Genomic DNA, 56,308 nt, shown 5'->3' on the forward strand with positions numbered 1-56,308 from the left:
ACGTTCCACCGATGTCGTCCGCGCGGTCGAGCACGACAAAGTCCTCGATGCCGTCCTGTTTCAGCCTGATCGCAGTTCCCAGCCCACCGAATCCCGCGCCGACGATGAGTACCTCGACCCTTTCGGGTGCGCGCCCGACGCTATCGACCGGAAGTTCCACCGGTATTGCAGACCTGACCATTCGGACGCCCTCCTCGTTGTTGCCGCGCATGTCGAGAACGTTAGAACTGACATCACTCGCTGTCAACAGCAGTCGATGTCAACATACAACGGGCTGCCACACACGCGTCCGACTCACATCTCGCCGCAGTGAGAGGATGAAGACATGACCGAAATCGAGACCGGCCGCAGCGCCCCCCGCCGATGGCGCGGACAGGAGCCCGAAGACCGACGAGCCGCACGCCGCGAACAACTGATCGAAGCAGGCCTGGAAATCATGGGGACGGACGGCGCAGCCGCCACGACGATGCGGGCAACCTGCCGTCAAGCAGGCCTCACCGAGCGGTACTTCTACGAGAGCTTCGCCAGCAGGGATGAACTCCTGGTTGCCGTCTTGGACCGTGTCGTCCTCACCGCACGCGATACGTTGATCACGGCGCTGCAAACATCCCCGACGGAGCCACACGACCTTGTTCGGCACGTCGTCCGCGCCTTTACCGACTACATCGCAAGGGATCGTCGCCGCGGGAAGATCATGTTCGTCGAGTCGCAGAGCGTCCCAGAGCTCGCACAACGAGGCGAGCAACTCGTGAAAGAATTCACGGCGCCGATCGCGGCATCACTCGACAGGCTGAGCGGCGACGACACACGCGACAAGGTCACCAGTCAACTCAACTCGATAGCGATCTTCGGCGCACTCGCCTTCCTGTACCAGCACTGGCTCACCGGAAACTCCCGAATCTCCAAAAGCCGTATCATAGAGCATATTTCGTTGGTGATCGAAGCCCAGGTCAATGTCAACAGCACGCCGGATCCAACAAGGTGACGTTCAATGTCCATGGCTCCGATCTCAGCGCAACGCAGAGATCAGCGCGCGGACGTGCGACTAGATTCTGTCCGCAGTACAGCTGATATGTAGGCAAACTGATATACGCGGGCTGGATACCGCAGGAAGGGATTTCGGCTGGATCGTATCCGCGCGTCCAGAGTCGAGCATCGACCCGAAGGCAGGTCTGCTCACAGTTGTGTCGCGGGTCGATCCAAAGCACGGCCACCACCGACTCAAAACCGACGAAGCAGGTCAGGTGACTGTCCTCAACAGTCCATCACCGCCAGCGACCAACACCAGCCGGCCAACTCGCGGGCGATAGCGACGTTCACCCCATCGCCCGCGCATCACCGCACCGACGTGATACCGCAGCCGGTGATGCCATGCCGCCTCGACCCATCGACACCGATCCGCCGCAACAGCCGCTCCGGTAAGTGACGCACGTCACACTAGCTCCGGGGTTGGTCGGTGTAACGCTTCCGGCCCCCACACACACCGTTCGAGTAGCCGCAGACGCTGGGCCCGCGGCACTCGAATGAGGAACACCCACCATGAGCACCACACAGCTCCACCCGATCACCCACTCCGCCACCAGCACCTCCTCCTGGAAGCGACTGGCCGCCGTCGGCGCCGCGACCGCCGCACTCGGACTCATCCCGGTCGGCGCCGCCAACGCCACCACCGCACCGTCGAACCCCGCGCAGCCCGTCGCCGCCGCCGTCACCCACGACAATCCGCTCGACCGCGACAACGACATGCAGCAACGCCAGCACGACCGCCAGCGTGACCAGCGGCAAGACCGGCGCGCCGAAACCATCGTCCTCGACCAGATCCTGGCCGGCTGGAACAGCAACACCCACCTGTAGAGCAGCCCGGCGAGACCCCGCGAGAAGGCAACCATGAGCACCACCGACACCCGCTCCCCCCAGAACGTCACCACCACGGCAACAACATTCAGTAGCACCACCGACCTGACCAGTGCGCTGATTCGCGCGGCAATCGCTCACGGCGAACACGAGAACCGCACCGGCGCAGCGGATCCGAACTGGCCCGACTGGTACGCCGCCTACATGGTCGCCGAACAGGCCGGGACGGAGCCGCCCCTCTAACCGTCCTCGACACCCGGTCACCCCCTCACCGTTCACCACCCACCCAGGAGAACACCATGTCCACGATCCACCTGCACCAGACCACCACCGCAACACCCGAACAGTTTCTCGACGCACTCACCGACTTCGGGCCCGGCCGGCAGGCACTGTTCGGCAACAGCGCCGACGACTACCTCCACGTGCACGAACTCGGCACCACCCACGCCGACGTCACCGAAGGATCGGGCGGGGCCTGGGAACGCCTGCACTACGACTGGACCGACCCCCACCGCGTCGTCATGACGACCACCGACTCCAACCTGTGGGGCGGCAACTCCGGCCACACCTACACCTTCACCCCGCGGCCCGACGGAACGACCGACGTCGACGCCGTCGTGGTCCGCGACGGCAAGAACCTCAAAGGACGAGCGCTCGGGGCCGTGCTCGGCGTCTTCGGCACCCGCGTCCTGGGAACGGCGTTCGACAAGACCGTCGCTGCCATCGAAGCCCGCAACCACACCCCGCGAACAGCGAACAACACCTAAACCCCACAGTCGCGCCGTCGAGCACCGCAACCACGGTGCTCGACGGCGCCACCGTGTCCGAAAAGTCCGTGGAAGCGAAGGCGAGCCCGCTACGTCCGCGTCGGGCCCACCGTCACGGTGTCGACGAAGGGGCTGCCTTTGAGGGCGGTGTCTTCGCCGGCGTCCGGCGCCCCCGCACCGCCTTCCCGGCAGGAGTGGGAGTGTTCGCTTCGGCCGCGGGTGCGGCCGGGACCGCCGACGCGGCCGCCGCCTTCGCTCCGGCACCGGTCGACTGCTCACCGATCCCCGGCTCGTCCGGCCTCGTGCCGAGTTCGAGTTGCTCGAGGACCAGCGCCGTCCCCCCGGACCGCGGCCACGATCGGCCACCGCACCACACCGGTCAACGCGACCACACCCAAGGTCAACACAGCCGCCGGCGTCGAATGACTTCCACGCCGGGCACCCTCCTGGGCCCCGACTGCCGCACCCTTCAAACTGCCGACCAGGCCGCCGACCGCGGCTCCACCGACCGCGCCGAGGCCAGCCGTCGCAGCCGCACCCACTCCAGTCACCGCCCGTGCCGTACCACTCACCAGATCCATCACCTGTCGCCCCGCTCCATCAGTGCCCGAGATCGACGACGACGCCGATCCTGTCCGACCGGGAGTACCCCACCGACCCTCCGCCTGAACAGGTCGAGGGACCCGCCCGGTGAACGCAGCCGTGGGTGGCTTGCGTTGCCCGTCCGCCTATCACTCCCCCGGGGATGTGACCGGCTTGGGCGTCAACTCCGGTTCCGCATGGCGGCCGGTGCTGGGATCGATGGTGAGGTCCTCGGAGTCGGCGAAGATCAGGCATCCGTCATCGACCGCGACCGCCCACCGATGCACCGCCGCCGCTGATCCAGGACGCTGATCAGTCCCTGGACGGTCGCTCGGTGCCTCGCAGATCCGGGTACCGGGCGATCAGCCCGGCCACCAGCTGATGCGCCTCGGCGAGTTGGCCGCGCAGACCTGCACCCAGCTCCCCGTCTTGGGTGTGGCCTGCGTGCCGGGTGCTCTCGATCTGGGCCGTGAGCGCCGCGATCTCGGCGTCCATCAGGTCACGGAACACCCGCGCCTGGGCGATATCGGGGGTCGAGGTCGTGCTCGGTCGGTGTCATCCGGTGCTCTCCTGCTCGGTGCGGCGGCACTCCAAATGATGGTGCCGCGGTGCGTGAGGGGTGACTGCGCCGCTGCAATCCACCGAGCATCGTTGCCAGCCCGGCGACCGACGTCAACCCGCCACCGCTCCCCTACCGCGGTACGAAAGATTTGTGGTGCTTGGTGAAACCCTTCCCGAGCACCGTCGACGGGACCACAATTTCTGTCATGGACGTCACCGAAGAACAGCACATCGACGCGGTGCGCACATCCGATCCAGCGGTACCAGTTCCTCGGCCAAACTCCGTCAGCTCGGCGTCCCCGCGCAGCAGCATCGTCTCTCCCATCTTCTCGACGGCGGTCATCTCGACCGCGGCCAGCTGACCTGGCTTCGCCGCGGAGTGCCGACCCTGTTCGAGCAACTCGCCGACAACCTCCCCGATTACGTCAGCTCAGCTAGCGGACCGCGGACCTATCGAGACAGGGCCGCCCAGGTGGAAGCGGCGGCGGACAGATGCCTCGGATAGTGCACTTCTCGTTGCGCAGGTCTGCCGGGTCAAGAGCGTGCGCCTCGAACAGCGCCACCGCACACTCGGTGATTCACGCATCCACTTGTAACCGTGCACAGTGGCCGAACCGAGGTTGTAGAACCACTTGCCGCCGTACACAAGCCCCCGGGTTAGTCCGTCGGTGTCGTGCACCGGAGGGTAGGTGGCGAGCCATTCGGACACCTGCACAACGGCTTCGCGGAAGATGGGGGCCTTCGTTTTCCGAGCCGTTTGGACAAACGAACGACGCACGGTGAAATCGCGCTGGTGCTCAAGGAACTGCTCGTACTCCTGCGGCGCCAGCACATGATCGCCGTTCGCGTGCCCGCTTTCTGTGGTGGTGAGGTAATACTGCATCCTTCATCTCTGCAGCTATCACCCCGAGCGACCGGCGCCGGCGCTCATCTCGGTCAGTGTCGTGTCCGGTCCGCACATTCGGACACTATGTAGCGGTTGCGCCGTGGGTTTGATCGTCGGCGTCGGGTAAGGGGCGTCGGCAGATTTCGTGGGCTTCGTCGGCGGAGAGACCGAACATGCGCAACAGGTCCTCGGTGACTTGGTCGGTGTCCTCCGCGTCGTCACGTTCGGGGTGGTCGTGCAGCAGTTGACCCAGACAGAGCGCGGCCCCCGCTGTGATCGTCAGGGCCAGTTCGGGGTCGCGCACGTTGAACCGGCCCGCACGGGCTGCTGCCTCGATATCGCGGCGAGCTCGCGGCGCCAGGCCTTTGTCCGAGCTGACCAGACTCGGCCCGTCGCGGAGCAGAACTTTGCTCAGTTCGGGATTTCTGCGATGCAGGCGTCCGGTCAGACGGAAGCTCTGCGCAAAGATCTGGGCAGGGTCGTCCAGATCTGCGGTCAGTTCGTCGAGTACCGCGCCGTGGCGGTCGAGGGCCTCCTCCACGGCCGCGTGGAAGAGCTCCTCCTTGGTCTGGAAGTGGTTGTAGAACGACCCCATTCCGACATCTGCGGCCTGGGTGATCTCGAGTATCGGGGCGGTCAGTTTCCCTGCCGCCATGAAGGACTGGGCTGCGCGTACGAGTGCGGCGCGGGTACGCGCCTTGCGCCGTTCCAGGCGGTTCGGCGCATCGGTGATCTGCTCTGTCATGCCGTGCCCTTCTCCTGATCCGTCCGACCTTGCCCTACAGTACCCGCGTGTCATCAATATTGACGAATTCCTCAACCTTGGCGGCTACTCCAGTCCGCAAGCAGTCGCCACACACGGTCCAACCTAATGCGCGAGGATCTTGATGCAGACCACGAGTACGCCCACTCCGACCAAACCTGTGATGGTGAACAGCTTTTGCCACCAACGTAATTGGGCCATCCGTACGGCCAACAGAGCAATTACCCCAAGTTCGACGACGAGGATCCACATCGCGATCCACATCGCGTTGGATAGACTCAATAGTCCGACGGCAGCTGCGATCAATACAAGCAGGGGCAAGACCGCGGCCTCTACAATCTGGCCGGAGGCCTGCAGCATCCGCAGCGCTGCCCGTCCGCGCGGAGCACTGTGGTGCGCGCCGAGGTGCGCTACCCAGTCGGCCAGCAGGCTCGCCGCCCAGAGCCCGCCGGTGGCCACCGCGACATCCAGGACCCGAGACCATGGGCTCGTGTCGGGAGCCGTGTAGCGGACGAGGACGGCAAGCGTCGCCAAACACGTCATCGCGCCGTACACACGCTCCCGCAGGAGCGCTACGACCTGCTCCACGGGAATTTCTTCCCGATTCGCCTCGCCGGCCCCGCTCACTTCGGTCACCAAGCGAATCGGTTCGAATCCGTCTTGCCCGAGCAACCGCTGCACCAAACCCATTTCAGCCATCAGCATCCCGCCGACGACGTGTCAGCCCGTGGGTGAACAGCGTTGCTGGGCCCGGGCTCCTACGATGCGGGCGTCCGGTCAGATGCAAACTCTGCGCGAAGACCTCGGCGGCGTGCTCCCTGCCGATGGGCAGTTCGTCGAGCGTCGCGCCGTGGCGGTCGAGGGCCTCCTCCACGGCCGCGAGGGAGAGCTCCTCCGTGGTCTGAAAGTGGTTGTAGAACGACCCCATTCCGACATCTGCAGCCTGGGTGATCTCGAGTATCGGGGCGGTCGGTTTCCCTGCCGCCATGGATGACTGGGCTGCGCGTACGAGCGCGGCGCGGGTACGGGCCTTACGCCAGCTCAGGCTGTTCGGTACATCGGTGATCTGCTCGGTCATGGCGTGCGTGCCCATCTCCTACTCGTCTGAGCTGGCCCTACCCTACCGCTCGTCATCAATATTGACGAATTCCTCAACTTCTCTTGACTGACGATATGGTCGTAAGTGACGATATCGTCATTACCTGAAGGGAGTGGTCAATGAGTGTCCACCATGACCCGCATACCGGTCTGCACAGTGAGCCGGGCGCCCTGGCGGGCGAACACCGGGGGCGGGCCGCCGAGCCGATCATCAAGGTGCATGACCTCGCGTGGCTGGAGTTCGAGAAGCCCGACCTCGAGCGGGCGGAGGCGTTCGCCCATGCCTTCGGTTTCACGACGGCGCTCCGCACCGCACACGAACTGCAGTTGCGTGGTACAGACCCCGGCTCGCCGTGCGTGCTCATCCGCCGAGGCCCGCGGTCGCGGTTCGTCGGTCCCGCCTTCCGGGCTGCCGACTCGACCGACGTGCTGCGACTGGCGGACGCGGTCGGCGGTGCGGTCGTGCCCCTCCCCGAGAGTCTGGGCGGGATCACGGTCGATCTTCTGGATCCCAGCGCATTGGGAGTCCGCGTCGTGTCCGACATGTTCGAGTTGCCGGCGCTGTCCGACCAGACCCCGCTCCCACTGAATTTCGGCCACGACCGCGGGCGGGTGAACGCTCCTCAGCGGCCGCCCCGCGCGCCGGCCACCGTGCAACGGCTCGGTCACGTCGTGCTCCAGACGACGACGTACCTCGAAACACTCAACTGGTACCTCGAGCACCTCGGACTGATCGTCAGCGACTTCCTCTTCTACCCCGGTCAACGGGCCCGGGGCCCGATCATGAGCTTCATCCGCTGCGACCGTGGCGCCACGCCCACCGACCATCACACGCTCGCGATGGTCCTCGGCCCGGCCAACCGCTATGTGCATTCGGCATATCAGGTCGCCGACCTCGACTGCCTCGCTGCAGGAGGCGAATACCTGCTCGACCGGGGCTACCGCCGGTCCTGGGGCATCGGCCGGCACATCCAGGGCAGCCAAATCTTCGACTACTGGCGCGACCCTGACGGATTCATGGTCGAGCACTTCAGCGACGGCGATCTTTTCGACAGCACGCTCGAAGCAGGCTGGGCACCGATGACCGCGTCCGGACTGTCCCAGTGGGGGCCGCCCGCCACCAAAGACTTCCTCGGATTGAACCCCGGTCGGGAATCACTCCAGGAATTGCGCGCCATCGTCCACGCGCTGCGCGCCGACAACGAATTCGACCTCCACCGCCTCCGCGGCCTTCTGAAAGTTGCCAGCTCATGACCATCTCCGTCCTCCGCACCGCCGATGCCTGGTGGGTCGTCACACCCACGGGTGCCGCACGGGTAGACACCGCGGCCACCACCACCGCCCAACTGCTGGCCGACCGACCGGCCGTCGAGGCAGCCGCGTTCAACAAGGGCACCGTGAACGTCGAGACTCTCTCGTTGCTCTCCCCGGTCACCGCCCCCTGCCGGGTGGTCGCACAGATGACGAACTTCGCCTCGCACGTCGAGGACGCCGGGATGAACCCCGCCACCATTCCGTTGACCTTCTTTCGAAAGGCATCCGGTTCGATCAGCGGCCCCAACGACGACGTGATCCGTCCTGCCCACGTCCAACTACTGGACTACGAGGTGGAGATCGGGCTCGTCCTCGCCCGCGACATCCCGGTCGGGACAGCGATCACCGCAGACACTCTCGCCGATCACGTTGCCGGCCTGGTTGTCACCAACGACATCTCCGCGCGCGACATCCAGCTTCCCAAAACGCAGTTCTACGAGGCCAAGTCATACCCGACATTCACCCCGGTCGGCCCCGCCCTCGTACTGCTCGACGGCGACGAGCTGAAGCGGTTCACCGACCTGCGCCTGCGGCTCTGGGTCAACGGTGAACCGCGCCAGAACATGACCGTTGCCGACATGATCTACCAGCCGACCGAGACTCTGCAGGCGCTGACCCGGTTTCAACGCCTCGATGCCGGGGACTTGCTGCTGACCGGAACGCCGGTCGGGACGGCACTGAGCGCCCCACCGAAGCCGATCGCAATCCTCTCCTCCCTGCTACCGCCCGCAGTCAAATGGAAGCTCTTCTTCGCGGGCCAGGCCAAGAATTCGAACTACCTGCAGGACGGCGACCTCATCGAAGCCACTGTCGCCACCGACGACGGGACCATCGACTTGGGGCGCCAGCGCACGGTGGTGAGGTACGCGCGATGACCACCGACCTGCTGTGGCCGCGTTACGCGGTTCCCACCGATCTGACGACGATCGAGGCCGTGCCGCTGCGCGATCGGGGGCTTCCGGAATCCACCTATGCGTTACTCACCCGAGCGGCCCGCATGTGGCCGGATCGCCTCGCGCTCACCATCCTCCCGGACGGTGCACGGTGGCGGCAGCCATTGCAGCGCAGTTTCTCCGAACTACTCGACGATGTTCACCGTTACGCGAACCTGCTCCATCATCTGGGCGTGCGGCGCCACGACGCCGTCGCCCTGATGGCGCCGAACTGCGCCGACTTGATCCCCGCGACTCTCGCCGCACAGCTTGCCGGCATCGCCGCTCCCATCAACGCCGCGCAGTCGCCGCAGCACATCGCTGAATTGTTGCGCCGCTCAGGTGCCCGGGTACTCGTCGCGGCCGGACCCGAACTCGCGCCCGAGACATGGGAGGCCGCGCACCAGATTGCCGTGAGCGGGAAAGTGGACGCCGTGCTGGTCTTGCGGCCCACCGGCGCCGCCGGCGCGCCTGCGGACCTGCCCGAGGTCGACGGAGTGCGGATCGGCTACCTCAGTGCGATGTCGGCCGACATCGATTCCTCCGACTTCATCGGTGATCCACCCCGCGGGTTCGACGTGGCCGCACTGTTTCACACCGGTGGTACCACCGGTGTTCCGAAGCTGGCCGCCCACACCCACGACAACGAGGTCGCCGATGCCTGGATGCTGGCCGCGAACTCGTCGTGGGACTCGGACTCCGTCGTTTTCGCCGCCCTGCCGCTGTTTCATGTCAACGCCTTGATGGTCACGCTGCTGGCGCCGCTGTTCAAGGGCCAGGGCGTGGTGTGGGCCGGCCCGCTCGGCTATCGCGACCCGATACTGTCCAGCCAATTCTGGAAGATCGTCGCGCACTACCGCATCGCGTCGATGAGCGCGGTGCCCACCGTGTACGCGGCCCTCGCGCAGCGCCCGGTCGACGCCGACATCAGTAGTCTGCGATTCGCCATGGTGGGGGCGTCGCCTCTACCGACCGCGCTCATCGAGAAGTTCCAGGACCACACGGGGGTGCTCCTTCTCGAAGGTTACGGACTGACGGAGGCAACCTGCGCGAGTGCACGCAGCTTTCCCGACGCGCCACGACCTGGCTCGGTCGGGGTACGGATGCCCTATCAGCAGGTCAAAGTGGTACGCATCCGTGACGACGGCGCCTGGGACGACCTGCCCACCGGAGCGACCGGAGTGCTGGCGATCAGCGGTCCGACGGTGTTCGCCGGCTATGTTTCCGGCCACGACGAACACGGACCCGTTCTCGACGGCATGGGCAAACTGGTCGACGGCTGGCTCGACACCGGCGACCTGGCGCGCGTCGACAGCGACGGCTTCATCTACCTGGTCGGACGCGCGAAGGACGTCATCATCCGGGGCGGGCACAACATCGATCCAGCGGTCGTCGAACACGTCCTTCTGGACCATCCGCAGGTCACCGCGGTCAGCGCGGTGGGACGCCCAGATGCCCACGCCGGCGAAGTGCCCGTTGCCTACGTCACCGTTGTCGCAGACGCCGACATCACCCCGCGCGAGCTGCAAGCCTGGGCTAGCGAGCGCGTCCCCGAACGGGCCGCGGCACCCAAGGCGGTCACCATCCTCCCCGCGTTGCCCGTCACGGCGGTAGGCAAGCTCTACAAGCTCGCACTGCGCGCCGACGCGACACGGCGCGAACTCGAGCATGCCCTCGCCACCGTCGCAGGCATCGACAGCATCCAGGCGTCCGTCGAGGACGGTTCGATCCTTGCCACCGTCGAGATCGACGGACCTGCCGGCGAACCGACGGTCAAGGCGATCCTGGACCGATATGCGATCAATTGGAAGGTCACGGTGCGCACATGACCACCGCATCACTAGTTCTGGCACTCTGCCTCGCAGTCTTCTACCTCCTGCTCGGCGTCGGCAAAATAGCGGCAACCACGCCGATGCGGGAACGAGCAGCCCACGCCGGTATGCCCGTCAGCACGTATCGGGGCATCGGTGCGCTCGAGGTCGCCGGTGCCGTCGGTCTCCTGATCGGAGGACTCGTGCCGGCGCTCGGCGCCGCAGCCGCCATCGGGCTGCTGTTCCTGATGGTGGGTGCCGTCGTCACACACCTACGCAACGGTGACGGACTGCGTGAGATGGCGCCTGCCATCGTCGTCGGCGTAGCCATCGTGGCCTACCTCGTAGTCCTGTTCGGATCGATCCGATGAGTGAACGGGTCGTCCCAGTCGTCATCGTCGGTGCCGGACCCACCGGACTGACCGCCGCCACGCTGCTGGCTCAGTACGGTATCGAGTGCCTGCTACTCGAGCGCTGGGAGGGCGTCTACGCGCAGCCACGGGCGGTCCATCTCGACGGTGAGATCCACCGGATCGTGGCGCACCTCGGGATCGCCGAGGAATTCGCGGTGATCTCCCGGCCCTGCCTCGGGTTGCGGCTTGTCGACCGGAACATGCGCGTTCTCACCGAGTTCCACCGAGACCCCGGTCCGGGCGTCCACGGCTACCCCGAGGCCAACATGTTCGACCAGCCGCAGTTCGAGGAGATCCTGCGCGCCAACCTGACACGGCACCCGAAGGCCTCCCTCCAAGGCAACGTCGAGGTCACCGGGCTGGCCGACGACACGACCGGCAGCGTTCGCGTCGACTTCACCGACCGAAACACCGGTATGCAGGAATCGGTGCGGGCCGGGTACGTCCTCGGCTGCGACGGCGCCAACAGCCTGGTCAGAAACCAAATTCAGGCAACTATGCGGGACCTGAAGTTCGACCAACGCTGGCTGGTTGTCGACGTCGCGACCACCGCCGACCTCAGCGCGTGGGAGGGCGCCCACCAGGTGTGCGACCCCGTGCGCGCGGCAACATACATGCGGATCGGAAACACTCGCTACCGCTGGGAGTTCCGGCTCAAACCCGGCGAGACCGCCGACGACTATCGCGACATTGCTCGACTGCAACCCCTCATCTCGCCGTGGATGCGGAACACACCGGTCGACGACCTGAAGCTCGTCCGCGTGGCCGAGTACACCTTCAAAGCCCAAATCGCGGACCGATGGCGCGACCGGCGCGTGTTCCTACTCGGCGACGCCGCCCATCTCACACCACCGTTCATCGGACAAGGGATGGGGGCAGGGATCCGCGACGCGATGAACCTCGCCTGGAAACTTGCCGGCGTCCTCACCGGGGATCTGCCCGACAGCGCACTCGACACCTACGAGATCGAACGCAAACCCCACGCGCTCGCACTGATCCGGCGCGCCCAGCTCGTCGGAATGGCCATGACCGAAGGAGGCGAACTCGGCAACCTCATCCGCCGCATCGTCGTACCGCTGCTGCACCGTATGCCGGGCCTGAGCGACAAGATCATGGACGGCGAAACCCCGGCCCTCCACCGCTCCACTCTGATAGAACGACCTCGACTACGCAGAAGCCGAGCGGGCCGCCTGATCCCTAATCCGGACCTCGACCAGGGTCGCCGATTCGCCGAGGTCGTCGCCGGCCGATTCGCGGTTGTCACCTCCATCCCCCCGACCCCGACACAACGCACCGACATCGAACAACGCGGCGGCACAGTCCTGCTGGCTCGACCCGGCACCGATCTGCACCACTGGCTACGCCGCGCCCGCGCCCGCGCCGCCATCATCCGGCCCGACGGCACCGTCCTCGGTAGCGGCAACGACCTGCCCGCCCTCTGCACAATCCTCCCCCGCTTCACACCGACCATGCGCCAACGTCCGCATCCAGTGACCCACCCCTAACGGAGTCTCCACTGCGCACGCATGACGAGGCTCTGACGTACCGGCCCGAGATGTGACCCTCGCGTTCGACCGGGCCCGCGGCGATAAGACCGTCCGCACTGTCCTGCTGGACGGTGCGGTCGGTCGTCGCCGCGGCCCCAGAGCGCGGTAATTGCTCGCCCTGTCCGCCTTTCGACAGCGAAAAACGGTGCGTACCAGTCAAAGTGATTATCATCATAAAATACCGGCCCGTAACCTACGGTTCCGTAACTTACGGTACCGTAGGCGCATGGCGATATCGGACATCAAGGAATACGCGCACCTCACGGATGCCGACGTCGAGGCCATCGGCCGCGACCTGGATGCGATCCGGCGGGACATCGAGGAATCGCGTGGTGCACGCGACGCCCGGTACCTCCGCAACACCATCCGGCTGCAACGCGGCCTGGAACTCGGCGGCCGCGCCGTGCTCTTCGGCTCCCGCAGGCGCTCGCTGTGGGTGCTGGGCACCGGGATGCTCTCGTTGTCGAAGATCATCGAGAACATGGAGCTCGGGCACAATGTGATGCACGGGCAATGGGACTGGATGAACGATCCCGAGGTGCACTCCGTGAACTGGGAATGGGACAACGCCGATCCGTCGGCGCACTGGAAGCTCACCCACAACTACGCGCACCACAAATACACCAACGTACTCGGCATGGACGACGATGTGGGCTTCGGCCTGCTCCGCGTCACCCGTGACCAGCGCTGGAAGCCTTTCTACCTCGGCAACCTCGCCTACAACGCGATTCTCGCGGCGCTGTTCCAGTACGGCCTCGCCATCCAATTGCTCGAGCTGGGCAAAGTGACCCGGGGCCGGGACGACCGTGAACTCACCAAGATGCGCGGCAAGGAAGTGCTCGCCAAGCTCGGCAGGCAGACCCTCAAGGACTATGCCGTGTACCCGGCGCTGACCGGCAAGGCATGGAAGTCCACGGTAAAGGCGAACGCGACCGCCAACCTCGTCCGCAACCTGTGGACCAACGCCGTAATCTTCTGCGGGCACTTCCCGGACGGCGCCGAGAAGTTCACCAAGACCGACGTCGACAACGAGACGCACGCCCAGTGGTACCTGCGGCAGATGCTCGGCTCCGCGAACATCTCCGGCGGCCCCGTCATGGACTTCATGACCGGCAACCTGAGCTATCAGATCGAGCACCACCTCTTCCCGGACCTGCCCTCCAACCGCTACCACGAGATCTCGATCCGCGTGAAGCAGCTGTGCGACAAGTACGACCTGCCGTACACGACCGGCCCACTCGCGGTGCAGTACTGGAAGTCGTGGCGCACCATCGCGAAGCTCTCACTCCCCGACAAGTACCTCACCGACACCCGCGACGCAGCACCCGAAACCGCGTCCGAAGCCGGGTTCGGCGGTGCCCCCGCGACCGATCCACTCACCGGTCGCCGTATCGGACTCGCCACGACGATCGAGAAGAAGCGCAAACGCGGTCCCGTCCGTCGAATCCTCGGAATGCGCTGACCAGCAACCATTTCCCCGTCGATACGGTCTCCGACATCAGAGGACGCCAAACTGGTCCGAACGAAGGTCGCGGCGCTGCTCGACGCCGGATTCCATCGGCTACGACCCCGTCGAGGAACTCAGCTACACCGATCCCGGGGTCGGGCTCGCCCCGCGCGATGTAGAACAGGAGATCGGCTTCGGAGATGCCCTCGAGCTGCCACTCGTGCGTTGTGCGTTGCAGCTCCTGAGCCGCAAGACGGGAACGCCGGCGTTGATCATCGAACGATTCCTCGACGACGTGGCCTACTGCCTGGAACTGGAGGACATGCGCGAGGAGGTCCTCAGCGTCGTCGAGCGGCGCCCGCGCGATCGGCCCGATCGTCGGTGGTGCACAGTTGACCGTGACGACGTCCCAGACCCTTTTTCCGGCGCTGGGAGTCGTCTTCGCCGTGCTGGTCATACCGCTGTGGTCGCGACGCCGCGCTGGCACGGCGATGCCGCGCTCACCTGAACGGATGCTGCCCGCACTTGAGGCGTCGACGCGGTTCGTCCGGAATTCCGCATGGACCCGGAGGCTGTTGTACCGCCTCTCGGTCTTCGGTGTGCCCTCGAGTTGCCTGTGGGCGCTCCTACCCGTGATCGCGCACGAGCGGTTGGGCCTGTCCTCGAGCCAGACAGATTCCCCCACATGAGGTTGTTCGCCCCACCTCGGCTGGTAAAAGTTCCACTCGCGCCATAACGCGCAATCGGGAACTGGACTACCGGGTCGATGCCCTTCACGTGGGTAGCGGTCGCGAAGTCCGTACCGGAATCGACGAATTGCGCCCAGCAGGGGGCCCAGCCATCGAGGGTGGCGTCAGAACGATCGGGGCGAATCTCGTGCCGCTCAGTCGAACAACTCAATCGTGGCCGTCAGCCAGCGAGAAGTAATCGCCACCGTAGGCAGTGGCGCGCTTGGCGCGCCCGCGGTCCACCGAGACGTCGAGGTGTGCGAAGGCCTCGCAGATCGCGATCATCTGTTGAACGAGTCGAGACTCGAGAATCGCCGTCGGCGTCGGGTCCACGGAAGCTTCGTGGCGGCCCCGGCTGCGGTCGTGCCGGCGTTCAACGGCAATTCGCTCGTGACCTCGTCGAAGCGGTCCTCATGCTGACGATGCCCGACATCGCTGTCCTCGACATCACCGACCCGTGGCCGCGTCCTGGGCGACCAGTCACCGGCCGGCATATGTGAAGTGGTTGCGCTTCGCCTCCCGCGCCTCCCGGGGTGCGACGGTTGAGGTCGGCATCGCGGTGGACGGGCCCGGCGGCCTGTAGGAGTAGGGGCGTGGTCGAGATTGGCGAACACGATCCGCTGGTTGATCATGTCGGCGACCCGGCGCAGCGGTGAGGCGAGGTGATACGGGGTGCGCGATAGGACTCCAGCATTTCCTGCCCTCGGCACCAGCTTTTGGCGTTCGGTCCCGCAACCACGGACATCACTCTCGTGTTCTCACAAGCCACTGCGTCGACGGTCGACGCGGGGACCGTCCTTGGAGGTTGTGGATCCTTAGCAGGCCGTGTATCGATTGGTCGAGGACCTCACACCTCGAGTAGCTTGGTGATGTCATCGGCAGGCGAAATGTGAACCCGCTGACCCACGGGCTAGAGTTGACGTCCTCTTTCACCGACAGTTGCCTCCCCACACTTTGTGTGCGGGGCGTTCCCCGCAGCCTGCCACTGTCAGTCCGAAGGCCAAAATGTTCGCCGCCGCGTTCGCTCCCACGACGGGGTCGAGTTTCAGATCCATCGGTGGCCATTGGTGTTGCACCGTCCGCTGAGAACGCATGCGCGTTCCATCTCGCATGTTTCCCCGAAGTGTCCGCACCCATATCCGAAAATTTTGTCAACGGCCGGTATACGAGATTCGTCACGAAATGGGTGTGGCAGTGTTCGCGTGCCGCTGGGCAAGGCGGCTCCGATTGCCGCAACGAGCCCAGCGTGCGCGTTGGAGTCGACTAATCTATGCCGGCCAGGCGGCGGGCGTGGTACCGAGCGCTCGAAGCAAGATCCAGTCTATTAATTGGGCTCTATGTGTCCTTCAATGAATTCCCCGTCATACCAACCGCGGTCCCCTGCGTAAGACAGCATGGCTCCGAAGTCCTCACGCCACTCACGGGTGCGTGGTCCTTGGTTGCGGAGCCAAGCTGATCTAATGAAGACCGCGTCGTTGTCGATGTAACCGATTTTTGCGCGCACCAGCGACTGGTGGGCTTTCTCGCGATCGCAGCGAATGCGTACGTGAAACGCCTTGAGATCCAATAGGTGACGAGTCCAAAAACCGTCAGAAGTGACCTCGATGTACATTGTCTTCCTTCCCTAGCTCGACAGGTTAGGACCGGAGCGCGCCATCCGATGGAACTGGCTGTCGTGGAACACGATGGGTGATACGGAACTGTGCATCTTGATGCGGTTGACGGTGAGCACTGCGATTTCGTGATCACCCGCCCGAACCTGCTCGTAGATTGAACAGTTCAGCCAAAGGGCTGCGCCGGCAATGAAGACCGCCCCGGAACTGTCGCGAACCCAATCTATTCCTGCGAATCTATCGGGCACTCGCGACGCGAGTGCCCGTGCGGTCGACGCGTGCGCGTCGGCCAGCACACTGAGACCCAGAGATTGGGCTCGACGGAGCAGCGGCCATGTAGTTGACGTGAGGGCGACGCACACGGATACCAGTGCTGGTTCGAGCGACACTGACACGAACGAACTGGCTGCGATGCCGGCCGGCTCGCCGTCGATCACCGCGCACACTGCCGCGACGCCTGATGGAAACCGGCCGTACGCGCCACGAAGTACATGCGGCGACAGATCGTCGCCGCCGCAGAATCTGTCATCGAACCCTGCAGCCTGAATTTCTGACATTGACACCGCCACTCTGAACGAACTGAACTGGGTTCATTTCATTCTATCGCAGACGCCCGCGCACCAGAAGCGTTTCGGGTGCTCGACTTCCAGCGCAGAGACCTATTGACGAGACGTGGGTCACAGCCTAATCTTCGCATGAAGTGAGTTCAGTTTATCAAAGGAGAGCGCGTGCCTACTGACGAGGAGTTGCGAGCGTCGAATATCGACATCGCCCGCAGGTATCTCGACGCAATCAACACCTGGGACTTCGCTGTCAAACGTGAGCTCCTCTCGGAGCACATAGTCTTCGAAATGCGTTACGCACCACCGGGATTCAATCGTCGAATGGAGGGTATCGAGGAAGTGATGGCCTTCCTGGAGACCATTCCCTCCCTCATCGAGACCGAGGGGCTGTACGACTTCAGGCTCGAGACGTATCACTCCGATCCCGGGGAGGTCATCGCCGAGTACAAGAGCGACATGAAGATGGTCATTCCGGTCGAGCTGAGGAACGAGTACGTCACGCGTTTCACCATCCGGGATGGGAAGATCACCCATTTCTGCGAGTTCTTCGACCCGATTCCCCTGGTTGTCGCTCTCGGCGGCCGGGTGGAGCCAGCGACCATCGAAAGCGCCAGATCGGCCCATGCCGCAGGCGCCTAACGCCCATCAGCACCATATGTGCTCGCTGGGCTCCGACAAAAGTCACGCTAGACCGAGAAACCGAGGTGTTGCATGTCCGAATCCAATTACCCGACCGCGTTCGGTGTCTTCATGGCCCCCTTCCACAAGATCGGAGTGAGCCCCACCGTTCTCTATGAGCGGGACCTGCAGATCATCGAGCTCGCCGACAGCCTCGGGTTCCAGGAGGCGTGGCTCGGCGAGCACCACTCCGGTGGTCACGAACCGATCGGCGCGCCCGAAATGCTGCTGGCAGCGGCTGCGCAACGAACCAAGACCATCAAGCTGGGGACGGCCGTCAACTCGCTGCCCTACCACAATCCCTTCCTCCTTGCGGAACGCCTGGTCACCCTCGATCACCTATCTCGCGGTCGCGCGATCATGGGCTTCGGTCCCGGACAGCTGCTTTCCGACGCTTACATGCTGGGTATCGACCCGACGAAGCAGCGCGACATGATGCTCGAGGCCGCGGAGGTCATCGTTCGGTTGCTCCGGGGTGAGACGGTGACCGAGAAGACGGATTGGTTCGATCTGCGCGAGGCCAAACTGCAGGTACGCCCCTATAGTGTGCCAGAGCTGGATGTAGTTGTCGCAGCTGTCACCTCACCGTCCGGGCCTGTCACTGCCGGGAGGCTGGGCGTGGGGATGATCAATCTTGCTGCCACAAGCCCTGCCGCATTCGGCGCCCTTCGCGGTCATTGGAAGATCGCCGAGGACGAGGCGGCGAAGGCCGGGCGGACGGTGTCTCGTCGGAACTGGCGGCTCTCGGCGATCACCCACATCGCCGAGACGGAAGAGCAGGCGCGCCAGGACTGCACCCACGGGTTCGAGGAGATCTGGAACTATCTGGCGCATATCTCGCCGCTGCCGGCCTCCGAGAAGCCAGACGTCGAGGGAATGATCGACGAGGCCATCGAGTCTGGGTCGGTGCTGATCGGAACCCCCGACACTGCAATCGAGAAGATCCGGCAACTTGCCGACCAGACGGGCGGCTTCGGAAGCTTTATCATGACCCTCACCGACTTCACCGACTACGAGCGCCAACGAAATGCCGTCAAGCTCTGGGCCGAGCACGTAATTCCCGAGTTCCGGGGCCAGCTGAAGCCGATCCGCGAGCACAACGCGTGGGTGCGGGGTAACGAGTGGAAGGCCGAGACCATGGCGGCCATCAACGCTGCCACCGAGAAGTACGCGGCACAGCATCAGCCGGTAGCGGTCAACTAACACTCCATTCTCTCGAGCTGTGACACAGCCGTGTACAGCAGCCCGAGAGACAGGGCAGTTCCCGGCCTGACCACCAGGAAGACGATCTCACCATGACTATCACCGACGAGAATCCGCTCGCGCAGAGCATCAGCCTCGCACCGACGCTCGCTGACATCCGCGCGGAAGAACGAGTGATGGCCGCGATCAATCAGCTGTCCCGCGGGGAGGCCATCATCCTCACCGATGGGGTCGACTCGCCGACCAGCGGTGAGATCGTCATTCCTGCAGTTCGGATCAGCACGACTGATGCCGCTTTCGCTATCCGTCACTCATCAGGATTCCTGCAAGTCGCCCTACCGTCGGACCGTTGCGACGCCCTATTGCTTCCGGCTCAACAGGGTGCCGCTCCAGGTGCCGAACAGTGCGTCACCGTCGACGCGGCCACGGGTATCACCACCGGCATCTCTGCCGCGGACCGGGCACGCACGATCCGGCTCTTGGCGTCCTCGGATGCGTCACCCGCTTCATTCAGCCGTCCAGGCCATGTGGTGCCCCTACGCACGGACGCGGCCCTGCCAATGTCGGAATTCGGGCATCCCGAAGCGGCAGTCCATCTGGTAGCGGCAGCCGGGTTCCCACCCGCCGCGGTGCTCACCACAATCGTCGGCACTACCCACCCAACAGACGTCGCCTCAGGTGACGACCTGCATGAGTTCGCCCGCACCCACCAACTTCCTATCGTCGGGCTCCGTGACCTCGTCTCAGGGAAGACACCATCGCCAGGCCTCCACGTGTCAGTGGATACTCCAAGCGGAAGAACGCATCTCGAGTCATTCACCGACCTGGGTCACAACTACCTCTATGTGGCAATTGGTGAGCTGTCCGGTCGAGAGGACGTTCCCTTGCACCTGATTCCAGCAGATCGAGTGGTGATTGACGCAGGATCTTCACGGGCCGAGCCGCGCATTCTGATCGGACTTCCCCAGACGCCGGGGGATGAATATTGCCGTGTGATCGACAGGCTTCAACAGCCGCACAGCGTGATCCGCACCATCCTCCGCCGTCTCGGTTGCCTATCAGTGGTAGCACACTTCGACCTCGACAAGCCTCAGATCACCGGCAACGGAAGGACCATTCACGGCGTCTGCAGTTCCGACGCAAGAGGATAACCTCCTTCCCGCGTTTGCCGCGATCTTCCTGGGATCGACCCAGGTTCATCCCGGCCGAGCGAATGTGGCTGGGACGCTGATAGCGATCGCTCTGCTGGCAACCGGAGCCAAGGGGCTTCAACTGCTCGGCGTGCCGATCTGGACGAGCAGCCTGTTCAACGGTGCCGCGCTCTTGGCCGCAGTGTCCATAGCTCAGATCAGGCGCAGTAAGTCGCGGTCATAGCTCGCCGCACGCCCTGATCTCTGCCGCCGAATCGTCCCCAACCTACCCACGAGAAGAGGAACGGAAATGGCCGATCTAACAGGGAAAACTGCCCTCGTAACAGGTGGAGCGCGAGGACAGGGCCGTTCGCACGCCCTCGCCCTTGCCAAAGCCGGCGCTTCAGTCGCCATCCTCGACGTCTGCGAAGATATCAAGAATGTCTCGTACCCCCTTTCCTCGCAGGCGGAGATGGACGAAACGATGCGGCTCATCAACGAGGCTGACGGGAAAGCTCTTGCACTCAAGGCAGACGTGCGCGACCGGGAGGCAATCAGCGATGCAGTCGAACGGATCGTCGACACGTTTGGATCGCTAGATATTCTTGCAATCAATCACGGCGTCATGGCGATCAGCGAATTTCGCCACATGGATCCTGCCGACTGGGACGTGGTCATCGACATCAACCTCAACGGCGTATTCAACGTGCTGCACGCGGGACTTCCGCATCTGCTGAATCAGACCTGGGGACGGGTGATCATCACGTCGTCGATGGCGGGCAAAGGCGGGTACCCGCAATTCAGTCACTACTCGGCCTCCAAGTGGGCGGTCATCGGGCTGGCAAAGACCGTCGCCCTCGAGGTGGCCACCACCGGGACCACCGTGAACGTCATCTGTCCCTGCTGCGTCGACACACCGATCATCCACAACAGCGTCATGTACGGGCTATTCCGACCCGACCTCGACTCCCCGACAATCGACGATGTCGCCGAGGAATTCCGCCGGTATCAGCCCCAGGGAGTTCCATGGATTCCCCCTCAGGCAATCACGGACGCACTGATGTTTCTGGTCTCAGACGGTGCGAAACACATGACCGGAGAGACCCTCTCAGTTGCGGCAGGCCAAAACGCCAACGGTGCGGCATAACCAGTCCATCACCGTCATATCGTTCGCGGCGTCCATCAGGGTGCGGATTCACAGGAAGGACGGGCGGGATTGGAGGTGCGGTCGCGGGCGGCGACCACCCGGCCGAACATGCTGAACAGATCGTGGGCGTGACCGGAATGAGCAACACATCGGCGCGAACCCCAGATCCACCCTCGGTGCGCGGTGATCGATGGGGCGTGTCCTTGAGATATTCGGCACGGCTGACTAATTCGGATTTCCTCCGTTCCGGACTGTCCCACAACGCCGGGCATCTCGGAGGTGCCACTATCACCATTCGGACGGTAGCGGGCGCAGTCTGCGAAACCCGAGATCTCCTCCCGACCGCCACCGGTACGGCGCCATCACCCGTGCTTCACCAACCCCACCGCACCCATTCCCTCGACTCCGGCATGCCCCACCGCACACCCGCCTTCATCGATATCGTGCACTCGGACCGGATCGACGGACCTGCTCCACCTGCCCTGGGTGCGTTGTCGGCGCCAACTCCGCCTGAATCCCAGCACTCGGCGACCGCCACTGTTCGGAGGCCACGCCTTGCTCGGTGTTCACGACACGATCATCGCCGACCGATGCCCCGGGGGCAGGCACAGCGCTGCCCCTACCACTCGCGTTGTGACGCCGAAGCCATTCCCTTTCAACTGATTTCGGTTGCACAGCCGACAGAAATAGAGTTCACTTAACTGAGTTCAGTTTACGCAGTAGTCGCAAACGGAACCTACTTCGCGAGGCGGCCGCCTCCCGTGGCGCATGAGGAAAAGGAGCGAGAATGACCAGCAAGCCGAATATCCGAATCGAGCCGATAATGGCCCCTTGGAAGGATCTAACCCTCGCGTCCATCGCGGCGACGCCGTCGGATCGTCCCTGTCCTAGGCCCGCACTTGTCGAGGGACAGCCGGCATGATCAATCTCACCGGCAAGGTCGCCATTGTCACCGGCGCAGCGTCCTTCCATGGCGACGACGATCCTTACCGCGTCGGCCAAGGCGCATCGACAGCGAGTCTGCTTGCGCAACTCGGCGCCAAAGTCGTACTCGCGGACATCCACGGCGAGGTTGCGGAGCAACGGGCGAAGCAGATCAGGGCCGACGGTGGCGACGCGATCGCCGTCGAGACCGACGTCCGCGTCGAGGAACAGGTCCAGCGGATGGTTACGACCGCGGTGGACGAGTTCGGACGCCTCGACATTCTGCACAACAACGCCGCCGACCTGAGGATCCCATGGGAGCCCGGCGACCCCCCCATCACGGAATTCGTGGTGGACACCTTCCGTACCCAGATCGCAACACTGCTCCTGGGCCCGATGCTCGGCTGCAAGCACGCGATCCCGGCAATGGTGAACACCGGCGGCGGCAGCATCACCTGCACGTCGTCGATATCCGGCGAAATGGGCGAGCTCAACTTGACCACCTATAGCGTCGCAAAGGCGGGCGTCAACCAGCTCGTGCGCGCTGTCTCCGCACAGCATGGCAAACAGGGAATCCGGTGCAACGCCGTGGCGCCCGGACTCATACTGAGCTCCCCCGGTCTCCAACTCGGGGACGAGCTGATTACCCAGTACACGCGCCACTGCGACACCCCTCACGTCGGTCAGCCCGAGGACATCGCCCGGGTCGTCGCGTTCCTGCACTCCGATGCCGCGCGATACATCACAGGGCAGGTCATCAGAGTCGACGGGGGCTTCACCGAGCACTCCCCGATGGTCACCGAGGGTCGTGCATCCGGCCTCGTCGCCGGAACCACGTGAGGATCAGCGCCTTGCGACACCCGCCGAAAACGCGAGGCGACAGGACATCCGGACACCCCGCACTCTGACCTGATCGGTGAAAGCGCCCCACCGAGCAATGGGGTTCACATCGTCGTCGGCGGGTTTGGCGACTTCTCTGTTGAGAATGTCCGAATGGACGTAGTGACGTCACCCCGAAACACGCATGTTTCGCGAAATGTCAGGTCCGCCCTCGCGGATCGGAGAGTTGGGGGCTCCCCGATCCACGTGACGGTCAGGCACGGTCCCGCCCCAGCGATTGCGGCCGAAAGGGAGTAGCGTGCACCAATAGACGTGATCGCGAAAGCATCGCGAATCGGCTCCGGTCAGGCCTGCGCGCACGTGGATTGCTCACCTGAGCAAGCGGCAATGGCGTTCGCGGTTCCCGATCGGGACGTCTCGTCCTCATGCCGCAGCCCAGATCCAGCGCGCCCAAGAGACACAATCTCGAGGAATTGGTTCCGATTACCCGTCTCTGCGGAGTCACGCTCCCACCGTGAGCGCGGTCTCGGTGGGAGCGCGGTCTCGGTGGGAGCGCGGTCTCGGTGGGAGCGCGGTCTCGGTGGGAGCGATCGAGCACCCCAGTTGATAACAAGCAGACGGCGTGAACACAGTGGCACACCCACGCTGTCGGAACCGAGAGCGCGACACCGGGAACGGGTCACTCGGACCCACCTGCCCCTGCCGCCAGCATCGATGCGGCGCACGCCACTACGTGCAGGCCGACGGTGTAGCGCCCCTGCCAGCTACCCATCGGAGGCGGCGGCGCTTGACTGCGCCACAACATAACCGGCGTTACCACCTCTTCCCGGCACCTCGTTGGCACCACGTCTCCCGACCAACAACCCCTGCCTCGAAGCGAGTCACCATTCCCATCGTGTGCTGGAGTTCGAGAAGATAGGCTCGCTTCCTGAGCTTCGTTCAGAGCGTCAGCATGACCTTGATGGCGCGGCACTCATGCATTGCCTTGTAGCACCCTCGGCCGCCTGTTCCAGCGGCAGGATCAGGCACAAGGCACTCAGAGCTCGGAACTTCGCACCTACGCCGTACCTACACTTTCGGTGGACACGCGTCCGCCTCGGCCCCCGCCGACCAACCTCATGACACGATCGGTCTGTCCGGAGCCTCTACCCGGTAACGTCGAGTGTTTCTATGAACCTCAGTGTGTTCAGTACGAATCGAGCTGTGGTGGCATCAGTGGACTAATGCGTCGTGAGGCGATACGCCAACCGTCCGCAGTGCGCCTGTAAGTATCGTCGTTGAGGCAAAAGCACCGAACGGTCGCACCATCTTTGTTGTGTCCGTCCTGGAGGAGGTAGTTGCTCCCGTAAGCCTCGTCGGAACCGCTGAACTCGATGACGAAGTTGCTGAACAGGTGCATCTGGTCCGCCATGACTTCCTGGTTATGGGCGAAGAACTCCTGGATCGCCGCGCGACCCGAGTAGCTCTTTAGTCCCATCGGTCCGGCGTCGAACACGGCATCATCGGCATATGGCTCCATCAGCGCCTCCATGTTGAACTGGTCGAGCCCCCGTGCGTAACGCGCAGAGAGCATACGAATTTCTTCGATGTCCGCGGTTTGCTGCGGGCTGACGGTGGGAATGGTCATGCACTCTCCTCGATAGGTCTGTGAGTTTCCGGGCGACAAATCACTCGGCGGCGGCTTGACGGGCCAGGAAGCCCTCACCAAGCATGCGCTCGGGCCAAATGAAGTTGAGACTCTGGCGCAAGATCTTCCAACCGTCATCGGTGCGGCTGTAGGACTCCTCGTAGACGCCAAGCCAGTAGAGTGGGCTGCCCCCTTCGCGGATCTGATCACCGGTGACGAAGTCGAGAAGATAGACAAGCCCCGTCGCAGTGTCCGTCCCGGTGAGCTCGACGACGTGATTGACCACGACGTGCAGGTTGGAGAAGTACCCACTGGCGTAGAAGGGTCTTTCGGCCGCGGCGAAATTCTGTTTGAACTCAGTCCGGTCCGTCCAACTCCCGTATGGACCGAAATCACACACCGCGTCGGGGTGATACAGCTCCACCAGCTCATCCAAACGGCCCCCGTCGAGGTAGGCCGATCCGAGAGTTCGGAGATGTTTGATGGATTCGATGTCGAGCAGTTCTTCGATTGTCATGAACTCTATTCCTCAGAAGGTATCTCGTGAAGGGAAGAAGTGCGCTCGCCGAATCTTCACGGCCAGCCGGGGATCTTCGGACCACGGCCACCGACGGCGGAAATGTATTCATTATTGGCCGGGCGCTTTTCACCCCAAACTATTTCGAATACAAGCTTGGCAATCTTCCAGGTGCCCTCGTGGCACACCAGCTCGTTGTGGTAGCGAGCGACCAAGAAGCAGACATCGTCGTCGCCGGCGAACTTTTCGAAGGAATTGTGGTAAACGAGCGCCGTCGCCTTATCGCCCTCGATGTCGATGTGATAGACGTTCAGCATGTGGTGCTGCCATTCACATGTCTTCGTGAAGTCGGTCATCCAAGTGATGACGGCGTCCGCGCCTTCGACGGGCTCCCCATTGCCGTACTGTGCCTGAAGATCAGGATGCAGGACATCGTGCAGCTGATGCATCTGCGCCGAATCGACACTCGACGCGTAGCGGTACAAGACTTCTTCGATAGCGATCCGGTCGTCACCGACGGTCCGTTTCCCTATGGTGGTCATCGTGTCGCACCGACTTTCGTCCACACGCTCTTGACCTGAGTTAGCTCGCCGATCGAGGCTTCGCCGAGATTGCGTCCGTGCCCGGAGAGCTTGACGCCGCCAAAGGACACGCCGGGGTAGACCATCTGATAGCTGTTGATCCACACCGTGCCCGCGTTGAGCGCCGCCGACACCCGCTGGGAGGTATCGAGGTCGCTGGTCCACACTCCCGCGGCGAGACCGTAGTTCGTGTCGTTGGCGATCCTGATCGCCTCTGCCTCGTCATCGAAGGACAACACCGCCATCACCGGGCCGAAGATCTCCTCCTGCGCGATGCGCATGTCGTTGGTTACTCCGGTGAAAACGGTTGGCTCATGGAAGTATCCGGGCATGTCGAGGCGAGACCCTCCGCTGGCAAGGGTGGCACCTTCGTTCTTGCCGATGTCGACGTATGAGCTCACCCTGTCGAGTTGCTCGGCGGAGACCAGGGGACCGAGTTGCGTCGCTGGGTCGAAGCCAGAACCGACCTTCATCCCCTGCGTGCCTGCGAGAACCGCCGCGGTGAACTCGTCCTGGATCGAGCTATGTACCAATACTCGCGATCCGGCAGTACAGACCTGGCCGGATGCCCCCCAGACGGCTGCCTGGGCAGCCGTTGCAGCTGCGGCGATGTCGGCATCAGGGAACACGATGAACGCGCTCTTGCCACCCAGTTCCAGTGAAACCCGCTTCACCCGCTTGGCGGCCGCCGCCTGAATGGCACTGCCGGTCGGGACCGAGCCAGTGAACGAAATGGCGTCCACACCAGGATGCTCCACGAGCGCAGCGCCCACAGTGGCGCCGCGGCCCTGCAAGACATTGAACACACCGGCCGGAATGCCTGCCTCAGAGGCGATCTCACCCATGAGAACAGCGGTCATCGGCGTCTGTTCGGCTGGTTTGAGGATCACGGCATTGCCCGTCGCCAAGGCCGCCGCCACGGAGCCGAACACACTGATCGGCCCGTTCCACGGAGTGATCAACCCGATTACGCCGATCGGTAGACGTTCCTGTCGCACAGAGAAATTCGGTGGTGTGGGCGGAATGCTGCCGTGAATCTTGGTCGGCCAACCGGAATAGTAATCGATCCCATTTGCGGCGAAATCGACCGTGAAGTCGACGTACCACCGCAACAGCCCGGCATCGATGACATCGAGTTCGGCGACCTCATCACGACGGTCCAGAAGTAATTTGCCCATCTTGCGCAGCCGCCGCTCCTTCTCAAGCGGATCAAGAAGGCGCCAGCGGCCGTCGTCGAAGGCTTGCCGAGACGAGGTCACCACGCGCTCTACATCCGCCTGGTCCCCGAGGGCTGCACGTGCGACGACCTCTCCCCGAGCGGGATCTATGATGTCCATCGTCTTCCCGTCGAGGGAAGGAACCACTCTCCCGTCTACGACGTGGCCGAAGACGTCACGCGCCAGGCTTTTCCTGGCCGCCTTGGAGATGGGGTACTCATTCATGAACGTTTCCTCGCCTCACTCCGATGAATACTGCTACTCGAACTGACTTCAGTTTAGGTTGGTACGTCATTTGTGTCAAAGGTCACAAGCATGCGCTGCCCATGCAGCATTGCTACACGGCAGCCTATGCCCGTGTCCGGCCCGAGATTCTTTGGGACAAGCCCGTTGTCACGGCGCAGTCCAGTCGCTGCGCTCGTACCACATTGGGCTACTCTCTGATCATTTGTTTGCACGGCTGCTGCTGGCTGGGCTCTCACACCGGCACGCCTCTGACTCCAAGAGTTCAGCGCCGGTGCGGTAGCCCTCTGCAATGGCATGGCCAATGCGACGTGGCGTGACACAGTCCCCGATGACACTGACCGTTTCACCAGGGCCGCGCAGTGGCCACAGATCGGTCTGCCGCCGATCACGACCACCGTGCCAGTCACTGCGCCCGATTGGCCGTCGGCGAACACGCCTCGAACCTGATCGTCCGGCGGTCACCTCGCCGAGGCGTCACCGCGGTCGCCGAGAGCGGGGTACCTGAGCATCAGCCGGTCCGCCATCCGCCTCGCCCCGAGTAGTTGCTCACGCAGTAACGGCACCTCCGCCCGGAAGCGTTCGGCCAGCACGTACTGGTCGTCGTCGTCCTGCGCCCACTGGGCGCGGGCGTGCGCGTTTGCGATGCGCTGGGTGAGGATCTCGATCTCCGCCCGCAAGGCGTCGAGGAAAATGCGTGCCTGGGCGGTGTCGTGGTCGGGTTCCATCGCGGTCATTCGGTCATCTCCCCCCGTGGCGCGGCAGCTTCCGGGGTGCCGCGGGCTCGGACAAGACTGCGCCGGCGCGGTCCGCGTGACATCGTGTAGGTACTCCCAGGCCACGTCAACACGAGCGCGGGTTCCCACGCACCCCGTCCACGTGCTGTTCTGCTCCTACGGTGGGACCGCTGGGACCGCGGAGGCCGAGACCGGCTCCCCGGTGGCTTCACCGCGCCGCCTCACGCAGCAATTCGGCGCCGCACCTCCCCGACGAGCTGGCCAAGATCTGCACCCGCATGCGACTGCCGTATCTGCGCAAGGCCGCCCCTACATCGCTCGCGACCGCCAGGGCCCAACACTGGGATCCGGCCGAGGTGGTGCGGGCGCGGCTGCAGGAGGAAGCCGTGGGCCGGGACGCCGCCACCTTCGCGGATGCGCCGCAAGAACGCTTTCTGTGGGCCCTCTGAGGCACCTCTTTTGCTCGGTGACCTTCAGGGTTGGAGCATAAGCGCCCTGCCCTCCAGCAGGCGACCCGAATGCCTGTCCAATCCAGGATACTCACGCGTACAGCCATTTTGACCCGTCTTCTATTATCCGCGAGCCCCTGGAGCGGGGCCTGATCACGCCGCCGTCGACGCACCGCCACACCTGATCCCCCGGAAGCCGGTCACCGGCCGCGGGTCGGACGATGCCGCGCAATTCCGGGTACCGGGCTGTCAGCCCGGCCACCAGCTGACGCACCTTCGCGAGCTGCCAGCGCAGACATGCAATAGCTCCCGATCCTCGGCGGGGCCTGCGCGCCCCTTCGGCGGTTTCGATTCCGGGCGATCAGCGCAGCGATCTCCTCGTGCAGCGGGGCGCGAAACACCCGCACCGGGGCGAAATCAGGGTCGAGGTCGTGCACCGTCGGTGTCATCCGGTGCTCTCCTGCTCGGTGCGGCCCGATCCAGACGTTGCTGCCGCGGGGCGTGAGAAGGCTGCGCCGCTGCGACGCAACGCCACATCGTTGTCGAGTCCGACGACCCGACGTCACGTGGGTGTACCAGCTGGTGGACTCATGAAAGGCCCTTCCCGACCGCCGTCGACAGGACCACAATCTTTGTCATGGACGTCACCGAAAGACAGCACATCGACGCGGTGCGCGCACATCTGATCCGGCGGTACCAGTTCCTCGACACCGACCGGGTCGACCATGCGATCGATGCCGCCCACCACCGATTCGACGGATGCCAGATCCGGGACTTCGTGCCTCTGCTCGTCCAACGCGCCGCCACCCGCGCCCTCGACGATTCCCTGACAATCACGCCGTCCACGGCGTACCCGACAGTGCCCGAGGCTCCGTAACCACAGGCCCCGACACGTCGTTGAGTCGACGGCGACGAGGACTCCGCGGCAATCACCAGGGCCTACTGGGGTGGCGCCTCGGTAACGGTGGTGGTGTCGTCGGTGCGCAATACGGGCCCTGCCTGTCCCCGCCGCGTTGCGTGCGGTGATCGCCGTCCTCGGTCTGATCGGACGCTCACGTTTGCTGACGACGTGACCGTCATCGAGTCGTCGTTATGCCGGCTCTCTCATCACGCCGAGATGGCGCACCGTCCCGGAGAGGCCTGGAACCTCTTGCACGGGCGACCAGGTGCGCAGCCCATCGGTGCTGTCTGAATAGAGATACTTTCCTTCGGTATAGGCGTCGAGATATATCCGCCAGGCATCGTTCGGCAACTGAACCAGGGCTGGACCCTCCAGCAGCGAGCCCCAATCTCCAGGCGGGACGAACGAATAGGGTCCCGTCACCGACGGCGCGACCGCATGCTCGATCACCTTCTTCGTCTCGTTCTTGGTGAACGCGTGGTACGTCGATCCCACCTTGACCACGGTGGTGTCGATGTGGTCCGCGCCGATCCCGTCGAGCAGAGTGGGCGGGCCCCAGATTCGGAGCGACGGTTCCAGCGCGGTCATCAGATACGGCACGAATCCGCCGCCGGTCGACATCGACAGGATGACGTGGACGCGATCGCCGTCCACGAACCATTCGGGTGCCCAGGCCTTCGTCGTGAACGGTGACAGCGACGGTCCGTCGCTGAACCCGGCCGACCCCGATGAGCCCGGCGGGCTCGCCGAGCCCGTTCCGTCTCCCGTGCCCGGAAGGAACGCGCAGCAGAACGGGACCGGCCAGGCCCCCAGGAACGTCCACTCGATGCGGTCACTGCTGCGCGCGAAGCCGATGTTCGCCCCGTCGACTGTCGTGTAGGTGAGGTAGTAGAACCCGTCCGTGTGCCGGAAGATGCTCGAGTCACGCACCACTCCTGACGAGGGCCGATACGCCGACAGTCGGAGGGGCTGGAAGTGAGTGGCGTCCCCCGACTCGTAGACATCCAAGTCACGGTCGCTGGTGTTGCTGAACGCCACCATCGTGTATCGCCAGGCGGGCGGTGCGGCGCCACTGTTCCCCGGGGCCGCGACCAGCAGGCCCGCGACTGCGAGCATCACCATCGATATGGCGGAAAAGCTGGTTCGTTTGGTCAGCATCACTGGTGCAGTATCTATGACAGCAGGCGCACCATGCGCAACTTTGGCCGCAGGCGCAGCGTACGGATCGTTTCCGACGGCGATATGACGCTGAGGAGTTCGACATTGCAGAGCTGCCGCCGGCGACGAAGGTTGCGTACGCCGAACTGGCCGCGACGGTCACCACCCGTTGGCCGTTCGGCATCCAGGTGGGCACCACCATCACCGAGCTCGGACCCGCGTGCCGTGCAAGCCCGCGGTGGGACGAATCCGCGCCATAGCGACGGTGGGCGAGAGCGAACTGCGTGAGGTTCTCGCCGCGGATGCCGACGAAGGCGACAATGGCCACGAGAGTCGGTCACAGGGAGTGCGAAATCGCCGGGTCCCAGGCCATAGGCAGCGCCGGTTCGGGCTCGACCACGCCGGTGTGCGCGTACCGTCCCCAAATCCTGCGTAGCGTCTTGCCGAGCAGCTCGACCCCGCCCCACTCGGTGTCACCGAGCATCGGAGAGCCTTCCCATGCCTCGCGTGTTCCGAGGAGCAACGGCAGCTCCACGCAGTGTGTTGCCCCGTAGCGAGACCCGTGGGGCCGCCAATCGAAGCGGTAGGTACACGCCCGAGCACCCGCTTGGACCAGGCGATCTCTGAATTCGCTCAGCGGTTCAGCAAGCATTCGATGCGTTATCTCGACCGTGTCGGGCCCGGGACCGGTGAACGCCGATACATCGTCGGCGTTCCAGCCGCAGATCACATCGAGATCCTGCACGTTCTCGCTGAAGCTCGCTCCCAGCACCGGGAGGGGATCAGTGCCCGAGACTGGAGAGAAGGGTGGCGCCCCGACGGGGCCGGATCGTTCCGCCCAGACGGCCGCGGTCTTACGTTGCGCATCGAGCAGTGCAGCGACACTGGCAGTTCGAGGGTCTCCCCCAACGATCTCGGCGAATATCCTTCCGACGTCCTCCGCTAACTCGCGCGGTCGGACGATGTCCGGTCCCGGACCGCTCTGCATGATCGCGCGGGTGAACAGCCCGCACGCGTCCGGGATCTCCATCAGCAGCCGGATCGAGACCGCTCCGGCGGACTGTCCGAAAACGGTCACGTTGCCCGGGTCGCCTCCATACCCCGCGATGTTCGCCTTCACCCAGCGCAGGGCCTCCACTTGGTCGTAGAGCCCGAGGTTTCCACCGCTGACACCGTCCAGGCACAAATACCCGAACACGCCGAGTCGATAGTTGACGCTGACCACCACGACGTCGGCTTCCGCGGACAGCGAGCTGCCGTCGTACCAGTCCATCAGTCCCGCACCGCTGTTGAACGCGCCGCCGTGGAGGAAGACCATGACCGGTCGGACGTCGGCGTCGTGTCCGGGTGTCGCGATCGACAGGTTGAGGCAATCTTCGCCTTCGACAAGGTCGGTCTTGTTCGGTCCCATCACCGGCGAGAGGCGACCCGGCAACTGCGGACAGATCTGCCCGCTGGATGGACCGCCCCAGTCTGGGCCGGTGGTCATGTGGGATCGCTCGAATCGACGTGCGGTGGCGTACCGAATAGGGGCGGTACGAATCACCCCCGTGGCCGCGCTACCGGTGACAGCCTCACCGCCACCCGACGATGATGAAACACTCGTTACATCCATGGGTTCATTCGTACCTGGAACAGTCGTTACAGTCAACGCATGCCTCCGCCACTCGATCGCATCAAACGCGCCAAGCTCCTCTCCGGCGTCATCGATTACATCGGCGAGCACGGGCTCAGTGAGCTCTCGCTCCGCCCTCTGGCCGCATCGTTGGAAACCAGCGCGCGCATGCTGATTCACTACTTCGGATCGAAAGAGCAGATGCTCATCGCCGCCCTGGAAACCCAGCGCCCTGACATTGCTGCCGCATTCGCCGATGTCGCCGATGCCGACGCACTGCGACAGCGGCTGCACGAGGGATGGACTGCCAACACAAGCGGCGACTCCGCGACCAGCGCAAGCGTTGTGCTCCAAGTTCTCGGAGACGCCTGCGTGCAGCGCGGCCCATTCCTCGACTACGCTACGTCCGCGGTCGAGCTCCTGGTGACGGCCATCGCCCAGGTACTGGGTCGACTCGAACCCCCGGTCGAGGACCCGACGGCCACGGCGACAATCCTGGTCTCAGGCTTACGCGGAGTGCTGCTGGATCGGCTCGTCACCGGCGACGCAGCCCGCACCGACAGAGCCGCTCGACAGCTGATCGATCAAACCCTCCGAGCGACGCCGCCAACAACGTCGTGATACGACGAACAGTGTCCCACTCCCCTGCCCACGACCCAGGCACACACAGATCGATGAAGTGACTGTTCGTGCCTCGATTTGCTGATGCTTCCGCCACACGTCACTGCGGGCCTGATGGACCAGTGCATAGAGTGAACGTAAGTGATCTGTGGACCAACGGCATGGTCTCACTACGGCCTCGGTCTCGGTCTCGGAGAAATCGGCGCGCGCATCCCTGCCGGTCGCGGAGGGCACAGCGGCTCTGTTCCGCGAGTTCGCAGGCCTCGGCGCACTCGAAATTGCACATCGAGTCGGAATACTCTATCCCGACAAGATCATTCGTAATATACCTCGACGCAACATATTTGAGCGATGCAACTGTGCGGGACCACACATTGCCACGCGTTGCGGCGGCTCACTGATTTTCGGCGACCGAACCGACCGAGCACTCGCTACGTGCGACTCTGCCCACCGAGCCAAGCGGCAGCCCGGGTGGGCGAGGCACGGGAGAGCCACGCGTCCTGCACTACCTCGGTCAGTTCCTGGAGCGTGAGGTCACCAATCATGCTCGCCCGCAGCAGTACCGAAGAGTGGCCATCGAAATGTGCCGTGGTGAAGAACGGCGATGCGGAGTCTTGCACCATTGCTCGCTTGTCCGACTCGGAGGGCACCCAGAAGACGATCACGTCCGTGTATCGCTCACCGGTGTGCGGATCAGCGGCGTCGGGGCGAGGGGTTCGGAAGAACAAGAACGATTTGCCGCCGACCTGGTAGATGGGGTTGCCTCGCGGCCCGTATTCGACCTTGACATAGGGCATGCCCAGGGCAAGGTCATGGACATCTTCGACCCGCGCATAGCGCAGTTTTGCCGACATGACAGCAGTGTAGGTCTCGTTGTCGCCTCCGCAGCGATCGGGACCGGAGGGAACCACACGCGGGGGCCCTGAACTGTCATGTTCGATGTCGTTCCACGCGTCGGCACGAGCGGCCGTCGAAGACGGTCTCAAACGACAGGACCGACTGGGCTGCGCAACCGTTCGATGCCGAACCACTGGCTCCATGCCCAGTGACGAACTCGTTGCCTTCGACCTGGCAGAATTCGCCCTCATCGAAGTTCTTCTCTTCGGTGGCGTGACAGCATGTCGCGACCATGTTGATTCTGCCCCGACGATGAACGGTGAGCCCGAAGTCGGCAACGGTGCGGCGTATGTAGGGAACATGTATTCGAACTCGTATCCGATGTATCCCACGTGGCGCCTGCAAGACCCTGCGATTGCCTTCGGCACGCAGACTCCTGAGATATTTACTCGAACACCGACCCTGAGAACCAACCCACAGCGCTCCTCGCAAGCAATACTGGGATGCCCGACATTTCAAGGAGACGTGAGTATGAGCCTGTACGCAGTAGTGGACCCCGCCACCGGAAAGACGGTGCGCGAATACCCGACCGCGACCGACGACCAGATGCAGGCGGCGTTGTCCGCGGCGGAGAAGGCGCACCGTGAGTGGTCGCGACACTCGACGGTGGTCGAGCGCGCCGGACTACTGAAGAAGGTCGCCGAGTTACACACCGAACGCCGCGACGAACTGGCCACGATCATCCAGCGGGAGATGGGCAAGCCCCTGGACCAGTCGTTGGGGGAAGTCGACTTCAGCGCTGCGATCTACCAGTACTACGCCGACAACGCCGAGAAGTTCCTGGCCGACGAGCCAATCGACCTGGTCGACGGCACGGGTACCGCGCTGATCCGCCGCAGCTCGATCGGTGCGCTGATCGGCATCATGCCGTGGAACTATCCCTACTACCAGGTCGCACGGTTCGCGGGTCCAAATCTGGCACTGGGCAACACCATTGTGCTCAAACACGCACCGCAGTGTCCGGAATCGGCGGCAGCGCTACACCAGATCTTCACCGACGCCGGATATCCGGAGGGCGCCTACGTCAACGTCTACGCCACCAACGACCAAATCGCCGACGCGATCGCCGACCCCCGGGTCCAAGGCGTGTCATTGACCGGATCCGAACGTGCAGGCGCAGCCGTCGCCGAGATCGCCGGCCGCAATCTCAAGAAGGTGGTACTGGAACTCGGCGGTTCCGATCCGTTCATCGTCCTCAGTACCGATGACCTCGACGCCACCGTACAAGCGGCAGTGGAAGGTCGTTTCGAGAACACGGGGCAGGCCTGCAACGCGGCGAAGCGATTCATCATCGCCGAGGACCTCTACGACGACTTCGTCGGCAGATTCACCACCGAGGTGCTCGCCACCGCAGACGAACTCGCACCGCTGTCGTCGGTCTCCGCCGCCGACCGGTTGTCCGATCAGGTCCAGCAGGCGATCGCCGAGGGCGCCACACTGGTGTCCGAGGGGGAACGGAAGGGCGCCTTCTTCCCGCCGGCCGTGCTGACGAACGTGTCACGGGATTCACGAACCTACCGGGAGGAACTGTTCGGGCCGGTAGCGACTGTCTACAAGGTGCGCTCCGAGGAAGAGGCTGTCGAGCTGGCCAACGACACCCCGTTCGGTCTCGGCTCCTACGTCTTCACCACCGACCCCGATCAGGCCTACCGCGTCGCCGACTCACTGGAGGCCGGCATGGTATTCGTCAATGCCGTTGGCGCCGAAGGAGTTGAACTGCCGTTCGGCGGCGTCAAACGCTCCGGTTTCGGTCGCGAACTCGGCAAATACGGGATCGACGAGTTCGTGAACAAGAAACTCATCCGCGTCAGCTGAACCAGCGATTCCTGTATTACAGCACCAGCGGTGCCTGCGGGTTCTCTCGGTGCGAGAGAACCCGCAGCCGATGGATCCCTGTGCTCGCTGGTCAGAGTTCGGACTGCAGCCAGCGATGAACTATCGCAGACTTCTCTCTGTTCTGCAGACACCCGCGCCCACGCTTGGAGCCATCGAACGGGCACCGCATCATCCTACTGTGCCAGCACAATCGTCCCCCTCCCTCGTTCTGGGCAGCGTCGCCGCCGGACAGGCGGAATTACGGCGACCCAGGGAAGCGGCACGCCCGGGATCGGAAATTCATACTGGCCACGGAGCCTGACCCCGAAGACGAAAACCTACCTAACCCGTTCGACTGCAAGCCTTTTCACACGACCTCTACGACGGAGGCGCCGGCCAGGGATGGTCGGGGCTGATGATCTTCACGATCTCACTGAAGAAGTTCCACACGCCCAGCGGGTCGGCGTTCGTATTGACCAGCATCACCACCGTCTTGCCCTCGGAAGGAAGGTAATAGGCGTAGGTCTGGTAGCCCGCGATATTTCCGTTGTGGCCGATCCAGCCGTTCTGGTACTCGACTCCAAGTCCGTACAGCGAACCCGTACCTTCCGACGGCGCCGGCTGAAACTGCTCCCGTTCGCGCTGAGTAGCCGGCGAGAGCAACGTTCCAGTCGCCAAGTCGCGCACCCACACACTCAGGTCGTCGAGCGTGGAAATCATGTTTCCCGCACCGAATCCCCACGACGGGTTCCAGTCGGTCGCGTCCACCGTCTCGCCGTCAGTTGTTTTCGTGTATCCGTGTGCGTGCGGTGACGGAAGGGCCGCATCGGTCGGGACCGAGGTGTGGCCGAGATTCTCGGGTCGCGTGATGGACTCGTCGATGTATTCGTTCAGCGGCTGGCCGGAGACCTTTTCGACCACGAGGCCCAGGAGCGCGGTATTGGTGTTGGAGTAGTCGAACTCGGTGCCCGGTGCGAACAGCGGTGGACGGCTGAAACTGATCTCGAGCAGTTCCTGGGGCGTCCATTGGCGCTGCGGCTGACTCGGGAGCGCCGGGATCACCACCTCCGAGTAGTCGGGAAGCCCACTGCGCATGGCCGCCAACTGGCGGATGGTGATCAAGTCCCCGTTGGGGACGTCGGGCACGTACCTGTCGATCGGATCGTCGAGGCCGACCTTTCCCTGATCGACCAGTTGCAGCACGGCGGTGGTCGTGAAGGTCTTGGTCAAGCTGCCGATGCGCATGAACAGGTCGGGCGACATGGGGTCGCCGGTGGCCGTGTCGCCCACCCCGAACGCCTGGACGTAGGGCTCGGCGCCGTCCTGCCAGACACCGACGATGGCCCCAGGTATCGAGGCGTGCTCCATCGCCGGCGGAATCGTTTCGGTGAGCTGCGTGTCGGGCACGGCTGGTTGAACCGCCGACTCACCGCATCCCACCAGTCCCGTCATCGAGATCGCCACGACGGCGACGATTCGCCGCCCCCGCAATGTCTGTGCCACCCCGCTCCCCAATCCATGCCTGCAACATCGATCTGTCCAAAGCTTGCCTTATCGGCTCCGACTTGGATCGGTTTTCGGGCGCCTCGTTCGTCGCGAAGCCTGCGGCCGACTCCACCGGCATCAGCGACAGGACACTGCACGGGGGTTGGTCACCACCAGGTCAGCCGGACGGACCTAGCGATTTGAGGCAAACGCCCCATGCGACCCCGGAACCGGCCGACCGATGATCAGAGCATGACAAAGAGAGTTCAGGAATCACCGAGATCACCGGACATGACCGAATCGACATTCGAACCACCGGCCGTCGGGCGGGTCGATGCGGTCGACGTGAGCCGGCACGTCGGGGCGCGTCAGATCCTCCAGGAGCTGTCGCTGTCGGTCGAACCCGGCGAGTTGGTCGCCATTGCCGGCGGCAGTGGAGCGGGAAAGAGCACATTGCTGGAGATCCTCGCAGGACTGCAACCACCGTCGGCCGGGGTGGTCCGGCACGACGGCGTCGTTCGCGGTGCCCGAGTCAGCGCCGATTCCCGGATCGGCTACGTGCCCCAGGACGACATCATCCACCTCGAGATGCCCCTGCGCCGCACACTGCGCTACGCGGCGCGACTACGGCTGCCCGCGGGCACATCGGCAGCCGAAGCGAACCGGATAGTCGAGGAGACCATGCAGGACCTCGACCTGGCTGATCGGGCGGAGGTGCCGGTCCGTGCGCTGTCCGGCGGCCAGCGCAAGCGGGCCAGTATCGCCGTGGAGCTGCTGACCCGGCCACACCTGTTCTTCCTCGACGAACCGACCTCCGGGCTCGACCCCTCGACCGCAGCCGACGTGATGCGCCTGCTGCGCCGACTCAGCCGGCGCGGGGTGACAGTCGTCCTCACGACGCATGAACCGGCCGGCATCGACCGATGTGACCGGGCGGTATTCCTGGCCCGCGACGGCCACCTGGCCTTCACCGGCAGCCCTACCGAGGCTCGGCGCTACTTCGATGTGGAGGATCTCGCCGAGGTGTACGACCGGCTGGCTCGTGAGCACACCCCTCAGATCTGGGCCGAGCGATTCGCGGGCATCGGTGGAAAGTCGGAACCCCGGCCCGACCCGGCTCAACCGCCCATCCCGGCCACCCGTTCCGACGTCGACCGCACAGGCGCGGTGCGGCAATGGTGGCTACTCACGCGACGCAATGTTGACGTCCTTCTTCGCAACCGGCTGACCCTCGCGGTCCTGCTCGGCTCACCGGTGCTGGTCACGGCGATGATGGCGACGCTGTTCCAGCGCGGCGCGTTCGATCCGCGTAGCGCAGCCGACCTCGGCCCGGCCCAGATCGTGTTCTGGATCGCATTCGCAGGCTTCTTCTTCGGCCTTACGTACGGCCTCCTCCAGATCGTCGGGGAGATGGCCGTCTTCCGGCAGGAGCGCCTGGCCGGGCTGAGCGTCGGCGCCTACGTGGCATCCAAGGTGACAGCCCTGCTTCCGGTGCTGGCTGGAGTGAGCGCGCTGCTGCTCGGTGTGCTGCGGGCGCTCGGTCGGCTCCCCGCCGTCGGATGGGACGTGTCCGCCTTCCTGTTCGTGACGATCGTCATCGAGGCGATCTCGGCACTGGCCCTTGGCTTGCTCGCCTCGGCCGCGGTCTCCAACGCCGCGCAGGCCGCCCTCGCCCTGCCGATGCTCTGCTTCCCTCAGGTTCTGTTCGGTGGAGCCATCGTCCCGGTTGACGAGATGGCCCTCCCGGGACGCCTGATGAGCCTCGGCCTGTCCAACCGCCACGCATTCGAAGCCTTGGGTCGCGACCTGGATCTCGACCGGTACAGCACCACCCTCCCGGCCATGGCCGCCTACGGCGACACCTTCCGCGGAGGCACCGGCGCCAGTCTCATCGCGCTCGCCTCATTTGCGGTCGCTCTCATGCTGGCCACCGTGTGGGTACTGGACCGGCGGTCGCGGCCCGGCGCATCCCGTCGATGACGGCCCCGCACAGCCGGTCCCGCCACACGGCGGATGCCTCACTTCCCCACAACCGCACTGACGGGGAAGCCCACCAGGCCCCGATCGATCGCGGCGAGACTGGCCTGCGTGCGGTTGTTCACCCCGAGCTTGGCGTAGACACGTTCGACGTGGTTGCGTGCCGTCTTCTCGGCGATGAACAGTTCGGCGGCGATCTCTCGGTTCGACCGGCCCTGCGCGACGAGTCGCAGGATCTCGACCTCGCGGTCGGTCAACCCGGCCGGCCAGGGCGTCCGCCGCGACACCCGCTGCCCGGCCGCCGCCAGCACGGCCGCCACCGACTCGGCGTCGAGGCGTCCGGCACGCGCCTCCACTTGCAACCGATCGGCAGCGCCGCGACGATCGAGCGCCGGCCGTTGCGGACGCGGCTCGAGCAGTCGCTGATACGCCTCCGCCGTGGCCAGCAGCCGGTCCTTCGCGGTCAACTCCGCGCCCGTGATGCCCCGGGGAAAGCCGGACCCGTCGATACGTTCCCGGTGCTTCATCGCCACGGATACCACCGACTCCAAGCCGTTGACTCGGTTCAGTATCCGGCCGGTCAGATCCGGATACATCCGTACCCGTTCCCATTCGGCCGTCGTGAGCGGCCCCTTCTTTTCCCAGATCTGGTTGGACACCCCCATTTTGCCGAGGCTGTGCACGAGGCCGGCACGGTAGAGCTGCGTGATGTCCGACGGCGACATGCCCAGGTGTCGGGCCGCCCCGCCTACCAGATTCGCGACGCCACGCGAATGCCCCAGGGTGAACGGAGATTTGAGATCGACGAAATCGGCCATGGCCCCGAGTAACTCGTCGCTTTCGTCCGCCATGAGGGTTCGGTCACGATCCGGCGCCTGGGCCAACGCCGCGATCCACACGTCTGTGTCCAGCAGCCCGTCCACGATCGCCGCCGCGTCACGTTCGAACACGTCCGCGACGGCCGGGCTGAACTGACTGCCGCGCCGGGAACGGAGAACGTCCTTCGCGTGCTCGAGCCCACCCGTCCGCAGGTGCACCTCGACGACGTCAGCCACGTGAGCGATGTGGATCTCGACCGGGATACCCTCTCCGCGACAGCCGTTGGGCAACCCGCGGCCGTCCCAGCGCTCGAAGGCGTAGGCCAGCGCCTTTCCGACCTGACCGTCCAAGCCCATCCGATCGGAAAGAACCCCCGCAGAACTGCAATGCGAATGGATCAGCGTGGCGACCTGGCCGCGAGCCGCGACCAGAAAGACAGCGGCACGGATGCCGCGTTCCCAGCCCGGCGATCCACGTCCCACATGACTCATCATCAGCCGCAGAAACGGCAGACCGGTCATGTCCACCGCGTAGGTGTCGGCTCGGAAGGCAATGTCGTCGCCGAAGAGCGCCGAGAGTTCGTGGGAGTCGGCGTGACAGCCGATCCACCCGACCAGATTGGCGTAGTACACGGTCGCTCGCTGTCGGGGGTCGAGTCCCATCCGCTCGGCGATTCGTGTCGCGATCAGGGACGACCGAAGCATGTGTTCCATCGGTTGACCCAGACCGAGGTCGATCGCCAGCGATACCGCGGCCAGCAGTTCGGCTCTGCTCAGACCTTTTCCCGAGCCGGGCAGCGTCCCGTGCGGGTGCATCTCCCCATTGTCCACCTGAACACGGACGTGTCGGCGCGAAAGACGTGCCACCGCCCCTGAGCCCCGCGCGCACATCGGTGGTTGTGCACACGCAACCCGAAAAGACAGGTACCCACACACGCCGAACGGCCGGTGTGAAAGCTCGCAGGTCAACCCACAATTGTGACCACCCGATACGCCGAACCACAGCAAGGAGGCCGCCGGACACAGCTTCCGACCCACAACTTCACTCGCAGACACGCAGGCAGCACACCCCGCGCAGACAGGCAACATGCGCCCCCTTATGAGGGATCAGTGCTGCACCCCGAGGACGCATCGCCGACCGGTGCGTGTCGGGGGATGGCCCGCCCGTGCGAAGCACCCTCGCACGGGCGGGCCACTCCGCCGGCGTGGCCCGAGTACCACGATGTTGCCCGATTCAGCCACTGTCCACCTCCACACTCGGTAGGGTCCGATTCCATGGCTGACCAGCGGAAGATCCGGACCGTGGTGTGGGGCACCGGGAATGTGGGGCGGGCCGCGATCCGCGCGATCGATGCACACCCCGCCCTAGAGCTGACGGCGGTGGTCGTGGCGAACCCGGAGAAGGTCGGACGCGATGCCGGCGACCTCGCCCGCTCGGGCCACGCACTGGGAGTGACAGCAACCGACGACGCCGATGCCGTGCTCGCGACGTCCCCCGACGCCGTCGTCTACGCCGCGTCGGGCGAGATTCGCCCGGACGATGCGGCAGCGGACATCATCCGCGCGCTCTCCGCGGGGGCCGTCGTCGTGACTCCGTCGATCTACGCGCTCTACGACCAGCGCAACGCGCCGGCCGAGTTGCGCGACCCGATCGAGACGGCCGCGAAGTCCGGCGGCGGCGCCCTGTTCGTGTCGGGCGTCGATCCGGGATGGGGGAACGACATCCTGCCGATCCTGATGACGGGTCTGGCCGGCACGATCGATCAGATCCGTTGCCAGGAGATCTTCGACTACACCACGTACGACCAGCACGATTCCGTGCGGTACCTCGTCGGCATGGGCCAGCCGATGGACTACGAACCGCCGATGGTGGCGGCGACGGTGCCGACGATGGTGTGGGGTGGCCAGGTTCGGCTCATCGCCCGCGCCCTCGGGGTGGAGCTCGACGGGATCCGTGAGACGCTGCTGCGCCGGCCGCTGGACGAGACGATCACCACCGAACTGATGGGCGAGTTCGAGGCCGGTACCCAGGGGGCGCTGCGTTTCGAAGTCCAGGGCATCGTGGGCGGCGAGCCCCTGATCGTCATCGAGCACGTCACGCGGATCCACCCGTCGTGCGCCCCGGACTGGCCCGTGCCGCCGGACGGCGGGGACGGCGCGCACAAGGTGATCATCGAAGGCAGGCCGCGCATCGAGGTGAACGTGGAGGCCACCGACGAGGGCGGCAACCGAGCGGCCGGCGGCAATGCCACCGCGGTGGGGCGCCTGGTCAACGCGATCCCGTGGCTGCGGACGGCCGCGCCGGGGCTCTACGACGCCCTGGACGTCCCGCTCACCCCCGGTCACGGCAAGCTCGCCTGACACCACCCGCCAGGGCCACACTTAGCCCTTGCGCTAACCATTGTTGCAGTGGATACTTTTCCTTATGGCTCAGTATCCGGAGCGGCTGAACGGCATCTTCCAAGCGCTCGCCGACCCCACGCGGCGGGCCGTGCTGGGCCGTCTGAGCCGGGGTCCGGCGACGGTCAGCGAACTGGCGAAACCGTTCGACATGGCCCTGCCCTCCTTCATGAAGCACATCCACTTCCTCGAGGACAGCGGATGGATCCGGACACACAAGGAGGGCCGCGTACGGACGTGCGCGATCGAGAAGGCGCCCTTCACGGCCGTCGAGTCGTGGCTCGCGGAGCAACAGGAACTGTGGGAGAGCCGCACCGACAGACTCGAACAATTCGTCACCGAACACACGGTCACGACACACGCAAAGGACACACCGCAATGACCGACACTGCGAGACCCGATCTCGACCTCACGATTTCGCGCATCATCCGGGCACCCCGTCCGGTCGTGTGGCGCGCCTGGACCGACCCCGCCAGCTTCGAGCAATGGTGGGTCCCCGCGCCGTCCCGGTGCCGGGTCGTCGACATGGAACTACGCCCGGGTGGGGCGTTCACCACCCAGATCAGCGAGGGCGGTGGCGAATTCGTGCCACACATCAGTGGCTGCTTCCTCGCCGTCGACGAACTCGAGCGCATCGTGTTCACCAACTCGCTGGTCGGTGGCTGGCGACCCGCCGAGCAGCCGTTCATGACCGCGATCATCACGTTGAACGACCATCCGACGGGCACGGAGTACGTCGCCCACGTGATGCACAAGAACAACGCCGACCGCAACACCCACGAAGAAATGGGCTTCTATGACGGCTGGGGCACCGTCACGGAGCAGCTCGCCGAACTGGCTGAGCGACAGGCATAACGGAGGAGACCGGACATGCGCAAGATCGTCCTGCAGATGATGACGACACTCAACGGCCGCCTCGACGACCCCGCAGCGTGGGTCCACGACGTCGTCGACGACCAGTACCGCGAGATCGATCGAATCTATTCGAGCTACGACACGGTGCTGGTCGGGCGCACTACCTACGAGGAGATGGCCGCCTACTGGCCTCGCGCGCTGTCCGAGCACGCCGGAACCGAAACCAATCAGGTCATGGCCGAACGGATGAACACCTACCGGAAGCTGGTGTTCTCCCGCTCCGGCGACGACCCGGTGACCGAATGGACCAACACCGAACAGGTCGTCGTGGCCACCGACGGCGAGCTCGCAGCGTACCTCGAGGATCTGAAGAGACAGCCGGGCAAGGACATTCACCTGTCCGGCGGATCGTCCCTCGCGCGATCGGTCCTCGCACTGGGGCTGGTGGACGAGTTGTATTTCTTCGTCTATCCGGTCGTGTCACCCGGTGTTGCCTGGTTCTCGGCGATAACCGACCAGCATGGCCTCCGACTGGTGGGCACCGAGTCGTACGGCAACGGGGTGGTCGAATTGCACTACGTGCCCAGGGAACGCGCGGACGCACCCAGGCCGGACAGCTTCACCGACATGCTCGCGTAACGCGGATCAGCCCACCGTCGCGAACTCCCCTGCCGCAGACCATCGTTGCCGCTCGGCGGCGAACGCGACAGCCTGTTCGGCTCGGAAGTCACCGATCGATTCGGCATTGGCAGTGAGAAACTGCTGGTGCTCGGCGAGCGAGAACGTGCCCTCGGTGATCTCGATACCGCCGCCGCGACCGGCCGCGACGTCGGATCGCAGGTCCATCAGCTCGTCCGGTTCGACGGGGTACCAGGAGATCCGGTCGAAGAAGCGCAGCAGCCAGGGGGTGCCGTCCTCGAACGGTCCCGACTTCTCGGGATGCCGATGGTTCCACACCTGGGTGGTTCGGCCGACGAACTGGTAGCCGCCCGGACCCTCCATTCCGTAGATGCACAGGTACGCCCCGCCGATCCCGACCGCGTTCTCCGGCGTCCACGTGCGGGCTGGGTTGTATTTCGTGGTCACCAGCCGTTGCCGCGGGTCGAGTGGTGTCGCGACGGGTGCGCCGAGGTAGACGTCACCGAGGCCGAGCACCATGTACTCCGCTCCGAAGACGGTGTCGAAGACGTCGTCGACGCTGCCGAGTCCGTTCATGCGGCGGATGAACTCGATGTTCCACGGGCACCACGGTGCGTCGGAACGGACGCCGTGCATGTAGCGCTGGATCGCCTCACGCGTCGAGGGATCGTCCCACGACAGCGGCATCCGCACCGATCGGCTCGGTACCACGAGTTCGTTCGCCGCGGGCAGCGCGTCCTCCGCCTCGCCGAGCAGCCCCATGAGCTTCGGGATCGGCAGCACGTCGGGGTCGACGCGGACCTGCAGCGATCGGATGCCCGGTGTCAGGTCGAGCAGCCCGGCCGGCTTCTCGACCTCGAGACGCTGGTGCAGCGCGTGGGCGCGGGCCCGCAGTGCGAGGTCGAGGGTCATGTCGCCGTATTCGACCAGGACGTTGTCGTCACCGGAGCGCCGGTACGTCACGGCGGTCTCGCCGTCGCGCCGGGCGATCACGCCGTCGTCGCGGTCACCGGTGGTGGAGAAGACGGTCGGATGCGCCGCCCGCCGCGCGGGACCCAGCGCACGCGTGGACGCGGCCCGGTCGGCCTTGATCGGCACGAAGCGCACCGCATCGCCGGGCGCAAGTTGTCCGAGCTTCCAGCGTTCCGCCGCGACGACCGTGACGGGGCACACGAACCCGCCGAGGCTCGGTCCGTCCGGGCCCAGGAGGATCGGGGTGTCCCCCGTGAAGTCCAGGGCGCCGACCGAATACGCGTTGTCGTGAATGTTGGACGGATGCAGTCCCGCCTCGCCGCCGTCGGTGCGCGCCCAGTCGGGCTTGGGTCCGATCAACCGCACCCCGGTGCGGTCCGAGTTGAAGTGCACCTCGTAGTCGGTCCGGTACAGCGTGTCGATGTCGGCGCGGGTGAAGAACTCGGGTGCGCCGTGCGGGCCCTCGGTGACCGCGATCTCCCAGCGACTGCACAGTGCCGGAACGTGTTCGGCAGGAACGGCGGCCGCGCGGGCGCCGGTGTGCTCGCCGACCGCGAGAACGTCACCCTGGCGCAGCGTGCGGCCCTGATGTCCGCCGAACTTACCGAGCGTGAACGTCGAGGCGCTGCCGAGGAAGTCGTCGACGTCGAGCCCGCCCTGGACGAGTACGTAGATCCGGAGGCCGGGTCCGGCCGCCGCGCCGACGTCCAGTACTCCGCCCGCAGGAACCCGTACCGGCCGCCACTGCGCCTGCAGCACTCCGTCGACGGTGACCGGGGCGGGCGCGCCGGTCACACACACCACCGTGTCCTCGTCGAACTGCAGTGCGGGACCGGACATGGCGCATTCGATTCCGGCGGCGCCCTCGTCGTTGCCGAGTGCGGTGTTACCGAGCCGGAACGACAGGTCGTCCATGGGCCCCGACGGCGGCACGCCGACGTGCCAGTACCCGGTCCGCCCGGGGTAGTCCTGCACCGTGGTGAGCATGCCGGGACGGTGCACGGTGATCTTGGCGCTCATGCCTGCACTCCCGTCGGCCGGGTCACGATCATCCGCACCGGGGTCGGGTCGAAACCGTTGCAGGGGTTGTTGATCTGCGGGCAATTGGACACCAGTACCAGAACGTCGCGCTCCGCGCGGAGTGCGAGGCGGCGGCCGGGTGCGGACAGGCCGTCGACGATTCCGAGCGTGCCGTCGGCGTCGACGGGAACGTTCATGAAGAAGTTGATGTTCGACACCAGGTCGCGCTTGCCGATCCCCCAGCGGGACCCTTCCGCGAGGAAGTTCTCGACGCAGGCGTGCTGGTGCTTGGTGTGGTGGCCGTACCGCAGAGTGTTCGACTCCTGCGAGCAGGCACCGCCCACTGTGTCGTGGGAGCCGACCTCGTCCGCGACGAGCGTCATCAGCGCGTCGTGATCGTCGGTGCGGAGGACACTTCCCGTGGTCAGGAACAGATTTCGTTGCGCCGCCACCGTGGCGGCGGCCGAGTAGCGTGCCCGGTGATCGTCGGCCGCGTAGATCAGGGTGTCCACGGCCTGGTTGCCGCACAGATCGACGACGGTCAGGACGTCACCGGCCTCGACGACGGCAGACCAGGGGCCGCGGGCGCCGACTTCCTCGTCCAGGATCACCGTTCCCGGTACCAGCGGTGCGGTCTCGATGGTGGTGGTCATGCCTGCTCCCGTCCCTGGAACTGCGTGGCAGCCCAGACGTCTTCGGTGTTGAGAAAGGCCCGGCGGTACTCCGGGTCGGCGTCGACGGGTTCGGCCACATCGGCGCCGGTCCAGGCGAGCACTTCGAGCGCGGTCGTGTCGTACGTCGGCGAAGGATCGAGCGGGTGCGCCGTGTTGGCGATCAGGACGATCACCGGGAGGTCGATCACGAGGTCGACCGCGGTGTCCGCGCCGGCGGATCCGATGCTGCCGAGCGACCCGTCCTCCCCCACCCGCACCCCGTGGAAGAACGACAGCGACGGCGGGAGGTCGCGCCGCTCGAGTCCGTGCTTCGCCGCCGCCACGGTGAAGAGTTCACGCCCGGCCGGGGACGCCGAATGCAGCCTGCCGTCACCGTATTTCGCGGTGTTCGAGGCGAGCGACGTGGTGCCGCACAGGGCGTCGTGTCGCCCGGACCCGTCCGAAACGAGCGTCGCGAGCACGCGCCCCTGGTCGGAGAGCAGCGGATGTCCCTCCCCCAGGTACGCCTGCCACGGCACCTTCACGGTGTCGGCGACGTTGAGCCGCTCCCACGGCGCGTCCGCCCGGTACAGCAGCAGGTGGGCACATGCCCGGCCGTCGAGGTCACGCAGTCGCAGTCGTGTGCCACGGCCCAGCACCTTCGTGGTGTACCGGCCACCGGGCACCGTCTCCGCCCATGTGAGCTGCGCGGGATCTACGTCGGACGGTGGAGTGGGCCAGGACGACGCCGGGACCACCGGCATCGAGTCGGTGACCACTCCCGACTGGGCACGCGCGTGTTCCTTCGCGGCACTGGTGGTCGAGGTGTCCACTGAGGTCATGTCAGGCTCCGATCGTGACGGGGTTGGGGGTCGTGCGGCCGCGCGGGAAGCACGCGACTCCGAGCGCGACCACGGCGGCGACGGTGACGGGGGCGGCCCACCGCAGGAGGGGGTAGTCGCCGCTGGGGTCGAAGATCTCGGCGCGCGGCCAGGACAGGTTGACGACCATCAGCGCGCCGTAGCCGACCGCCAGGATGTTGACGGGGAGCCCGATCCGTCCGAGCGAGAACAGCTTCCGTCCGTCCGCGTCGACCTGCGGTCCACCGTGCGGCCAGCCCTTCAGCCGGCGCAGCAGGAGCGGCACGGTGACCATCAGGTAGGCGAGGTAGATCAGGATGATGCACACGCTCGACAGGGTCGCGAAGATCGCGGAGTTCCCGACGTTGACCGCGAGGATGCCGATGCAGACCAGGCCGATCAGGACGGACGGCGCGATGGGCGTTCCGGTGCGGGTGTTCACGGTCGACAGAATCTGCGAGGCGGGCAGCCGTCCGTCGCGGGCCATCGAGAACACCAGCCTGGACGCCGCCGTCTGAATGGCGAGCGTGCAGACGAACACGGCGATCGCGACGTCGACGAGGAGGAGGGTGCCCCAGGGCGAGCTGAGGATCGACGAGAGCACGTACGGCAGGCCCTCGGCGGCGAGACGCCCGTCGGTCAGGCTGGGCGCGGCCATCAGCGCGCCGATGATCATCAGCCCACCGCCGAGCGCCGACACGGACAGCGCGAGGCGGATCGTGCGCGGCGCCACCCGGCGCGGGTTCCGCGTCTCCTCGGCGAGTTCGCCCGCGGAGCCGAATCCGACCATCACGTAGGCCGCCATCAGACCCGACACGATCCACGCCCACCCGTACCCGGGTGACGCACCGGCCGTGCCCGTGTCGAACACGACGTCCGGTCCGCGCTGGGCGTGGGTGAGGAACATCCCGATGACCGCGATGACCCCGACGATCTCGCAGGTCACACCGATGTTGTTGATCCTAGACATCCAGTTGACGCCGATGCAGTTGATGAACGTGGTCAGCACGAGGAGGACGGAGCCCAACAGCACTGCGTTGGCGGCGCCACTCGCGGACGTCAACGTGCTGTCGTCACCGATGATCTGGAATCCGCTCCACACGTTGGGGAGCACGACCTGCAGGGCGATGGCCGCGGCGGAGGCCGTCACCATCTGCGCGAGGATCATGAACCATCCGGCGAACCAGCCCACCACCTCACCGCCCATCCGGCGTGACCATTGGTAGATCGCCCCCGAGATGGGGTAACGGGCGGCCAGTTCGGCGAAGTTGAGCGCCACCATGAACTGGCCGGCGAACACCACCGGCCACGTCCAGAAGAAGGCGGGTCCGGCGAATCCGAATCCGAGCCCGAAGAGCTGGAAGATGGTGGTGAGGATGGAGACGAACGAGAAGCCGGCGGCGAAGGACGCGAACTTACCCAGGGAACGGTGAAGTTGCTGCTCGTAGCCGAATTCGCCGAGGTCGCCCGTGTCGTCGACGCCGGTTCCGCCGGACGCGCGGGGAGGTGCGGCCGGCGCGGTCAGCACTTGCGCAGTCCTTGTGGGTGTACTCAAGGGCTTACTCCTTCGGCGAGAGCAATATCTGTCGCTCGATAGTTTTCTCGCGGAAAGGCCTCGATGGGTGACGCCCGCGTATCCAGATCGCGCCCGGCCGTAACAGCATCGTTGCCTACGTTTCGGGAGCATGACGAAACCCTCACGACGGGTGGGAACCGTCGATCCCGGGAGCGACCTGACATCATGGAGCGGTGACCACAGGGCCGGGACGACCCCGACTGACCAGTCAGCGCAGACCAGGGCAGACCACTCCCGAGGAGATACTCGACGCCGCCGGAGAGTTGTTCACCACCAAGGGTTTCGCAGCCACCTCGACCCGGCAGATCGCCGAGATGGTCGGCATCCGGCAGGCATCGCTCTACCATCACTTCCCCAACAAGGAGGAGATCCTGGTGGCACTCCTCGAGGAGACGGTGTCCCCCGCGCTCGCCGCCGCGGGGTGGCTCGCCGACGCCGCCGCGCCCGCCACGGTGCGCCTGCACGCGCTGGCCACCTACGACGTCACGCAACTCACCGCAACCAAATGGAATCTCGGTGCGCTGTATCTTCTTCCGGAACTGCTGACCGAGCGATTCGAGCCGTTCCGCGCCCAGCGAACCCTGCTGCGCCGGCACTACCGGCAGCTGGCGGACCGGGCCCTCACGGAGATCACCGAACATTCCGGCGACACCTCCCCCGCCCTGACCGACCTGCCGTTCCGAATAGTCGAGAGCGCCATCGCAACCCGTGCCGACATCGAGCGCGGGCTGCTTCCCGGGCCCGAGAACGAGGGCGCCGCCGAACTCCTCGCCGATGCCTGCCTCCGAGCCCTCGGGTGGACGAAACCGATGGACGAAATCCGGGTGAAGTCGCGGGCACTGCTCGCCGAGACGGCGGGCGGAACACCCCTTCGCCTCTAGCCGTGCACGTCGTTCCCGTGAGATAAAGTCTGGCGAACGCTTAATCACTGGGGGGGTTATCTTGAGCGATGTCTTCGTCGTCACGGACGGCATCAGGAATTACGGCGCCACCGCTGCGCAGGCCGCCGAACAGATCAGCGGCGCCGCCGCACTCGACCTCGGCGCGAATCTCGCGGCACTCGCGCCCGTGTTCGGTCCCATCGGCGCCGACTTCCTCGCGTCCTTCGCCGCCGCACAGGCAAATCACGCCAGATCGGTCGCCGAACTCGCGTCTCACTACGCGCAGACCGCGATCGCGGCCCATGCCACCGCCGATTCCTACGACTCCGTCGACGGCGCCAACGGCGCTGCGCTCGATGCGGCCGGTGACGGAATCGGAGGCCTCGCATGACGTCTCCCGAAACCACCGGAAGTCCTGTGGAGCGCGGATCGATCCTCGACCTGATCCAGGGAACGCCCGTCGGCGACGCCCTCGCCACGCCACTGCCGAGCACTCCGCTCGAGGCCCTGCAGAACTCTCCGCTCGGTCCGTTCCTCGATGCGCCGCTCGGTGACCTGCCGCCACTACCGGCCCTTCCGCCGCTGCCGCCGAACCCGGTGGAGGCGCTGCTGCAGGGGCACGGGCTGCCCGGACTGCCGGGGGTGGACCAGTTGTTCAAGCCGCTCACCGATCTCGCCGGGAGCTTCGGCACCGGCACGTTCGGCTCGGTCGATCCGACGTCGCTGCTCGACATGTCCTCGGGCATGATCGACCAGGCGATGTCGATGAGCCTGTCGGGGCTGAAGGTGCTCGACCAGATCTGGCAGAGCCAGGCAGCGCAGGCGGCGCAGGCGCAGGGCCTGCAGGCTCAGTCGAGCGGCACGGAACTGAGCGAACGCGGCACGGAGATCTCGGCTACCACGCAGACCGCCGCCGCGTCCGTGGCGCGGGGCAACGCGAACCTCATGACGATTTCGGAGTCGTTCGCGGCCACTGCGGTCGCCGCCGCGCCGATGGTGATGACGCCGCCCGGGCAGGCGATGCTTCTCGCGTCCGCGGCCGAGCACCTGAAGGCGGCCATCGGGGTCGTGACGCAGACGCGCACCGAACTCAACGAGCAGACCCTCACGATGAACGGTCTGGCCGCGCCGGTCCCGGTACCGCCGCCCCCGGCGCCCGGAGCTGCGGCGGGGGCCGCACCGACGTCACCGTTCGCCATCGCGTCCACCGTGATCGAGGGCGTGGGCGCACCGATGATCTCCACCGTCACCGACAGTGTCGGCGACCTCGTGTCGGCGGGCACCCAGGCGGCGAGCGTCTCCTCGTCCGACCTGCCCGCCGACGCCCTGTCGGCGAAATCAGCCGTCACCCCGGCACACGGGGCAGCGGGCGGCGTTCCCGGTGCAGTGGGTATGGCCGGCGGCGCGGGCATCGGCATGTACGGCGGCGGAAGCGTATCCGCGGGTAGCGGTTCCGTGCCCCGTGGAACGGTCACGGGACCGGTTGCGCCGCCGGCGCCGCCGGGGACCACTCCGACACCCGGCGCCACTCCGGCCACCGCCTCGTCACCCCTCGCACCCGGCGGAGCCATGGGCGGGATGGGCGCGATGGGCGGCGCCGGGATGGCGGGCGCCGGGCGCGGGGGCGACGAACAGCTGAGCGGCCGGTCCTCACCGAGCTACCTCGTCAACGCCGGAGAGAACAACGCGTTCGTCGGCGACCTTCCGATGGTCGCGCCCGCCGTGATCGGCGGCGAGGACCTCGACGAGGCTGCGTTCGGCGACCCGAGCTGATCGCTCAGTCGAGTAGCGCTGCCACCTCGTGATCGGTGAGGGTGGTGGTGGGCACGCGGCCTTCCGAACGCACCAGTTCCACGGCCCGGAACAGGGGGCGTTCGGGAAGGGCCGCGCCGCGCGCTTCCGCACGGAGCTGCTCGATGAGCACCGACGCGATCGCGGCTGCCGGAACCAACTCGCTCGTCGTCAGCGCGTCGGCCAGCCTGCGGAGCCCGAGGATCTCGAGTTCACGACCCCCGTCGGTCGTGTACAGGGCGAGCGGAATCGCCAGGCTCCCGTCGGGATCCGTGATCCGGACGCTCACCTCGCTCACCCGAGCCGAACGGACCACCAGCTCCGCCGCGACCGCCCTCGTGACGTCGACGTGCCGGCTACGCAGTCCCCCCGTCGACCGGATTCGCCCGGTCTGCAATGTGACGCGACGCCGCAACGTGAGGAGAGCGGACGCGGCGGTGGGGACCGCGATCACGGCCCCCACCGTCACCCCGACCCACACGGGCCCGAAGAACCCGACGATGACGCCGACCACCACACCGATCAGCACGGCGATCGCCGCGACCCGCTTGAGCCGCGGTGCGATCAACTCGATCGGAACGAGGTCGAGTGACACCGGCGCGGTGTCGTCACGCGCCAAGGATGGCTCCGACGCGTGCGACGACATCCGCCGAGGAGACCGATTCCTGATCTCCGGTGGCGAGATTCTTGATTCCCACCGTCCCGTCGGCGATGTCGCGGTCGCCGAGCACGAGCGCCAGCGCGGCGCCGGATCGATCGGCGGCCTTCATCGCGCCCTTCACCCCGCGGTTGCCGTAGGCGAGATCGACTCGAATCCCCTGGGCGCGCAGTTGCTGAGCGATCACCACCAGCTTCGCCTTCGCCTCCTCGCCCAACGGAACACCGAAGACCTCACAGCGGGCGGTCGAGCCCGCGGTCTTGCCCTCGGCAGCGAGCGCCAGGACGGTCCGGTCGACGCCCAGCCCGAAACCGATGCCGGACAACGGCTGCCCGCCGAGCTGCGCCATCAGACCGTCGTACCGTCCGCCGCCGCCGATACCCGACTGCGCGCCGAGACCGTCATGGACGAATTCGAACGTCGTCTTCGTGTAGTAGTCGAGGCCGCGGACCATCCGCGGGTTCACCACGTACGGCACACCCAGCGCGTCGAGGTGTGCGAGCACCTCGTCGAAGTGCGCCTTCGCCGTGTCCGAGAGGTGATCGAGCATGAGCGGTGCGTCCGCCGTCATCTCGCGCACCTCCTTACGCTTGTCGTCGAGAACACGCAGCGGGTTGATCTCCGCCCGGCGACGCGTCTCCTCGTCGAGAGGAAGGGCGAACAGGAACTCCTGCAACCGCTCCCGGTACTGCGGCCGGCACGTGTCGTCACCGAGGGACGTGATCTCCAACCGGAACCCGTCGAGACCCAGGCCGCGGAACCCGGCGTCGGCGACGGCGATGACCTCGGCATCGAGGGCGGGGTCGTCGACGCCGATGGCCTCGACCCCGACCTGCTGCAGCTGGCGGTAACGACCGGCCTGCGGACGCTCGTAGCGGAAGAACGGTCCGGCGTAGCTCAGCTTCACCGGCAACTGGCCGCGGTCCAGGCCGTGTTCGATGACAGCGCGCATGACGCCCGCCGTGCCCTCGGGCCGCAGGGTCACCGAACGGTCACCGCGGTCGGCGAACGTGTACATCTCCTTGCTGACGACGTCGGTGGACTCGCCGACGCCGCGGGCGAACAGCCCGGTGTCCTCGAAGATGGGAAGTTCGATGTGGCCGTATCCGGCCAGTCGCGCAGCGCGCGTGAGTCCGTCACGGACCGCGACGAACTCGGACGACTGCGGCGGGACGTAATCGGGGACGCCCTTGGGGGCGGAGAAGGTGCTGGCTTTGCTCACTGTCGTTACTTTTCCTTATTTCGATCCCGAGAGTCCAACGAGAAACGGGTTCGACCCACGTTCGGCACCGACGGTGCTCGACCCGCCGTGCCCGGGGAGGACCGCCGTGTCGTCGGCGAGGATCAGAAGCTTGTCGGCAATGGACCGCAGCAACTGTTCGTGGTTGCCACCGGGCAGGTCGCTGCGACCGATCGACCCCTGGAACAGGGTGTCACCGGTGAGGGCGATCTCGACGGGACCGTTCTCGGTGTCGACCCGGGTCCGGAAGACCACGGACCCCTGCGTGTGCCCCGGGGTGTGGTCGACGGCGAACGACATCCCGGCCTGCTCGATCACGTCGCCGTCGGCCAGCGCGATCACCTCGCCGGGCTCGACGAACGTCATGCCCTCGATGAACGGCTTCATCGTCGGGCCGATGCCGCGGCCGGGGTCCGACAGCATGTACCGGTCCTCGGGATGGATGTACGCGGGGATCCCGAACTTTTCGCAGACGTCGTAGGCGTTCCAGACGTGGTCGAGGTGACCGTGCGTCAGGAGCACCGCGGTCGGCGTGAGATTCGACTGGTCCAGGAATTCGAACAGCGGTTCGGCGGCGTCCTGTCCTGGGTCGACGACGACGCATTCCTGGGCATCGTCCTGCGCGAGGATGTAGCAGTTGGTCTGGAACATCCCGGCCGGGAATCCTGTGACGAGCACCTGTGAGGCTCCTGTTCGAGTGGACATTGCAGTCGCTACAGCCTAAGCCGCCGCCCCGCCAGGATGTTCTCAGGTTCGGATGGCAGACTCTGGAGGTCGTGTGCCGGGGGTAGTGCGCACCGACCAACTGCTATATCGACCGACTGCCAGACAGACCGATACGGGAGGACCACCGCAGTGCCGAGCAACGAGCAGCGCCGGGAAGCAGCCAAACGAAAGCTCGAGCGTCAGCTCGAACGCCGCGCCGACAGAGCACGCAAGCGTAAACAGCTGACGATCGCCGGTTCGGTGCTCGGTGTCGTGCTCGTGGTGGCGGCGGGCGCCGTCGTCTTCGCCCTCACCAGCGGCGACGACGACACGACGGAAGCGTCGGCGGCCGAGTCGGTGTCGGCGTCGCCGCAGTCGCCCGGCGTGATGCCCGCGGGCCGGTCCGAACCGCTGCCCGAGAAGGTGTCGTGCACGTACACCCCCGGCACTCAGCCGCCCGCGAAGCAGGTGAACCCGCCGCGCACCGACGACATCGACACCACCCTCCAGGAAGTCAGCGTCAGCATGCAGACGACGCAGGGCAACATCGGCCTGATCCTGGACAACGCCGACTCCCCGTGCACCGTCAACAACTTCCTGAGCCTGGCAAGCCAGAACTACTTCGACAACACGCCGTGCCACCGGCTCGTCACGTCCGAGGGACTGAAGGTCCTGCAGTGCGGTGATCCCACGGGCGCAGGCACCGGCGGCCCCGGTTACGGGTTCGCCAACGAATTCCCCACCGACCAGTACGAGGCATCGGATCCGTCCCTGCAGGTGCCGGTGACGTACCCGCGCGGCACCATCGCGATGGCCAACAGCGGTCAGCCCGACAGCAACGGCAGCCAGTTCTTCCTCGTCTACGCCGACTCGCAGCTGCCCCCGCAGTACACCGCGTTCGGGAAGGTCGACGAGACGGGTCTGGCGACCATCGAGAAGGTGGCGGCGGCCGGTGACGACGGATCGATGCAGGCTGGCGGCGGCAAGCCCAACCTGCCCATCGACATCACGTCCGTCCGGATGGACTAGGTCTCGTGTGAGGATGGACCGATGAAACGCACCTCGATCCTCGTCGCAGGCGTGAGCCTCGCGGTCCTCCTCGCCGGCTGTTCGGAGTCGTCCGACTCCGGCGGCTCGTCGACCAGCACCTCGAAGGCGGCGTCCACGAGCGCGGCGGAACAGTCGCTCGATCTGTCCAAGTTCGGCACGCTGCCTGCTGTCCCGCCGCCCGCGGCTGCCACCGTGGACTGCGCGTACCCGGAAGGGCAGCCCGCCGCCAAGGACGTCACCCCGCCGCCCACCACCGGTGTCTCCACCGAGGGCACGGTTCCCGTCGATCTCCAGACGAGCGCCGGACCGATCGGCCTCGTCCTCGACCGCGCCGAGGCCCCGTGCACGGTCAACAGCTTCACGAGCCTGGCCCAGCAGGGCTACTTCGACGACACACCCTGCCACCGGCTGACGACGGAGCTGGGACTGCAGGTCCTGCAGTGCGGCGACCCCAGTGGGAAGGGCACCGGCGGACCGGGCTACGGCTTCGCCACCGAGTACCCGGAGACCGCGTTCGCGCCGAACGATCCGGCACTCGCGAATCCGGTGGTCTACCCGCGCGGCACCGTCGCGATGGCGAACAGCGGGACCCCCGGCAGTAACGGCAGCCAGTTCTTCCTCGTCTACGCCGACTCGGTGCTCCCGCCGAACTACACCGTGTTCGGTTCGATCTCCGAGGAGGGCCTCGCGACGGTCGAGAAGATCGCGGCGGACGGCGACGACGGATCCATGGCCGCGGGCGGCGGCAAGCCCAACACCCCGGTACAGATCGAGACCGCGAAGGTCGGCTGAACCCTCCCCGGCTACACGAACGGGACGGTGGTTCGATCTGATCGAACCACCGTCCCGTTCGTCGTTGCTACGCGGCGGACGTCACCCGGTACACGTCGTACACGCCCTCGACGTTGCGGACCACGTTCAGCACGTGCCCGAGATGCTTCGGGTCGCCCATCTCGAACGTGAACTTGCTGATCGCCACCCGGTCGCCGGACGTCGTCACCGACGCCGACAGGATGTTGACCTTCTCGTCCGCGAGTGCCTTCGTCACGTCCGACAGCAGCCGGTGCCGATCGAGTGCCTCGATCTGGATGGCCACCAGGAACACCGACGACGGCGACGGCGCCCACTTGACCTCGATGATGCGCTCGGACTGCTCCTGCAGTGAGCCCGCGTTGGTGCAGTCGGTGCGGTGGACGCTGACCGCGCCGCCCCGGGTCACGAAGCCCATGATCTCGTCGCCGGGAACGGGTGTGCAGCACTTGGCCAGCTTCGCGACCGTGCCCTCCGCACCGGGAACCAGCACACCCGCGTCGCCGGTGCTCCGCGGCCGCATCGGCATCGTGGACGGAGTCGACCGCTCGGCGAGCTCCTCCTCCACGTCGCCGACACCACCCAGATGGGCCACCAGACGCTGGACGACGTGCTGCGCCGACACGTGGCTCTCACCGACGGCCGTGTACAGCATCGACACGTCGGTGTAGTGCAGTTCGTGCGCGATGGACGCCATCGATTCGGCGTTCATCAGACGCTGCAGCGGCAGACCGACCCG

General features: G+C 65.5%; 57 protein-coding genes and 2 pseudogenes (1 of these 59 cut by a window edge). 32 read left to right on the top strand and 27 right to left on the bottom strand.

Annotation, left to right across the window (positions count from 1 at the left end):
- A partial coding sequence (locus DTA22_RS19720; RefSeq protein ID WP_160118529.1) for an NAD(P)-binding protein occupies window positions 1-181 on the bottom strand: 181 nt, incomplete at its 3' end.
- Between the two features lie 144 nt (window positions 182-325).
- Here DTA22_RS19720 and DTA22_RS19725 point away from each other — a divergent pair.
- Complete coding sequence (locus DTA22_RS19725) at window positions 326-985, top strand: TetR/AcrR family transcriptional regulator (RefSeq protein WP_112300653.1); 660 nt, start codon at window positions 326-328, stop codon at window positions 983-985.
- Window positions 986-1,254: 269 nt separating this feature from the next.
- Here the strand turns inward: DTA22_RS19725 and DTA22_RS36820 are convergent.
- Window positions 1,255-1,384: pseudogene (locus DTA22_RS36820) on the bottom strand (IS110 family transposase); the annotation flags it as partial.
- Window positions 1,385-1,539: 155 nt separating this feature from the next.
- On the opposite strand from DTA22_RS36820, the gene DTA22_RS19730 reads away from it, so the two are divergent.
- Genes DTA22_RS19730 through DTA22_RS19740 form a run of 3 tightly spaced genes read left to right on the top strand, consistent with a single transcriptional unit; the run spans window position 1,540 to window position 2,621 of the window.
- On the top strand, window positions 1,540-1,854 hold the full coding sequence (locus DTA22_RS19730; protein ID WP_112300654.1) for a hypothetical protein: 315 nt from the start codon (window positions 1,540-1,542) through the stop codon (window positions 1,852-1,854).
- Window positions 1,855-1,887: 33 nt separating this feature from the next.
- Window positions 1,888-2,097: a glyoxalase gene (locus tag DTA22_RS19735; protein WP_112300655.1), complete on the top strand. Its 210-nt coding sequence runs from the start codon at window positions 1,888-1,890 to the stop codon at window positions 2,095-2,097.
- Window positions 2,098-2,153: 56 nt separating this feature from the next.
- Window positions 2,154-2,621: a hypothetical protein gene (locus DTA22_RS19740; RefSeq protein WP_112300656.1), complete on the top strand. Its 468-nt coding sequence runs from the start codon at window positions 2,154-2,156 to the stop codon at window positions 2,619-2,621.
- Between the two features lie 894 nt (window positions 2,622-3,515).
- Here DTA22_RS19740 and DTA22_RS19750 read toward each other — a convergent pair.
- Window positions 3,516-3,698: a hypothetical protein gene (locus DTA22_RS19750; RefSeq protein ID WP_245973293.1), complete on the bottom strand. Its 183-nt coding sequence runs from the start codon at window positions 3,696-3,698 to the stop codon at window positions 3,516-3,518.
- Between the two features lie 272 nt (window positions 3,699-3,970).
- Here DTA22_RS19750 and DTA22_RS36095 point away from each other — a divergent pair, with 272 nt between their 5' ends.
- Window positions 3,971-4,126, top strand: a complete 156-nt coding sequence (locus tag DTA22_RS36095; protein WP_160118527.1) for a hypothetical protein — start codon at window positions 3,971-3,973, stop codon at window positions 4,124-4,126.
- 68 nt (window positions 4,127-4,194) lie between these two features.
- On the opposite strand, the gene DTA22_RS36100 is transcribed toward DTA22_RS36095, so the two are convergent.
- The 4 genes and pseudogenes from DTA22_RS36100 to DTA22_RS19770 form a co-directional block, all read right to left on the bottom strand.
- Window positions 4,195-4,647 carry a hypothetical protein gene (locus DTA22_RS36100; protein WP_037227833.1) on the bottom strand — a complete coding sequence of 151 codons (453 nt, stop codon included), beginning with the start codon at window positions 4,645-4,647 and terminating at the stop codon, window positions 4,195-4,197.
- Window positions 4,648-4,732: 85 nt separating this feature from the next.
- Window positions 4,733-5,395 (bottom strand): TetR/AcrR family transcriptional regulator, encoded by a 663-nt coding sequence (locus DTA22_RS19760; RefSeq protein ID WP_037227835.1) that lies wholly within the window; start codon window positions 5,393-5,395, stop codon window positions 4,733-4,735.
- A 123-nt stretch (window positions 5,396-5,518) separates the two neighbouring features.
- Window positions 5,519-6,103 carry a hypothetical protein gene (locus DTA22_RS19765; RefSeq protein WP_037227973.1) on the bottom strand — a complete coding sequence of 195 codons (585 nt, stop codon included), beginning with the start codon at window positions 6,101-6,103 and terminating at the stop codon, window positions 5,519-5,521.
- Window positions 6,104-6,164: 61 nt separating this feature from the next.
- Window positions 6,165-6,491 (bottom strand): annotated as a pseudogene (locus DTA22_RS19770) (TetR/AcrR family transcriptional regulator); the annotation flags it as partial.
- A gap of 140 nt (window positions 6,492-6,631) precedes the next feature.
- Between DTA22_RS19770 and DTA22_RS19775 the strand changes: the two are divergent.
- From DTA22_RS19775 to DTA22_RS19805, 8 genes are all read left to right on the top strand, one after another.
- On the top strand, window positions 6,632-7,765 hold the full coding sequence (locus DTA22_RS19775; RefSeq protein WP_037227837.1) for a VOC family protein: 1,134 nt from the start codon (window positions 6,632-6,634) through the stop codon (window positions 7,763-7,765).
- Window positions 7,762-8,700 (top strand): fumarylacetoacetate hydrolase family protein, encoded by a 939-nt coding sequence (locus DTA22_RS19780; protein WP_112300657.1) that lies wholly within the window; start codon window positions 7,762-7,764, stop codon window positions 8,698-8,700. The genes DTA22_RS19775 and DTA22_RS19780 overlap by 4 nt, the downstream gene beginning before the upstream one ends.
- Entirely contained in the window at window positions 8,697-10,586 is a 1,890-nt protein-coding gene (locus DTA22_RS19785) for an acyl-CoA synthetase (RefSeq protein WP_112300658.1), read from the top strand. Before DTA22_RS19780 ends, DTA22_RS19785 begins: the two co-directional genes overlap by 4 nt.
- Window positions 10,583-10,939: a DoxX family protein gene (locus DTA22_RS19790; RefSeq protein ID WP_037227843.1), complete on the top strand. Its 357-nt coding sequence runs from the start codon at window positions 10,583-10,585 to the stop codon at window positions 10,937-10,939. Before DTA22_RS19785 ends, DTA22_RS19790 begins: the two co-directional genes overlap by 4 nt.
- Complete coding sequence (mhpA, locus tag DTA22_RS19795; RefSeq protein ID WP_112300659.1) at window positions 10,936-12,486, top strand: bifunctional 3-(3-hydroxy-phenyl)propionate/3-hydroxycinnamic acid hydroxylase MhpA; 1,551 nt, start codon at window positions 10,936-10,938, stop codon at window positions 12,484-12,486. The genes DTA22_RS19790 and mhpA overlap by 4 nt, the downstream gene beginning before the upstream one ends.
- 268 nt (window positions 12,487-12,754) lie before the next feature.
- Window positions 12,755-13,990: a fatty acid desaturase family protein gene (locus DTA22_RS19800; RefSeq protein ID WP_112300660.1), complete on the top strand. Its 1,236-nt coding sequence runs from the start codon at window positions 12,755-12,757 to the stop codon at window positions 13,988-13,990.
- A gap of 217 nt (window positions 13,991-14,207) precedes the next feature.
- On the top strand, window positions 14,208-14,483 hold the full coding sequence (locus tag DTA22_RS36825) for a hypothetical protein (protein ID WP_245973537.1): 276 nt from the start codon (window positions 14,208-14,210) through the stop codon (window positions 14,481-14,483).
- Window positions 14,374-14,664, top strand: a complete 291-nt coding sequence (locus DTA22_RS19805) for an MFS transporter (RefSeq protein ID WP_235214452.1) — start codon at window positions 14,374-14,376, stop codon at window positions 14,662-14,664. Before DTA22_RS36825 ends, DTA22_RS19805 begins: the two co-directional genes overlap by 110 nt.
- A 207-nt stretch (window positions 14,665-14,871) precedes the next feature.
- Here the strand turns inward: DTA22_RS19805 and DTA22_RS36105 are convergent, their stop codons facing one another.
- Window positions 14,872-15,036, bottom strand: coding sequence for a hypothetical protein (locus DTA22_RS36105; RefSeq protein ID WP_158461226.1), 165 nt, complete (start codon window positions 15,034-15,036; stop codon window positions 14,872-14,874).
- A 1,291-nt stretch (window positions 15,037-16,327) separates the two neighbouring features.
- The gene (locus DTA22_RS19815; RefSeq protein ID WP_112300662.1) at window positions 16,328-16,873 is read right to left on the bottom strand and encodes a flavin reductase family protein; all 546 of its coding nucleotides are present in this window, start codon (window positions 16,871-16,873) and stop codon (window positions 16,328-16,330) included.
- 171 nt (window positions 16,874-17,044) lie between these two features.
- Here DTA22_RS19815 and DTA22_RS19820 point away from each other — a divergent pair, with 171 nt between their 5' ends.
- The 5 genes from DTA22_RS19820 (at window position 17,045) to DTA22_RS19845 (ending at window position 22,801) form a co-directional block, all read left to right on the top strand.
- The gene (locus DTA22_RS19820; protein ID WP_112300663.1) at window positions 17,045-17,518 is read left to right on the top strand and encodes a nuclear transport factor 2 family protein; all 474 of its coding nucleotides are present in this window, start codon (window positions 17,045-17,047) and stop codon (window positions 17,516-17,518) included.
- A 111-nt stretch (window positions 17,519-17,629) separates the two neighbouring features.
- A complete protein-coding gene (locus DTA22_RS19825; protein WP_245973294.1) occupies window positions 17,630-18,760 on the top strand; it encodes an LLM class flavin-dependent oxidoreductase in 1,131 nt (376 codons plus the stop codon).
- A 92-nt stretch (window positions 18,761-18,852) separates the two neighbouring features.
- Entirely contained in the window at window positions 18,853-19,911 is a 1,059-nt protein-coding gene (locus DTA22_RS19830; protein ID WP_112300665.1) for a 3,4-dihydroxy-2-butanone-4-phosphate synthase, read from the top strand.
- 289 nt (window positions 19,912-20,200) lie between these two features.
- Window positions 20,201-21,037: a mycofactocin-coupled SDR family oxidoreductase gene (locus tag DTA22_RS19840; RefSeq protein ID WP_112300666.1), complete on the top strand. Its 837-nt coding sequence runs from the start codon at window positions 20,201-20,203 to the stop codon at window positions 21,035-21,037.
- 918 nt (window positions 21,038-21,955) lie between these two features.
- Window positions 21,956-22,801: an SDR family NAD(P)-dependent oxidoreductase gene (locus DTA22_RS19845; protein WP_112300667.1), complete on the top strand. Its 846-nt coding sequence runs from the start codon at window positions 21,956-21,958 to the stop codon at window positions 22,799-22,801.
- Between the two features lie 1,186 nt (window positions 22,802-23,987).
- Here DTA22_RS19845 and DTA22_RS19850 read toward each other — a convergent pair.
- From DTA22_RS19850 to DTA22_RS19875, 5 genes are all read right to left on the bottom strand, one after another.
- The gene (locus DTA22_RS19850) at window positions 23,988-24,428 is read right to left on the bottom strand and encodes a nuclear transport factor 2 family protein (protein WP_160118528.1); all 441 of its coding nucleotides are present in this window, start codon (window positions 24,426-24,428) and stop codon (window positions 23,988-23,990) included.
- A gap of 40 nt (window positions 24,429-24,468) precedes the next feature.
- On the bottom strand, window positions 24,469-24,945 hold the full coding sequence (locus tag DTA22_RS19855; protein ID WP_112300669.1) for a nuclear transport factor 2 family protein: 477 nt from the start codon (window positions 24,943-24,945) through the stop codon (window positions 24,469-24,471).
- A 56-nt stretch (window positions 24,946-25,001) separates the two neighbouring features.
- Window positions 25,002-25,487, bottom strand: a complete 486-nt coding sequence (locus DTA22_RS19860) for a nuclear transport factor 2 family protein (protein WP_112300670.1) — start codon at window positions 25,485-25,487, stop codon at window positions 25,002-25,004.
- Window positions 25,484-26,968: an aldehyde dehydrogenase family protein gene (locus tag DTA22_RS19865; RefSeq protein ID WP_112300671.1), complete on the bottom strand. Its 1,485-nt coding sequence runs from the start codon at window positions 26,966-26,968 to the stop codon at window positions 25,484-25,486. Before DTA22_RS19865 ends, DTA22_RS19860 begins: the two co-directional genes overlap by 4 nt.
- 479 nt (window positions 26,969-27,447) lie before the next feature.
- Complete coding sequence (locus DTA22_RS19875; RefSeq protein WP_112300673.1) at window positions 27,448-27,723, bottom strand: hypothetical protein; 276 nt, start codon at window positions 27,721-27,723, stop codon at window positions 27,448-27,450.
- A 161-nt stretch (window positions 27,724-27,884) separates the two neighbouring features.
- On the opposite strand from DTA22_RS19875, the gene DTA22_RS36490 reads away from it, so the two are divergent.
- Window positions 27,885-28,172 (top strand): hypothetical protein, encoded by a 288-nt coding sequence (locus tag DTA22_RS36490; protein ID WP_218027719.1) that lies wholly within the window; start codon window positions 27,885-27,887, stop codon window positions 28,170-28,172.
- Between the two features lie 637 nt (window positions 28,173-28,809).
- Window positions 28,810-29,049, top strand: coding sequence for a three-helix bundle dimerization domain-containing protein (locus DTA22_RS19885; RefSeq protein ID WP_037240010.1), 240 nt, complete (start codon window positions 28,810-28,812; stop codon window positions 29,047-29,049).
- 213 nt (window positions 29,050-29,262) lie between these two features.
- Here DTA22_RS19885 and DTA22_RS19890 read toward each other — a convergent pair whose 3' ends face one another.
- A complete protein-coding gene (locus DTA22_RS19890; protein WP_409372717.1) occupies window positions 29,263-30,231 on the bottom strand; it encodes a glycoside hydrolase family protein in 969 nt (322 codons plus the stop codon).
- Between the two features lie 337 nt (window positions 30,232-30,568).
- Window positions 30,569-31,846, bottom strand: coding sequence for a carboxylesterase family protein (locus tag DTA22_RS19900; RefSeq protein WP_052033582.1), 1,278 nt, complete (start codon window positions 31,844-31,846; stop codon window positions 30,569-30,571).
- 39 nt (window positions 31,847-31,885) lie between these two features.
- On the opposite strand from DTA22_RS19900, the gene DTA22_RS19905 reads away from it, so the two are divergent.
- The gene (locus tag DTA22_RS19905) at window positions 31,886-32,467 is read left to right on the top strand and encodes a TetR/AcrR family transcriptional regulator (protein ID WP_037240000.1); all 582 of its coding nucleotides are present in this window, start codon (window positions 31,886-31,888) and stop codon (window positions 32,465-32,467) included.
- A 431-nt stretch (window positions 32,468-32,898) separates the two neighbouring features.
- On the opposite strand, the gene DTA22_RS19910 is transcribed toward DTA22_RS19905, so the two are convergent.
- Window positions 32,899-33,321 (bottom strand): MmcQ/YjbR family DNA-binding protein, encoded by a 423-nt coding sequence (locus DTA22_RS19910; RefSeq protein WP_037240017.1) that lies wholly within the window; start codon window positions 33,319-33,321, stop codon window positions 32,899-32,901.
- 514 nt (window positions 33,322-33,835) lie between these two features.
- Here DTA22_RS19910 and DTA22_RS19915 point away from each other — a divergent pair.
- Window positions 33,836-35,179, top strand: a complete 1,344-nt coding sequence (locus DTA22_RS19915; RefSeq protein ID WP_112300675.1) for an NAD-dependent succinate-semialdehyde dehydrogenase — start codon at window positions 33,836-33,838, stop codon at window positions 35,177-35,179.
- Window positions 35,180-35,557: 378 nt separating this feature from the next.
- Here the strand turns inward: DTA22_RS19915 and DTA22_RS19920 are convergent, their stop codons facing one another.
- Complete coding sequence (locus DTA22_RS19920) at window positions 35,558-36,682, bottom strand: serine hydrolase domain-containing protein (protein ID WP_112300676.1); 1,125 nt, start codon at window positions 36,680-36,682, stop codon at window positions 35,558-35,560.
- A gap of 273 nt (window positions 36,683-36,955) precedes the next feature.
- On the opposite strand from DTA22_RS19920, the gene DTA22_RS19925 reads away from it, so the two are divergent.
- Window positions 36,956-38,644: an ABC transporter ATP-binding protein/permease gene (locus DTA22_RS19925; protein WP_174233831.1), complete on the top strand. Its 1,689-nt coding sequence runs from the start codon at window positions 36,956-36,958 to the stop codon at window positions 38,642-38,644.
- A gap of 38 nt (window positions 38,645-38,682) precedes the next feature.
- Here DTA22_RS19925 and DTA22_RS19930 read toward each other — a convergent pair whose 3' ends face one another.
- Window positions 38,683-40,275 carry an HD domain-containing phosphohydrolase gene (locus DTA22_RS19930; RefSeq protein ID WP_112300678.1) on the bottom strand — a complete coding sequence of 531 codons (1,593 nt, stop codon included), beginning with the start codon at window positions 40,273-40,275 and terminating at the stop codon, window positions 38,683-38,685.
- 459 nt (window positions 40,276-40,734) lie between these two features.
- Here DTA22_RS19930 and DTA22_RS19935 point away from each other — a divergent pair, with 459 nt between their 5' ends.
- From DTA22_RS19935 to DTA22_RS19950, 4 genes are all read left to right on the top strand, one after another.
- Entirely contained in the window at window positions 40,735-41,820 is a 1,086-nt protein-coding gene (locus DTA22_RS19935; protein ID WP_112300679.1) for an NAD(P)H-dependent amine dehydrogenase family protein, read from the top strand.
- A gap of 64 nt (window positions 41,821-41,884) precedes the next feature.
- Window positions 41,885-42,241, top strand: a complete 357-nt coding sequence (locus tag DTA22_RS19940) for an ArsR/SmtB family transcription factor (protein WP_037239983.1) — start codon at window positions 41,885-41,887, stop codon at window positions 42,239-42,241.
- Complete coding sequence (locus tag DTA22_RS19945; protein ID WP_037239981.1) at window positions 42,238-42,714, top strand: SRPBCC family protein; 477 nt, start codon at window positions 42,238-42,240, stop codon at window positions 42,712-42,714. The genes DTA22_RS19940 and DTA22_RS19945 overlap by 4 nt, the downstream gene beginning before the upstream one ends.
- A 15-nt stretch (window positions 42,715-42,729) precedes the next feature.
- On the top strand, window positions 42,730-43,353 hold the full coding sequence (locus tag DTA22_RS19950) for a dihydrofolate reductase family protein (protein ID WP_112300680.1): 624 nt from the start codon (window positions 42,730-42,732) through the stop codon (window positions 43,351-43,353).
- A 6-nt stretch (window positions 43,354-43,359) separates the two neighbouring features.
- Here the strand turns inward: DTA22_RS19950 and DTA22_RS19955 are convergent, their stop codons facing one another.
- From DTA22_RS19955 to DTA22_RS19970, 4 genes are read right to left on the bottom strand one after another with little or no spacing between them, the layout of a single operon-like run.
- Complete coding sequence (locus DTA22_RS19955) at window positions 43,360-45,345, bottom strand: 5-oxoprolinase/urea amidolyase family protein (RefSeq protein WP_112300681.1); 1,986 nt, start codon at window positions 45,343-45,345, stop codon at window positions 43,360-43,362.
- Complete coding sequence (locus tag DTA22_RS19960) at window positions 45,342-45,998, bottom strand: urea amidolyase associated protein UAAP2 (RefSeq protein WP_112300682.1); 657 nt, start codon at window positions 45,996-45,998, stop codon at window positions 45,342-45,344. The genes DTA22_RS19955 and DTA22_RS19960 overlap by 4 nt, the downstream gene beginning before the upstream one ends.
- The gene (locus tag DTA22_RS19965; RefSeq protein ID WP_112300683.1) at window positions 45,995-46,840 is read right to left on the bottom strand and encodes an urea amidolyase associated protein UAAP1; all 846 of its coding nucleotides are present in this window, start codon (window positions 46,838-46,840) and stop codon (window positions 45,995-45,997) included. The genes DTA22_RS19960 and DTA22_RS19965 overlap by 4 nt, the downstream gene beginning before the upstream one ends.
- Before the next feature lies 1 nt (window position 46,841).
- Complete coding sequence (locus DTA22_RS19970) at window positions 46,842-48,386, bottom strand: amino acid permease (protein WP_112300684.1); 1,545 nt, start codon at window positions 48,384-48,386, stop codon at window positions 46,842-46,844.
- A gap of 221 nt (window positions 48,387-48,607) precedes the next feature.
- Between DTA22_RS19970 and DTA22_RS19975 the strand changes: the two genes are divergently transcribed.
- The 3 genes from DTA22_RS19975 (at window position 48,608) to DTA22_RS19985 (ending at window position 51,088) form a co-directional block, all read left to right on the top strand.
- Window positions 48,608-49,315: a TetR/AcrR family transcriptional regulator gene (locus DTA22_RS19975; RefSeq protein WP_037239964.1), complete on the top strand. Its 708-nt coding sequence runs from the start codon at window positions 48,608-48,610 to the stop codon at window positions 49,313-49,315.
- A gap of 61 nt (window positions 49,316-49,376) precedes the next feature.
- Complete coding sequence (locus DTA22_RS19980) at window positions 49,377-49,706, top strand: type VII secretion target (protein ID WP_112300685.1); 330 nt, start codon at window positions 49,377-49,379, stop codon at window positions 49,704-49,706.
- A complete protein-coding gene (locus DTA22_RS19985) occupies window positions 49,703-51,088 on the top strand; it encodes a hypothetical protein (RefSeq protein ID WP_112300686.1) in 1,386 nt (461 codons plus the stop codon). Before DTA22_RS19980 ends, DTA22_RS19985 begins: the two co-directional genes overlap by 4 nt.
- Window positions 51,089-51,092: 4 nt before the next feature.
- On the opposite strand, the gene DTA22_RS19990 is transcribed toward DTA22_RS19985, so the two are convergent.
- From DTA22_RS19990 to DTA22_RS20000, 3 genes are read right to left on the bottom strand one after another with little or no spacing between them, the layout of a single operon-like run.
- Window positions 51,093-51,752 carry a hypothetical protein gene (locus DTA22_RS19990; RefSeq protein ID WP_052033580.1) on the bottom strand — a complete coding sequence of 220 codons (660 nt, stop codon included), beginning with the start codon at window positions 51,750-51,752 and terminating at the stop codon, window positions 51,093-51,095.
- A complete protein-coding gene (gene hisS, locus DTA22_RS19995) occupies window positions 51,715-52,986 on the bottom strand; it encodes a histidine--tRNA ligase (protein ID WP_037239956.1) in 1,272 nt (423 codons plus the stop codon). Before hisS ends, DTA22_RS19990 begins: the two co-directional genes overlap by 38 nt.
- A gap of 15 nt (window positions 52,987-53,001) precedes the next feature.
- Complete coding sequence (locus DTA22_RS20000) at window positions 53,002-53,682, bottom strand: MBL fold metallo-hydrolase (protein WP_174233832.1); 681 nt, start codon at window positions 53,680-53,682, stop codon at window positions 53,002-53,004.
- Window positions 53,683-53,859: 177 nt separating this feature from the next.
- On the opposite strand from DTA22_RS20000, the gene DTA22_RS20005 reads away from it, so the two are divergent.
- Entirely contained in the window at window positions 53,860-54,738 is an 879-nt protein-coding gene (locus DTA22_RS20005; protein WP_037239952.1) for a peptidylprolyl isomerase, read from the top strand.
- 21 nt (window positions 54,739-54,759) lie between these two features.
- Window positions 54,760-55,551, top strand: a complete 792-nt coding sequence (locus tag DTA22_RS20010) for a peptidylprolyl isomerase (RefSeq protein WP_037239940.1) — start codon at window positions 54,760-54,762, stop codon at window positions 55,549-55,551.
- 67 nt (window positions 55,552-55,618) lie between these two features.
- Here DTA22_RS20010 and DTA22_RS20015 read toward each other — a convergent pair whose 3' ends face one another.
- Window positions 55,619-56,308, bottom strand: partial view of a RelA/SpoT family protein gene (locus DTA22_RS20015; protein ID WP_005241006.1) — the final stretch only. The gene runs 1,686 nt beyond the window's last position; 690 of the gene's 2,376 nt are visible here — the last part of the coding sequence; the start codon falls outside the window, past its right edge — the gene reads right to left on this strand; its stop codon occupies window positions 55,619-55,621.

The organism is Rhodococcus wratislaviensis, assembly GCF_900455735.1.
Lineage (GTDB): Bacteria > Actinomycetota > Actinomycetes > Mycobacteriales > Mycobacteriaceae > Rhodococcus_F > Rhodococcus_F wratislaviensis.

What these genes read in the sequence shown, in the direction of transcription:
- DTA22_RS19830 (WP_112300665.1), top strand. Translation starts at nt 18,853, where the DNA reads ATGACTATCACCGACGAGAATCCGCTCGCGCAGAGCATCAGCCTCGCA.
- DTA22_RS19890 (WP_409372717.1), bottom strand. Translation starts at nt 30,231, where the DNA reads ATGCTGACCAAACGAACCAGCTTTTCCGCCATATCGATGGTGATGCTC.
- DTA22_RS19985 (WP_112300686.1), top strand. Translation starts at nt 49,703, where the DNA reads ATGACGTCTCCCGAAACCACCGGAAGTCCTGTGGAGCGCGGATCGATC.
- DTA22_RS19885 (WP_037240010.1), top strand. Translation starts at nt 28,810, where the DNA reads ATGGACGTCACCGAAAGACAGCACATCGACGCGGTGCGCGCACATCTG.
- DTA22_RS19780 (WP_112300657.1), top strand. Translation starts at nt 7,762, where the DNA reads ATGACCATCTCCGTCCTCCGCACCGCCGATGCCTGGTGGGTCGTCACA.
- DTA22_RS19910 (WP_037240017.1), bottom strand. Translation starts at nt 33,321, where the DNA reads ATGTCGGCAAAACTGCGCTATGCGCGGGTCGAAGATGTCCATGACCTT.
- DTA22_RS19860 (WP_112300670.1), bottom strand. Translation starts at nt 25,487, where the DNA reads ATGACCACCATAGGGAAACGGACCGTCGGTGACGACCGGATCGCTATC.
- DTA22_RS19940 (WP_037239983.1), top strand. Translation starts at nt 41,885, where the DNA reads ATGGCTCAGTATCCGGAGCGGCTGAACGGCATCTTCCAAGCGCTCGCC.
- DTA22_RS20010 (WP_037239940.1), top strand. Translation starts at nt 54,760, where the DNA reads ATGAAACGCACCTCGATCCTCGTCGCAGGCGTGAGCCTCGCGGTCCTC.
- DTA22_RS19945 (WP_037239981.1), top strand. Translation starts at nt 42,238, where the DNA reads ATGACCGACACTGCGAGACCCGATCTCGACCTCACGATTTCGCGCATC.
- DTA22_RS36095 (WP_160118527.1), top strand. Translation starts at nt 3,971, where the DNA reads ATGGACGTCACCGAAGAACAGCACATCGACGCGGTGCGCACATCCGAT.
- DTA22_RS19730 (WP_112300654.1), top strand. Translation starts at nt 1,540, where the DNA reads ATGAGCACCACACAGCTCCACCCGATCACCCACTCCGCCACCAGCACC.
- DTA22_RS19740 (WP_112300656.1), top strand. Translation starts at nt 2,154, where the DNA reads ATGTCCACGATCCACCTGCACCAGACCACCACCGCAACACCCGAACAG.
- DTA22_RS19875 (WP_112300673.1), bottom strand. Translation starts at nt 27,723, where the DNA reads ATGACCGCGATGGAACCCGACCACGACACCGCCCAGGCACGCATTTTC.
- DTA22_RS19845 (WP_112300667.1), top strand. Translation starts at nt 21,956, where the DNA reads ATGATCAATCTCACCGGCAAGGTCGCCATTGTCACCGGCGCAGCGTCC.
- DTA22_RS19750 (WP_245973293.1), bottom strand. Translation starts at nt 3,698, where the DNA reads ATGGACGCCGAGATCGCGGCGCTCACGGCCCAGATCGAGAGCACCCGG.
- DTA22_RS19950 (WP_112300680.1), top strand. Translation starts at nt 42,730, where the DNA reads ATGCGCAAGATCGTCCTGCAGATGATGACGACACTCAACGGCCGCCTC.
- DTA22_RS19855 (WP_112300669.1), bottom strand. Translation starts at nt 24,945, where the DNA reads ATGACAATCGAAGAACTGCTCGACATCGAATCCATCAAACATCTCCGA.
- DTA22_RS19760 (WP_037227835.1), bottom strand. Translation starts at nt 5,395, where the DNA reads ATGACAGAGCAGATCACCGATGCGCCGAACCGCCTGGAACGGCGCAAG.
- DTA22_RS19800 (WP_112300660.1), top strand. Translation starts at nt 12,755, where the DNA reads ATGGCGATATCGGACATCAAGGAATACGCGCACCTCACGGATGCCGAC.
- DTA22_RS19790 (WP_037227843.1), top strand. Translation starts at nt 10,583, where the DNA reads ATGACCACCGCATCACTAGTTCTGGCACTCTGCCTCGCAGTCTTCTAC.
- DTA22_RS19785 (WP_112300658.1), top strand. Translation starts at nt 8,697, where the DNA reads ATGACCACCGACCTGCTGTGGCCGCGTTACGCGGTTCCCACCGATCTG.
- DTA22_RS19765 (WP_037227973.1), bottom strand. Translation starts at nt 6,103, where the DNA reads ATGGGTTTGGTGCAGCGGTTGCTCGGGCAAGACGGATTCGAACCGATT.
- DTA22_RS19735 (WP_112300655.1), top strand. Translation starts at nt 1,888, where the DNA reads ATGAGCACCACCGACACCCGCTCCCCCCAGAACGTCACCACCACGGCA.
- DTA22_RS19775 (WP_037227837.1), top strand. Translation starts at nt 6,632, where the DNA reads ATGAGTGTCCACCATGACCCGCATACCGGTCTGCACAGTGAGCCGGGC.
- DTA22_RS19930 (WP_112300678.1), bottom strand. Translation starts at nt 40,275, where the DNA reads ATGCACCCGCACGGGACGCTGCCCGGCTCGGGAAAAGGTCTGAGCAGA.
- DTA22_RS19905 (WP_037240000.1), top strand. Translation starts at nt 31,886, where the DNA reads ATGCCTCCGCCACTCGATCGCATCAAACGCGCCAAGCTCCTCTCCGGC.
- DTA22_RS19825 (WP_245973294.1), top strand. Translation starts at nt 17,630, where the DNA reads ATGGCCCCCTTCCACAAGATCGGAGTGAGCCCCACCGTTCTCTATGAG.
- DTA22_RS19960 (WP_112300682.1), bottom strand. Translation starts at nt 45,998, where the DNA reads ATGACCACCACCATCGAGACCGCACCGCTGGTACCGGGAACGGTGATC.
- DTA22_RS19925 (WP_174233831.1), top strand. Translation starts at nt 36,956, where the DNA reads ATGACCGAATCGACATTCGAACCACCGGCCGTCGGGCGGGTCGATGCG.
- mhpA (WP_112300659.1), top strand. Translation starts at nt 10,936, where the DNA reads ATGAGTGAACGGGTCGTCCCAGTCGTCATCGTCGGTGCCGGACCCACC.
- DTA22_RS19915 (WP_112300675.1), top strand. Translation starts at nt 33,836, where the DNA reads ATGAGCCTGTACGCAGTAGTGGACCCCGCCACCGGAAAGACGGTGCGC.
- DTA22_RS36100 (WP_037227833.1), bottom strand. Translation starts at nt 4,647, where the DNA reads ATGCAGTATTACCTCACCACCACAGAAAGCGGGCACGCGAACGGCGAT.
- DTA22_RS19725 (WP_112300653.1), top strand. Translation starts at nt 326, where the DNA reads ATGACCGAAATCGAGACCGGCCGCAGCGCCCCCCGCCGATGGCGCGGA.
- DTA22_RS19815 (WP_112300662.1), bottom strand. Translation starts at nt 16,873, where the DNA reads ATGTCAGAAATTCAGGCTGCAGGGTTCGATGACAGATTCTGCGGCGGC.
- DTA22_RS19935 (WP_112300679.1), top strand. Translation starts at nt 40,735, where the DNA reads ATGGCTGACCAGCGGAAGATCCGGACCGTGGTGTGGGGCACCGGGAAT.
- DTA22_RS19965 (WP_112300683.1), bottom strand. Translation starts at nt 46,840, where the DNA reads ATGACCTCAGTGGACACCTCGACCACCAGTGCCGCGAAGGAACACGCG.
- DTA22_RS19840 (WP_112300666.1), top strand. Translation starts at nt 20,201, where the DNA reads ATGGCCGATCTAACAGGGAAAACTGCCCTCGTAACAGGTGGAGCGCGA.
- DTA22_RS19865 (WP_112300671.1), bottom strand. Translation starts at nt 26,968, where the DNA reads ATGAATGAGTACCCCATCTCCAAGGCGGCCAGGAAAAGCCTGGCGCGT.
- DTA22_RS19900 (WP_052033582.1), bottom strand. Translation starts at nt 31,846, where the DNA reads ATGGATGTAACGAGTGTTTCATCATCGTCGGGTGGCGGTGAGGCTGTC.
- DTA22_RS19990 (WP_052033580.1), bottom strand. Translation starts at nt 51,752, where the DNA reads ATGTCGTCGCACGCGTCGGAGCCATCCTTGGCGCGTGACGACACCGCG.
- DTA22_RS19955 (WP_112300681.1), bottom strand. Translation starts at nt 45,345, where the DNA reads ATGAGCGCCAAGATCACCGTGCACCGTCCCGGCATGCTCACCACGGTG.
- DTA22_RS19850 (WP_160118528.1), bottom strand. Translation starts at nt 24,428, where the DNA reads ATGACCATTCCCACCGTCAGCCCGCAGCAAACCGCGGACATCGAAGAA.